Below are 56,656 nucleotides of genomic sequence, written 5' to 3'. Positions count from 1 at the left end.
GGACCATAGCTCAGTTGGTTAGAGCGCCACGTTGACATCGTGGAGGTCGGCGGTTCAAATCCGCCTGGTCCTACCAGCATGCCAGTCACGATTTTTTAGGACCATAGCTCAGTTGGTTAGAGCGCCACGTTGACATCGTGGAGGTCGGCGGTTCAAATCCGCCTGGTCCTACCAGATATTAAAAAACACCCCAGACATCTTATGTCTGGGGTGTTTTTGTTGGTGTGTTATGCCGCCATTTTTAGCAGGTCGGGCAAATCAGTTTGGCGCATAAACGTCGCCACCAGCGTTTCTACGCCCGCTTGGTCATGCTCGGTGAAGCGGGCCTGCACAGGGCTATCCAGGTCAAGCACGCCCCAAACAACGCCATTTGCCACGATAGGCACCACTAGCTCGGAGCGAGAATTGGCGTCGCAGGCAATGTGGTCGGCAACCGCATGCACGTCGTCCACTCGCTGGGTAGTTTGCAAGCGGGCGGCGGCGCCGCATACGCCTTTGCTAAACGGGATAGGGTGACAGGCGGGCTGGCCTTGAAACGGCCCGAGACCTAGCACGTCGGGCTGGCGTTGAAGATAAAAGCCTACCCAGTTTAAGTCGTTAAGCTGCTGGTGAATAAACGCACATGTTTGCGCGCTATTGGTGAGCCAGTCGCGGGTATCGAGCAGTGCTTCAAGCTGCCGATTAAGAAAAGGATAGTCAACACTGTTTGGCATAAGGTTTCCTTTGCTACTAACGCATCAGGCCGACACTGTTTGCATAGAGGATTACCTATGCGTGTCGGCCTGATGTCATCCATTGATGGCTAATTCGTGGTATTGCTCAGCCAGTATTACTCTGTCCAGCCTGGGACCGCGGCGCCTTTAAATAACTCTTCAGCTTTTTCAATGACCTCGTCACGCTGATAGGCGTCAACCAGTTGTTGAATCTCTTCACGATCCTCATCGCCGTCACGCACGGCGATCAGATTAACGTAAGGCGACTCTGGCCCTTCCTTAATCAAGGCATCATCCAGGCTTAAGCCGGCTGGCTGCGCGAATGTATTGTTGATAAAGGCCATATCGACATCGGGCAGCACGCGAGGCAGTTGTGCGGCTTCAATTTCACGAAAACGGAAATTGCGCGGGTTTTCAGCGATATCGATGGGTGTCGCTTCGAGGAATTCTGGATCGTTAAGAGTGATCAGGCCTTCGTTATGCATCAAAATCAGCGCGCGACCTTCATTGGAAGGGTCGTTAGGCAGTGCGATTTGTGCACCGTCGGGCAGGTCGTCGATGCTGTCGTATTTTTCTGAGTAAGCGCCAATCGGGTACACGAAGGTATAGCCAGCAATGGCCAAGTCATAGCCACGGTCGTCGATCATCGACTGTAAGTAAGGTGCATGCTGGTAGGCGTTGGCGTCTAGGCTGCCATCGGCCAAGGCTACATTGGGAGTGACGTAATCGGTAAATTCAATGATTTCGACATCCAGGTCGTAGTCTTCTTTGGCAATGCGCGCGGCAACTTCCATGATTTCGGTTTCAGGGCCGGCAACGGTGCCCATTTTGATGCTGTGGGTTTCAGCGTTAGCGACGTTCACCGCAAGAGCTAGGGCGGTAAGACTACCAATGATCAGTTTTTGCATGAGGTATCTCCAGTGACGTTATTGATAATGAAGTGATGATGCGGCAATAAGAAACCGTTGTCTAATGCATTTTGGTTATAATGGATTGCCGCTCGGTGGACGGCTACTTGCGGTCACTTTTACGTACAAGGTAGTCGCCTAAGCTCTGAAAGCCTTGCACCATGACGACCAAAATCACCACCGTAATCAGCATGATAGTGGGATTAAAACGGTTATAGCCGTAGCGAATGCCTAAGTCGCCCAGGCCGCCACCGCCCACGGCGCCTGCCATGGCGGAGTAGCTGACCAGCGTGACCACGGTAATCGTCAAGCCCGTCATAATCCCGCCGCGCGCTTCCGGAATCAGCACTTTGCGAATAATTTGCCAAGGCGATGCGCCCATGGCCTGGGCGGCTTCAATTAACCCAGGCGAGATTTCATTAAGCGCTGCTTCGACCAGTCGGGCGACGAAAGGTATAGCGGCAATCGTCAGTGGCACAGACGCGGCGTTAATGCCAATCGAGGTGCCCACCAGCATGCGCGTAAACGGGATGATTGCCACCATTAAAATGATAAATGGAATCGAGCGGCCAATATTGGTAATGATGCTTAATACTTGATTAAGCACAGGTTTCGCCAATATTTGCCGCGGGCGCGTCACATAGAGCATAACGCCGAGAGGTAGTCCGACGAGAGTTGAAATGAGCCCCGAAATGGCCACCATATAAAGGGTATCCAGCGTGGCCTGTAAAACTAGTTCAATCATTGCGCTGGACATGGCCGAGTACCTCTACTTGCAGTTGATGAGATTCAAGATAGTGCATGGCTTGCTGGGTTTGCGTCGGCGTGCCCAAGAGCTCTGCGATCATCAAACCCAGGGTGCGCTCCTGAATCGACTCTACTTTCGCTTGTAAAATGCTGACATCTACCTCGCACTCTCGGGCAAGGCGTGAAATCAGCGGCGTCGAGACCGCATCGCCCGAGAACGTTAGGCGCACCACTGGATGGGTGTTTTCGCCGGGGGTATCGAGCAGTCGTTCGATCAGCTCTTTGGGCGGTGTTAGCTGCAGGAAGTCGTTGAGAAACTCACGACCCAGCTGGGTGCGCGGGGCGGTAAAGAAGTCGCCGACTTCCGAGTCTTCCACTAGCTCGCCGTCCGAAATCAGGCTCACCCGGTGGCAAATTGATTTAACCACTTCCATCTCGTGGGTGATCAACAGGATGGTAATGCCCAGCTGATGATTAATATCACGCAGCAGCTCAAGTATTGAGCTGGTCGTTTGTGGGTCTAGGGCAGAAGTGGCTTCATCGCAGAGCAATACCTGCGGCTTGCTGGCCAGCGCCCGAGCAATGGCGACCCGCTGCTTTTGGCCACCGGAAAGCTGAGCCGGGTATTGATTGGCTTTATCCGCCAGGCCGACCATTTCCAGCAGCGGAATAACCCGGTCGCGTACGGTGTGGCGTTTTTGTCCCATCAGTTCAAGGGGCAGGGCGACGTTGTCGAACACTGTGCGCGTGGTGAGCAAATTGAAGTGCTGAAAAATCATGCCGATGCGATGGCGGGAGCGATTGAGCGCTGAGCTGCTCAAGCGCGTCATTTCGTGGCCATCGACAATGACGCTGCCGCTAGTCGGGCGCTCTAATAGATTGACGCAGCGTATCAATGTGGATTTGCCAGCGCCGGAGAGGCCAATAACACCATGAATCGTGCCCTTGGGAACGGTCAGGCTGGCGTCTTTTAGCGCGTGGACAGCATTGGTGCCGTTGCCCTTGTTGTTACTGAAATAGGTTTTACTGACATTGCGAAGTTCAATCATTGCGTCTGCCTTACCGTTAGGCCGTAGACGGAGTGCGGGGGTGCAAGCTTAAGGCGGGTTAAAAATAGGGTGAAGCACAAAAAAGGCCACCCCTGGTGGGTGGCCATCAGCGCTGGACACACCCTTTTAGCTGCACTTTACCAGGTCAGACACCAATACAATGTTAATGACCTGGTAGACGCCCGCAATATGGGTACAAATCGGCGTCGTTACAATCGGGCGATTATCATAAAGATAGTCAGTCTTTTAATCAATTGACGGCGACTTATTTTATAGTTCATGCGCTATGGGTAGCGTTATCTACTAAAAAACATAGCTTTTAAAGCTATTGGTGCTGCGCTTGGCGCCAAATATGCGCTTGCTTGGTTAGCTGTTTTATTTTTCTCAAGGTATAAAAGCAGGGTCAGCGCGAATAGGGCCAATGCGCAGAGGGTCAATGTAAATATAGCCGCACTGAAGACTGCACAATGGTGAGGCACCAGTAGTAAGCTTACCCAATTAAATCTTTGTTTTACGGCTGAAGGGAGAAGGGCGTTATGTTTACCGGTATTGTGCAGGGCGTAGCCAAGGTGGTGGCAGTCCACGAATTAGAGAAGTTTCGCGTGCACGTGTTGGAAATGCCGCCCTTGATGCGTGATGGGCTTGAGATGGGCGCGTCGGTGTCGCACAACGGTGTTTGTTTGACCGTCACCGCGATTGAAGGCGACCGCGTGAGTTTTGATTTGATGCGCGAAACCTTGCGATTGACTAATCTTGGTGCAATCACTCCTGGCCAATGTGTCAATATAGAGCGTGCGGCGCGTTTTGGGGATGAGATTGGTGGGCATTCCATGTCGGGCCATATCATCTCCATGGCAGAAGTGGTGGCTATCGACGAGGCACCGAACAACCGTCGTCTGTGGTTTTCGCTGCCGGAAAGATTGGGTCGGTTCGTGTTTGAAAAAGGCTATATTGGCGTGGACGGTATCAGCTTGACCATCGGTGATGTTCGCCACGTTGAGAGCGGCGGTGTGGAGTTCAGCGTCAATTTAATTCCAGAAACATTGTCGCGCACTACCCTTCAAGACCGCGCTCCGGGCGATCAGGTCAACATTGAAATTGATCCGCAAACCCAGGTAATTGTTGAAACCGTTGAGCGCGTGCTGGCGCAACAAAAAGTGGCGCTGCAGCCCCGTTAACGTGTTTATTTACTTTTTGTTTGACCGATCGGTTAGGTTGTGGCCTAAAGATTGCTTGGCCATATACCAGCGGGACAGCTCCCGCTTTCGTTAGTCGCCATAATGAGGCGCTCGCATCACCGTGAGCGTTTCGGTAGTATGTGCGGCTTTTCTCGGCACCAGAACGCACGCTCATGTGTAAGGATAAGAAGATTCATGAAACGTCTGGATAGTTATTTCAAGCTCACAGAGCACAACACCAACGTCAAAACAGAAGTTATTGCCGGGATTACCACCTTCCTGACGATGGCCTACATTATCTTTGTTAACCCGAGCATTCTCTCCGAAGCCGGCATGGACGCGGGGGCGGTGTTTGTTGCCACCTGTTTGGCGGCGGCAATCGGCTGTTTGGTGATGGGGCTGTGGGCTAATTACCCGATTGCCCAGGCGCCGGGAATGGGCTTGAACGCCTTTTTTACCTATGGCGTTGTGTTGGGCATGGGATATACCTGGGAGGCGGCCCTGGGGGCGGTTTTCTTCTCAGGTCTAACGTTCTTTTTGCTCAGTATTTTTAAAATACGCGAGTGGATCATTAACGCTATCCCGATGACGCTGCGCTTGGGTATCGCTGCCGGTATCGGCTTGTTCCTGGCCATGATCGCGCTTAAAAACGCTGGCATTGTGGTGGCTAACCCCGCTACTTTTGTCACCATAGGTGATCTCTCTGAGCCGTCGGCCATTTATGCGCTGCTGGGTTTCTTTGTGATCACCGCGCTGTCTTACCTAAGAGTCACCGGTGCAGTGATGATCGGCATTTTGGGCATCACCGTCATTGCCATACTGCTGGGCCACAATGAATATGGCGGTCTGATGTCAATGCCGCCGTCGATTGCGCCGACCTTTATGGCCATGGATTTGGTGGGCGCGCTGGATGTGGCGATGCTCAGCGTGATTTTTGCGTTCCTGTTTGTTGACCTGTTTGACACCTCTGGCACGCTGGTGGGCGTTGCCCATCGCGGTAAATTGCTGGATAAAGACGGTAAGTTGCCGCGTATTGGTCGCGCCATGATGGCCGATAGCACCGCGTCGATGGCAGGTGCTGCGTTGGGTACTTCGACAACCACTAGCTATATTGAATCAACGGCGGGTATTGCATCGGGTGGGCGTACCGGATTGACCGCCGTGGTGGTGGCTGGCATGTTCCTAATTAGCCTATTCTTCGCGCCGCTAGCGGGCTCTATCCCGGCCTACGCCACGGCGGGTGCGCTGCTCTATGTGGCCGTATTGATGACCGGTAGTTTGGCGCATGCCGATTGGGATGATCCCACCGAAGCCGCACCGGTGCTCATTGCCGCTTTAGCAATGCCGTTAACGTTCTCGATTGCTGAAGGCATTGCACTCGGCTTTATCAGCTATGTGGCGATTAAAGCGTTATCCGGTCGTTTCAAAGATTTGAACCCGGCAGTGGTCATTTTAGCGCTGTTGTTTGCGGCAAGATTCCTGTTCATGGGGTGATTCGCCCCGAACCCTTTTTTATTACTCAATGAGAGACGCGATGAGCATCTACGGCGACTACATTAAGTCCGTTATTCGCACGGTTCCCGATTGGCCTGAGCAAGGCGTGAATTTTCGCGATATCACTCCTTTGCTACAAAATAGCGCTGCCTTTCGTAAGCTGATTGATAGCTTTGTACACCGCTATCAGGAAATGAACCTAGATGCCATCGCGGCGATTGACGCGCGGGGTTTCATTATTGGCGCCCCGTTGGCTTACGAGCTGGGTTGCAGTTTTGTGCCGGTACGTAAAAAGGGCAAGCTACCGTTCAAAACCATCAGCGAGACTTATACTTTGGAGTATGGGCATTCGGAAGTAGAATTGCATTCCGATGCGTTCCAGCGAGATGACCGTATTTTGCTGATGGATGACCTGATCGCTACCGGCGGCACCATGCTGGCAGCGGCCAACTTAATTCAGCGTAGCGGTGGTCAGGTGGTCGAAACAGCCACGATTATTGATCTGCCTGAGCTGGGTGGTTCGCAGAGAATTCGTGATGCGGGTTACAGCGTATTCGCGGTTTGTTCCTTTAACGAAGACGAGTAATTCCCCATGAGCAGCGACCGCTACCATCAACATTTCACTGTCTCCTGGGATCAGTTGCACCGCGATGTCCGTACCCTTTGCCATCAGATGATCGAGCGGGATTTTAAAGGTATCGTCGCGATTACCCGCGGTGGCTTAATTCCCGCCGCGCTGATTGCCCGGGAGCTCAATATCCGGTTGATCGATACTGTGTGCATAAAAAGCTATGACCATATGGATCAAGGCGGCCTGGATATTATGAAGGGCGTTGATCATGACGGTGATGGCTGGCTACTCGTGGATGACTTGGTGGATACCGGTAAAACGGCCCGCGCGGTGCGAAAAATGCTGCCGAAAGCGCATTTTGTGACTATTTATGCCAAACCTGATGGTCGGCCCTTGGTGGATCAATACCTGACGGAAGTGGGCCAGCAGTGCTGGATCCAGTTTCCTTGGGATATGGGCATTGCGTACGTCGAGCCGCTTGTAGACCAAATGAAGAGGTAATGATGGGTAATCCACTTCCCGACGATTGGAACAAGTGGCTGGGCAGTGAATTCCAGGCTGATTACATGCGCTCGCTCAAGGATTTTTTGGCGCAGCAGAAAGCGGCCAAAAAAATCATTTATCCGCATTCCTCGCAATGGTTTCGCGCCTTTGAGCTAACACCGTTGAGCGACGTTAAGGTGGTCATTTTAGGCCAAGACCCTTACCACGGGCCGAATCAGGCCCACGGCCTCTGTTTTTCCGTGCAGCCTGGGGTGCCTGTGCCGCCGTCGCTGGCCAACATTTATAAAGAGTTGGCCACTGATGTGGGGTTTACCCCCGTGCGTCACGGTCATCTGGAGGCCTGGGCAAAGCAGGGCGTGCTGTTATTAAACACCTCGCTGACTGTCGAGCAAGGCAACGCAGCGTCGCATCGCGGTAAAGGGTGGGAGCGGTTCACCGATCGCGCGATTGAGACCGTGAGTGAACATGCACCGCCGTGTGTGTTTCTGTTATGGGGAAGTCATGCGCGCCAGAAGAAGGCGTTAATTGATCAGCAGCGCCATCTTATACTCGAAGCGCCGCACCCTTCACCGCTCTCCGCGCACCGTGGTTTTTTTGGTACACGGCATTTTTCTCAAGCTAATCAATTTCTGCAAGCCCTGGGGCGAACGCCGATTACCTGGCAATTGCCGGAAAACCCTTAACCTCGCTAGTGGTTGCGGGTAGAATATGCGCAATTTTGTGTCCAGTGATATGGCCCAGTTGCCATTCTGAATCCCCTGCTGTGAGGAAGTCCCATGAGTGTTTACGCCATTAACCATCCGCTTGTTCAACATAAGCTAGGGCTGATGCGCGAAGCTGATCTGAGCACCAAGAGCTTCCGTGAACTGGCAGGTGAAGTTGCCAAGCTGCTGACCTATGAAGCCACTAAAGGCTTGGAGTTGGAAGCACATGAGATTCAGGGATGGAACGGTGAGCCGATTGCTACCCGGCGTTTAAAAGGTAAAAAAGTCACGGTCGTACCAATTTTGCGTGCCGGGCTAGGCATGCTAGAAGGCGTGACGGATTTGATCCCCAGCGCGCGGGTCAGCGTTGTTGGCCTTTACCGTGATGAAGAGACGCTTCAGCCTGTGCCTTACTTCGCCAAGTTTGCCAACGACATTGAAGAGCGCATGGCGATTGTGATTGATCCCATGCTCGCCACTGGCGGTTCGATGGTGGCAACGCTTGACATGTTGCGCGAGCGCGGCTGCGAGCACATGAAAGTGATTGTGCTAGTCGCCGCTCCTGAAGGGATCAAACGGGTGCAGGAAGCGTATCCAGATATCGAAATTTATACCGCTTCAATTGATGACCGCCTCGATGAAAATGGCTATATCGTCCCTGGCCTTGGTGACGCTGGCGATAAGATTTTTGGAACCCGCTAAGCGTTTTTCATCACACTGCCCCTTGCGCTTCGCGTTAGGGGCATTTTTTTGCCCTATTATTCGCAATCTTTAGGAATGTTCTCATGAGTGACGCTGCCAGTAAGGCTGATTCTTGGCTTAAAGTGCTGCTAACCGGCGCGCAAATGTTGTTTGTTGCGTTTGGTGCCCTAGTGCTGGTGCCGCTTTTGACCGGGCTTGACCCCAGCGTTGCGCTATTTACGGCCGGGGTAGGTACGCTGGTGTTTCATGCGGTCACTAAACAAAGTGTTCCGGTATTTTTAGCCTCATCGTTTGCTTTTATTGCGCCTATTCAAGGCTCCATTGCAAACTTCGGCGTGTCCGCCACGATGGGCGGGCTGATGGCAGCTGGGCTGGTTTATGTGGGCATCTCACAAGCGGTGCGTCTCAAAGGCACTGCTTGGCTACATCGTTTGCTGCCAGCCGTCGTTGTAGGGCCAGTGATTATGGTGATTGGCTTAGCACTAGCGCCAGTGGCGGTAAGTATGGCGACGGGCGAAAACAGCGATAATATTGGCTACGGGGTAGCCATTTTTCTCTCCATGACCAGCTTGCTAGTCACCCTGGTGCTTGCCGTATTCGGTCGCGGCTTGCTGCGTCTGGTGCCGATTATCGGTGGTATCACCACCGGCTATGGCTTAGCGTTGCTAATGGGCGTGGTGGATTTTACCCCGGTGCGCGAGGCCGCGTGGCTATCGGTACCCAGCTTTACAGCCCCTAGTTTTCATTGGGCGGCGATCCTTTTTATGATTCCGGTCGCGATCGCCCCAGCGGTAGAGCATATCGGAGATATGGTCGCCATTGGCTCGGTAACGCGCAAAAACTACCTTGAAAAACCGGGTTTACACCGCACTTTGCTAGGTGATGGATTGGCGACCAGCGTCGCGGCGCTGCTGGGTGGGCCGCCGAATACAACCTACTCGGAAGTCACTGGCGCGGTAACGCTGACTCGGGCGTTTAATCCCAAATACATGATCGTGGCGGCGATTATCGCCATTGTGCTTGCGTTTGTCTCTAAACTGGGCGCGCTGCTGCAAACCATTCCCGCACCGGTGATGGGGGGCATTATGACGCTGCTATTTGGTTCTATCGCGGTGGTCGGTATGAACACTCTGGTGCGCGCAGGGCAATCACTGACCGCGCCGCGCAATCTGGTCGTGGTGTCACTAATATTGGTTTTTGGCATAGGCGGTATGCAGTTTGGCGGTGGTCAGTTTACCCTGCAAGGTGTCAGCTTGGCTGCCCTGGTCGGGATTGCGTTGAACTGGCTATTACCCAGAGAGCAAGAGGGCGAGTAACCTTTTGAGGCTGCAGTACGCGTCGCTTGGAGCGTCAATAGGAGTATCAGTAGTATGACTAATCAATTAAGTGCCGCTTTTCCCGTGCTAGGGATTGCTGCCTGGAGCGGCACCGGCAAAACGACGCTGTTAGAGAAGCTGCTGCCGCGTTTGCGTGAGTATGGCTTAAACGTTGCCGTGATTAAGCATGCGCATCACTCATTCGAGGTGGATAAGCCCGGTAAAGATAGTTACAAGCTGCGCCGCGCTGGTGCTGCGCCGGTACTGGTGGCTTCCCATCAGCGATTTGCGCTGATGCAGGAAACGCCTGACCAAGCCGAGCCGGATTTAGCGCAGCTACTTACCTTTATGGCACCGCACAAGCCGGACCTGGTGATTGTTGAAGGCTTTAAAGCCTGGCCGATTCCCAAGCTGGTGCTTTACCGAGATGGGATTGGCGATGCGACTATCTTAACAGGGCCATGGATTGAGGCCGTCGCGCTCAGTGCGCCACCGCCTTGTGACTTGGCGATATCAGTGGCCCAGTTAAACCTTGACGATAGCGAATCGATTGTCCACTGGATAAAGGCCTGGGTAAGTACACAAAGCGGTGCGCTGATTTAAAATGTTTAGTTTACAAGCTACCTGTCTTTAAAAACTGTTTTTAAAAAAACCTGTCTTTAAAAGAAATCAGCCTTCAAACAGGAACGGTAACCACATGCAATTAACCCACCTTAACACCCGTGGCGAAGCCAATATGGTGGATGTCGGCGATAAGCAGGAAACACGTCGCGAAGCAGTCGCTTCGGGGCGCATATTCATGCAACCAGAAACGCTGAAATTGCTTAGCGACGGTGAATTACCCAAAGGCGATGTGCTTGCTACGGCGCGTATCGCGGGTATTCAGGCGGCAAAGCGCACCCACGAACTGATTCCTCTCTGCCACGCTTTGGCGCTCTCAAAAGTATCGGTTGAGTTTGAAATCGACGTCGTTGAAAGCTGCATTAATGTCACGTCATTATGCCGCTTAAACGGTCGTACCGGGGTAGAAATGGAAGCACTTACCGCGGTTTCGGTTGCCTGTTTAACGCTTTACGATATGTGCAAAGCGGTCGATAAAAATATGCACATTGAGGCTATACAGCTTGATAGTAAGCACGGTGGACAGCGCGGCGATTACCAGCGTCTTAACGCGCATACGCCCATTGTGACGGGCGAAGGCGTAGCGGGGGAGGTGAGTTTAGGCCAGCGCTGTTCCTCACCTTGCGTACGCGTCAAATTTTTAGCCGAACTGCGCGAGCGGGTAGGTGAAAGTGAGGCGGTGGTGAGTTTGGACCAGCTGGCCAGCCGCGATATTAGCGGATTGAAAGCGGCGCTGTCGGCCCGCGATGAGCGATTTAAGCAATTAACCGACCAGCGTACGCTATGCGCGATTAACCAAGTAATGGCAAACGATGACGCGTTAGTGACCGATGACGACGAGGTGGCGTTTTTCCCACCGGTCACTGGGGGGTAAAGGTGGATGGCAAGTGTGGATATTAAAGTTGCAATTCAAGCTGCGCCTTTTGCAATGGCGTACGGCTATGATGATGCATTGGCGGGGCGCAGCGATATCGGGGCGGTCGTCAGCTTTACCGGTCTGGTGCGCGATTTTAATGAAACGCCCGAGGTGACGGGGTTGACCCTGGAACACTATCCGGGCATGACAGAACGCACGCTGACTGAAATTGGTGAACAGGCGTGGCAGCGCTGGTCGCTGCAGGCGGTGCGTATTATCCACCGTGTCGGTTATTTGGCACCGGGCGATCCTATTGTGCGCGTACTAGTTGCCAGCGCCCATCGTCGTGAGGCGTTCGAAGCCTGCGATTTTATTATGGATTTTCTGAAAACGCAGGCACCTTTCTGGAAGAAAGAGCACTCTACCCAAGGCGAGTATTGGGTCAAGGAACGCCACTCCGATCAGCAGGACGCGGCGCGCTGGCGTTATCCAAGCTGACATCCTCAGGCATTTCGGCGGCCATAATCTGTAGGTGAACGTCGGGCAGGTGCTGCATATGTTCCGCTAACCAGTGAATCAAGCGGGGCTGTAACGCATGACGCAGGTCGGCAAGGGTATCGGCGGTAATCTCCCCAAGCTGATCATCCAGCCAGTCGCTAAAGCTGTCTTCATCCAGTGGGCTAGCCCCGGAGGAATCCAGCATTAAACGGCCTATACGTGCCCAACCAGTGTCCGTTGCGGTCACTGGCAGCGCTAAGTATAAGCTGCCGCGGCGAGCGGTGGTGATGCTGCTTTCTAACCCCGGATGGGGCACCACGCTGTTCTGGGCGACGATGCAGGGGGGCTGCGGATAGCGTGCTTCGCAGCGCAGGCCATGACTATCGAAGCTCAGCAAATCACCATTGACCGGCGCTAACGGCGCCTGGATATCCATTTGCTGAGCAATCGCCTGATGGGCTTGCTGATGACGCGCCTCTCCATGAACAGGCATAAGGTGCTTCGGCTTGACCCATTGATAGAGTTTAATCAACTCTTCCCGTGCAGGGTGTCCGGTGGCATGCAGCTCGGGGTGATTGGCTTCGTCATAGAGTTGAACACCCAAGTGAGCTAAACGTCTTTTGAGTTGTTCAATCGGTCGTTCATTACCTGGAATGGCTTTGGCCGAGAAAATAACGTTATCGCCAGGCTGTAGATCCACAAACGGATGGCTGCCCTGGGCGAGACGTTGCAGTGCTGCCCGAGGCTCCCCCTGGCTGCCGGTAGCGATAATCACGACCTCATCCGGGGGTAAATAACCCAGGTCTTGATTAGGCACCAGTGGGGGTAAATCATCCATATAGCCAAGCCCCCGCGCTACGCTGACCATGCGCTCCATAGAACGGCCCATTAAACTGATCCGCCGCCCACATTGCTGGGCAGCGCGACCAATGGCAAGCACCCGCGCCAGGTTGCTGGCAAAGCAAGACACGACGACGCGGCCCTTGCAGCGGGCAAGGGTTTTAGCCAGTGCCCTGGCGACATCCCCCTCGCTGCCGGAGTGACCGGGAATAGGCGCGTTAGTGGAGTCGCCAACTAATAAATCGATTGGCGCTAGCGCTCGGAATTGAGCGGCACCCATCGGCGTGCCGATCAGCGGCTCTGGGTCGAGTTTCCAATCGCCGGTGTGTAAAACGCGGTATCCGCCGACCATCATCATCAAGGCACAGCTTTCAGGAATCGAGTGAGTTAGCAACAAGTAGCGGAGCGTGAACGGGCCACTCTCAAGCGCTTCGCCGGGTTCAATGACCTGAATGGCGTCGCTGCTCAGTTGATGCTCGGCAAATTTTAGCCGCAACAAGCCAGCTGCCAGCGGGGTGGCATAAATCGGGCAGTTCCACATCGGCCATAGCCAGGCAACCGCGCCAATGTGGTCTTCGTGACCGTGGGTGATAAACAGTGCTTTAGGTATAATATCCAGCGCTTTTGGGGTATCCAGATTGGGTACCTGAAGCGGCGAATTGGGAAGATCCTGACGAATCATCATGCCGCAGTCGACGGCGATCCAGTGATCATCATACCCATAGAGCGTTAGATTCATACCTATCTCACCGCATCCCCCTAGCGGCAGCAAGCGCAGCGGTGGTCGACGACGGGGACGAATTTGAACGCGTGGTGAATACATTAGTTATGAAAAGCCTAAAAAGTAGTCTTTCAACTATACGGAAGGCAGGAGCGGCTAACAATCATCCTTGGCCTTCCGTTACACTAGCCGCCTCGTTTACCTCCTTAGTCGCTGATTCGTGGTTTTTCGTACGTAGCGTTGCAATAGATCAAGAGTAGCTAACATGTCGCATTATTATCGTTTAGTCGTGTCCTGCCCTGACCGGGTGGGCATTGTTGCCAGCGTATCGAGTTTTATTGCCCAGCAGGGCGGCTCCATTACCGAAGCAAGCCAACATTCTGATTTAGAAACCGGCTGCTTTTTTATGCGCTATGAAATTTTAGCGGATTCGGTAGGCATGTCGGTAGAGGAGCTGCGTGCTGCGTTTGAGCCCGTGGCCAGCGAGTTCAATATGCAGTGGGCGCTGGTAGATACCCAATCGCGCCGGCGTGTGGTGCTTATGGTGTCTCGTGAGTCGCACTGCCTGGTCGATTTGCTTTACCGCTGGCAGGCTGGCGAGTTGGACTGCGATATTGTCGGTGTTATCTCCAACCATGATGATATGCGCTCGCTCACCGAGTGGTACGGCATTCCTTACCACCATGTGCCGGTTAACCCCAACGATAAGCAGGCGTCGTTTGCCCAGGTGCAGGCTGAAATCGATAACGCGCGCGCCGATTGCGTTGTGCTGGCGCGCTATATGCAAATTCTACCGCCCGAACTATGCGCGCGTTATGCGGGTAAGGTGATCAATATTCACCACAGCTTTTTGCCCTCATTTGCTGGCGCCAAGCCCTATCATCAGGCCTATCAGCGCGGCGTTAAACTGATCGGAGCTACTTGCCACTACGTGACCGAGGAGCTCGACGCTGGGCCGATCATTGAGCAGGATATCCATCGCGTTAGCCACTGTCATACGCCTACCGATTTAGTGCGCTTTGGGCGTGATGTCGAAAAAGCTGTTCTGGCTCGGGGCTTGCGCTGGCATTTGCAAGATCGCGTACTGGTTCACGGCAATAAAACGGTTGTTTTCAGCTAACGCTCTTAAATCAGAGAGGCCGCCATGTCATTTGCGCAAAGCGTGTTGGCGCCCTGGGCGCTGCTACTGACGTCGCTATTCTCATTAGTGGTCATGACATGGGTGCTTTGGCGGCGGCCTTGGCAGGTATTGATTGAAGATACAGCGCTTCAACACCGCTGGTTAGGTGCCACACTGGCGGTGGTCTTGATGTGGCAGTTACGCGCTCAGGCGGTCGACTGGCTAACGTTGCATCTTGTTTTCACCGTGTTGATGACTTTGGTCTTTAAGGTGCCGTTAGCCCTGGTGAGTAATCTGTTGATTAATGTGGCCATGGTGGTGATTGGTCGCAACGAATGGATATTGCTGGGGGCCAACGTGCTGGTAACGGGCATTGTCCCTGCTGCTGTGATTGGCGTTGTATGGCGGCTGGTAGATCGCCGCCTGCCGGATAATTTGATGGTGTTTCTATTCGCCTGTGGTTTTTTCGGTGCAGCGCTGGCAACGCTGGGAGGAGGGCTGGCGGCGGTGCTGTTGATTATCGTCGCAGGGACTGATCCTGAAGCGATCTATCTGGCCCAGGAATATGCGCGCTTTTTACCGTTACTAATGCCCTCAGAAGCGTTTATTACCGGCATGCTGTTGAGCATTTTGTTAGTTTACCATCCGGACTGGGTGGCCACCTTTAATGACCACCGCTATATCGACTCGCAATAGCATTGGAGCAAGCGCCAGGCGCTGCCGTCTGCGGCTCAGCCCAACGCCTGGCCATTGCCGCCGCGAATAACTCCTACGCCGACACCCTCGATATCAAGCGACTGTGAGCGAAGGTCGATTTTGATCGGATCGAATTCGGGGTTTTCCGCATACAATGTCACCTGGTGCCCCTGGCGTTTGAAGCGTTTAACGGTGACTTCATCGTCTAAGCGGGCCACAACGATTTGTCCGTCGCGTACTCGTTCCGTGCGGTGAACCGCCAGCAAGTCACCTTCTAAAATGCCGATATCCTTCATGGATAAACCCCGCACACGCAGCAGGTAGTCGGCTTTTGGGGTGAAGTACTCGGCTGGCAAAGGGCAGTAGCGATCAATATGCTCAGCGGCCAAAATGGGGCTTCCTGCCGCCACTTCGCCAATCACCGGGAGTCCAGTATGAGACGGCGCCTCAAGGTTGGCGGGTACGCTGCTGGCAGCGGTATCCAGAGTTTCCTGTGGTTCTTGGTTGGGCAAACGAATGCCGCGTGATGTGTTGCGGATAATACGAATAACGCCCTTACGCTCCAGCGCGCGCAGGTGCTCCTCGGCGGCATTGGGCGAGCGGAAACCCAGCGCCATGGCAATCTCAGCCCGTGTCGGCGGGTAGCCAAATTCACCCATGGTTTTAACAATAAAATCAAATACGTGCTGTTGGCGAGCGGTTAGCGGACGCGACATACCAGACTCCAGAAAAGTGAATAAACGATAACAAGAAAAATGGCAACTTAGTCGATAAGTGGTTAAGTATACAGTATGTTCCTCTATCCAGTATATGCACTATTGATGGCCAAATTTCGATCTCTGAATGATTCGACTAATCGTTTGAAACTGTTCATTTGCTAATGTATAGCCAATTATTTTGCTAACAAATCAAGCGTTGAGCCAACCAACGTTATAGATTAGTATTTTGAAACGTTTTAAACACCTGTTTCCCCCGGAGAGCGCAATGGCTCAATCTGATACAGTGATACGTATTCTCGATACCGCTGAAGTGCTGTTTGCTGAGCGCGGTTTTGCAGAAACCTCGTTGCGCAACATTACCAGCAAAGCGCGCGTTAACTTAGCCGCTGTGAATTATCATTTTGGTTCAAAGAAAGCGCTCATTCAGGCTGTTTTTTCACGTTATCTAGACCCCTTTACCCAACGTTTTCACACCGCGCTTGACGACCTTGAAACCCAGCATGCCGGGCGCGTTATCCCTTTAGAAACCCTGCTTGAAACCATGGCGACCACCGTTCTGGCAGTGCCCGCCGAGCGCAATAGCCTAAAAGTATTCATGCGTCTGCTGGGGTTAGCCTACAGTCAGGCTCAGGGGCATTTAAGGCGCCATATTCAACAAGAATATGGCGGCGTGTTTACGCGCTTCACCGAACTGGTGCGCAAAGCCACACCCGACCTACCCGACGTAGAACGCTTTTGGCGACTACACTTTATGTTAGGCACGGTGATTTTTACCTTGTCGGGGCTTGATGCACTGCGTGATATTGCCGAAAAGGATTATCACGAACAGGTTAGCGTGCGAGATTTAGTCAGGCGGCTGCGCCCAGTCGTAGTGGCCGCCATGAATGCGCCGTTACCGCTCTCAATAGAAGAAGGAAATCATGCGAACGCCCAGGCTAGCTGAACTCCCTCCCACTGAAAATATTTGGTTGGAAATAGACACTGCCCAACAACAGCTACGCTGCTGGCAGGGCGTTACAGTGCGCTATGAATGTCCAATATCTTCAGGTTCAGCAGGGGTTGGGGAACTCAATGGCAGCGGCAAGACTCCCCACGGTTGGCACTATGTGCGCGCTGCAATTGGTCACGGTTTGCCGGAAAACGCGGTGTTTCGTGGCCGACGCTGGACGGGCGAAGTGTTTAACGCCGCATTAGCCGAGGCTCACCCTGAGCGCGATTGGATTTTGACCCGCATCCTGTGGCTGTGCGGGCTGGAAAAGAGCGTCAACCGGGGAGGTCAGGTTGATTCTCAGCGGCGCTATATTTACCTTCATGGCACACCGCCTGATCAACCCATGGGGGTAGCTGCCTCTCATGGCTGTATCCGTTTACGAAACAGTGATCTGTTAACTATCTTTGCGTTAGCGTTGCCCGGTACCTCCGTTTGGTTGCACGGCGGTCGGCAGAGCTTTGATTAATCAGTTTTTGACACTGCTGGACGATCGTCTAGAATCTTCCTCCCTTTGCTTGGACCTATCACGATGACTCAACCGTTAGGCCCGGTCATGCTTGACCTAGAAGGCCCCAAATTGACGGCTGCAGAAAAACGCTTGCTGCTTGAACCCACGGTAGGCGGGGTGATTTTGTTTGCCCGCAATGTCGAAAATGGCTATCAGGTACGCAAGTTGTGTAGCGACATTCGCCGTGTACGTGCTGATCTATTGTTGGCGGTAGACCAAGAAGGCGGGCGTGTTCAGCGCATTAAAGAGGGCTTAACGCGTCTTCCGCCAATGGCGCGTATCGGTGAGAGTTATCGCGCTAACCCTGACGATGGCCTGGCACTGGCAAAAGACGCTGGCTGGCTGCTGGGAATGGAGATGGCCGCCTGCGGGCTGGATTTAAGTTTTGCTCCGGTGTTGGATGTGGAAAGTGGCCTATCCAGCGTTATTGGCGACCGCAGTTTTAGCAGCGACCCACAGCATGTGGCCAAGCTGGGTAGCGCTTTTATTGACGGCCTTCACGATGCGGGTATGGCTGCAGTGGGCAAACATTTCCCAGGCCATGGTGGAGTGGCTGCCGACTCTCACGTTTCAATGCCGGTAGATGACCGATCGCTAGAGGTGATTAAAAAGCACGATCTTGTGCCTTTTGCCCACTTAGCCGGACAATTGGAAGGCGTCATGCCGGCCCATGTTATTTACAGCGCCTTTGACTCGCGACCCGCGGGGTTCTCACCTAGCTGGTTGGGGATGTTACGTGAGTCGCTAGGGTTTAAGGGTTGTGTGTTTTCTGACGACTTAAGTATGGCTGGCGCTCATGAGGCCGGTGAGCCCAGGGAGCGCGCTCGCGCTGCCTTAGCTGCTGGCTGCGATATGCTGCTGGTATGTAATGATCGAAAAGCCGCGCTTGACGTGATGGACGCATGCCAGGGGATCAGCACTAAGCGTCCGGCTAAATTACGCTATGGCCGTGCCCGGCCCGACTTGGATGCGCTGAGCGCGCTCGGTCGTTGGCGTCGCGCCCACGCTAAGCTTGAAGCGTTGGCGAATAACCCAAAGCCAAATCGCTAATGAAATACGCCACCTAAATTGAGATGAGCCAAGATTATTAAGGCTTTTAACCCGCCGTGGAGTTGGTAGATGTCAACGTTGGATAAGCAAACATTAGCGTCATTAGACTCAATGCGCGAGTTAATGGATAACGCCGACTGCCTAATTTCTCAGCAGGAGGTAGAGCGGGCGCTTGATCGCATGGCGGAAGCCATCACCCATGATTTAGGCGATAAACTGCCGGTTTTTTACTGCGTGATGAACGGAGGGTTGATTACCACCGGGCATCTGCTCACCCGATTGGGCTTTCCGCTGGAAGTGGATTATTTACACGCGACGCGTTACCGCAACGAGCTGCGAGGAGGCGAGCTGTTTTGGCGCGTCTCACCAGAGGTGCCGATGGCTGGCCGCCACGTGGTCATTGTCGATGACATCCTGGATGAAGGGGCAACGCTAGCGGCCATTTTGGCTTACTGTAAAGAAGCCCAAGCTGCCAGCGTTACCACAGCGGTGCTGGTGGATAAGCAGCACAGTCGCAAAGCAGTGCCGGGTCTTAAAGCCGACTACTGCAGTCTAGAAGTTGCTGACCGCTATGTGTTTGGCTTTGGCATGGACTACAAAGGCTACTGGCGCAATGCACCGGGTATTTTTGCCCCCAAGGGTATGTAATGTAACCCAGCAACTTCAGGGCTAGCGGGGAGAAAAACGCCTGGCTAGCCCGGTTTCGGCAATCATGCGTGTGGAAATTTCTTCCACAGAGAAGCGCGTCGCATCAATAAACGGGATATGCATAGTGCGGTAAAGTGACTCTGCTTGTTCGACCTCCTGCAGGCACTGGTCCATTGAGCTATAGCGACTGTTGGGGCGCCGTTCGTTACGAATAGCGGCTAAACGACGTGCATCAATGGTCAAGCCAAACAGCTTGTGGCGATGCGGCGCTAGGGCCTTGGGTAGCTTTAGCATGCCGTCTTCATCTAAATCATCCTCAGTCAACGGGTAGTTGGCTGCTCGAATGCCGAATTGCAGAGCTAAATACAGTGAGGTTGGCGTTTTGCCACAGCGCGAAACGCCGACCAGGATGATATCGGCTTTATCGTATTGATGAGTACGTGCGCCGTCGTCGTTATCCAGCGCGAAGTGCACCGAATGGATACGATCCATGTACACATCGTCACTGCCAATCGAGTGAGTCCGCCCCACGCTATACGACGAGTGGGTATCCAATTCTTGTTCCAACGGCTCCAGGAAGGTCGAGAAAATATCAACTTTGAAGCCCGACGCCTGACGGATAACGTTGCGAATTTGCTGGTCGACAATAGTGTCGATAATGATCGGCCGATGTCCGTCGCGATTCGCCGTCGCTTCGATGATTTCAGCTAATGCTTGGGCTTTATCCAGCGTATCGATATAAGGCTTGGTCAGCATATCGATTTCAACGTCGCTGAACTGGGCCAGTAGGCTTCGACCTAAGCTTTCCGCCGTAATACCGGTGCCATCAGAAATAAAAAACGCCGTACGCTTCATAACGAAATCCACTGGTGAATAGTCCAACTATTGTGTCCCGTGCGGTTTATTAGCACAACTTTTCTGCGCCTCAGACGTTGGCTATTGCGGCCGACTACATAACGGGCCGAAAAAGGGCGTTTGTTGTAAAAATCCTCCATTCTCTTCGCTGTTAGACCAATGGCGAATACATTGGCGCGGTGCTAGTGTGTCCCAGTTAATAATCCATGGTCCATGGTCTTAATGCCCATATCAGTGATCGTGTCGATTTCTAAGAGCGAGGGGGTTACGTGGAAGAGTACATTCTGTGGTTCGATCAGCTGGGCATGGCAGACGTCGAACGCGTGGGGGGTAAAAACGCCTCGCTAGGGGAAATGATTTCCAACCTGTCGGGTGTTGGCGTGACCGTGCCCGGTGGCTTTGCCACCACGGCCCATGCGTACCGCGAATTTCTCTCCCACGAAGGATTAAACGAACGCATCAACGCGACGCTAGCCCGCTTAGATGTCGACGATGTTAAGGCCTTGGCTGAAGCCGGTCGTAATATTCGCCAATGGATTATCGATACACCGCTGCCCCCCACCTTTGAAGCAGCCCTGCGCGATGCTTACGGCCAGTTGCAAGAGCAACACCCGCAATTAAAAGTGGCCGTGCGCAGTTCGGCTACCGCCGAAGATTTACCCGATGCTTCTTTTGCTGGCCAGCAGGAGACTTTCCTTAATATCGAGGGTTTTGACAATATCAAGCGTGCGGTGCATGAAGTGTTTGCCTCGCTGTTTAATGACCGCGCGATCTCTTACCGCGTGCATCGTGGCTATGCCCACGAAAATGTCGCCTTATCAGCCGGTGTTCAGAAAATGGTCCGCTCGGAGATCGGTGCTTCGGGCGTTATGTTTACCTTGGATACCGAGTCTGGTTTTCGCGATGCGGTTTTCGTTACCGCCTCCTGGGGCTTGGGTGAAACCGTGGTACAGGGCGCGGTGAATCCGGATGAGTTCTATGTGCATAAACCGACGTTAGCCGCAGGCCGCCCGGCGGTGCTGCGCCGCAACTTGGGGTCTAAACTGATCAAAATGGTGTACGGTGAGGATGCCAGCGCGGGTAAATCGGTGGAAACTATCGACGTGCCGCATAGCGACAGAAGCCGTTTCTGCCTGAATGATCAGCAAGTGATGGATCTTGCGCGCCAAGCAATGACCATTGAGCAGCATTACCAGCGGCCCATGGATATCGAATGGGCCTTGGATGGCGACGATGGTGAGTTGTATATCGTTCAGGCGCGCCCTGAAACTGTGGTTTCCCAACAGGAAGGCGGCAAGCTTGAGCGTTTCCAGCTGCGTGAAAAAGGTCGCACGCTAATCACTGGTCGCGCGATTGGTCAGCGCATTGGTCGGGGTACTGTCAAAGTCGTGCTGAGTCCGGATGATATGGACAAAATACATGATGGCGATATTTTGGTCACTGATATGACTGACCCCGATTGGGAGCCGATCATGAAGCGCGCCTCGGCCATTGTGACTAACCGAGGCGGGCGTACTTGCCATGCCGCCATTATCGCCCGTGAGTTAGGGATTCCCGCGGTGGTGGGCTGTGGCGATGCCACAACCCAACTGCAAGAAGGAATCGATGTCACCGTCTCCTGTGCGGAGGGTGATACCGGTAATGTCTACGCAGGGCTGTTGGACTTTGACTGCAAAGTCTCCAGTGTTGATGCCATGCCGGAAATTCCCTTTAAAATCATGATGAATGTGGGTAATCCCGACCGCGCATTCGGCTTTGCCAGCTTGCCCCATGCAGGCGTTGGGCTGGCGCGTCTAGAGTTCATTATTAACCGCATGATTGGCGTCCACCCCAAAGCACTGTTGGAGTACGACACGCTGCCGGTGGATTTACAGCAGATTATCGATTTGCGCACCGCCGGCTATGCCGATCCAGTGAGTTTCTACGTCGACAAATTGGTCGAAGGGATCTCTACGCTAGCCGCGGCGTTCCACCCCCAGCGGGTGATCGTGCGGCTGTCAGACTTTAAGTCTAATGAATACGAAAACCTGATTGGCGGCAAGCTTTACGAGCCAGGTGAAGAGAACCCCATGCTCGGTTTCCGTGGTGCATCGCGCTACATTTCAGAGGCATTCCGGCCCTGCTTTGAGCTTGAATGCCGGGCGCTGAAGCGGGTGCGCGAAGAAATGGGCTTCGATAACGTTGAAGTTATGGTGCCCTTTGTTCGTACCACCGAGGAAGCGCGTGAGGTGGTTGAGCTGCTAGCGGCTAACGGTTTGCCGCGGGGCGGCCCTCCAGGCCTAAAGGTCATCATGATGTGCGAACTGCCGGCGAACGCCCTGCTGGCCGATGAGTTCCTTGAGTACTTTGACGGTTTCTCGATCGGCTCAAACGACCTGACCCAGCTAACGCTAGGGTTGGATCGTGACTCGGGTATTGTGGCGCACCTGTTTGACGAGCGTAACGGGGCGGTTAAAAAGCTCCTCGCCATGGCGATTCAGGCGTGCAAGGCAAAAGGCAAATACGTGGGTATCTGTGGCCAGGGGCCGTCAGACCACCCAGATTTAGCAAAATGGCTAATGGAACAAGGTATCGACTCGGTATCACTCAACCCAGATGCGGTACTGGAAACCTGGTTTATGTTGGCGGGGCAAAAAATCGAGTAACTGCGTTAAGCCAAGCCATTATTTACGCCCGGCCATTGTGCCGGGCGTCGTCGTTTTTATAGGCTATTCTTTGTTGAGTGGTTTTTTAATTTGTCGTGGAGAACGCTGAAATGTCAGCAAAATCGGTTAGGTTCATGTTGCCCGCTCTGCTGGTAGCGCCGTTATATAGCTGGGGGTTTAGCTATGAAACACCCTCAATCTCCCCCGAGAGCGAGTCTGGCTACGAAGAGAAGCCCGGTTGGGAGGCTGAGTCATTCGCCGTTGCTGCGGCCAACCCGTTAGCGACGGATGCGGGATATCAAGTGCTTAAAGCCGGTGGGAACGCTATTGATGCAACCGTTGCGGTGCAGATGGTGCTTAACCTGGTAGAGCCTCAGTCAAGTGGTATCGGTGGCGGCGCTTTTTTGATGCATTACGATGGGTCTAACGTGCGCGCCTACGATGGCCGTGAAACGGCGCCGCAAAGCGTCAACGGTGAGCTTTTTTTAGCCGATGGCGAGCCATTAGCGTTTAACGAAGCCGTGGTTAGTGGCCTTTCGGTGGGGGTGCCAGGCACATTACGTATGCTGGAAAAAGCTCACGCCGAGCACGGTGAGTTGTCCTGGGACGCGCTGTTTACGCCGGCGATTACGCTGGCCGAGGAGGGCTTTGCTGTTAGCAATCGCTTGCATACGAGCCTGGCGAACGATGAATACCTGCGCCAAGACTCACTGGCGAGTCAGCTTTATTACGATGCGGAGGGGGAGCCTGTCGCCGTAGGTGAAACGCTCAAGAACCCAGCCCTGGCAGATATTTTTCGTCGCGTGGCAGCACAAGGCAGCGCTGCTCTGTATGAAGGCGATGTCGCGGAAGACATCGCAGAACGCGTTCAGAACCACCCGGAGCGCCCCGGTGAATTGACGCTTGAGGATATAAATAGTTACGAAGCGCTTGAGCGCGAACCCCTGTGCACGCCCTGGCAGCAGTGGGAAGTGTGCGGTTTTCCGCCGCCTTCGTCGGGCCATCTCACCGTGATGCAGATTTTGGGCCTGCTTGATCAGCAGCCACTGCTAGAGGCTCCTTTAGACGATGGTGCTCCAAGCAGCGGTTGGTTACACCAGTTCCTAGAGGCATCGCGCCTAGCCTTTGCCGACCGCGGCCGCTATATCGCCGACCCCGATTTCGTCGAAGCGCCGGGTGGCGACTGGTCATCAATGCTGGCTCCCAGCTATCTTCAAAAGCGCAGTGAGCTAATAGAAAAGATGAGCATGGGCGACAGTGCAGAACCGGGTAATCCAGGCGAGCTAGCGGTTAGTTGGGCCTCTCAGCCCGAGCAACCCGAGTACGGGACGAGCCATATCAGCATTATTGATGCGGATGGCAACGCGGTGGCCATGACGACTACGATTGAGCAGGGGTTTGGCTCGCGTATTATGTCCGATGGTGGTACGGGCTTAGCCGGTGGGTTCTTGCTCAATAATGAGCTAACCGACTTCTCTTTTGAACCGGAAATAGACGGTGAGCCGGTAGCCAACCGGGTAGAAGCAGGCAAGCGGCCACGCTCTAGCATGAGCCCGACGCTGGTGTTCGACCAGGAAACCGGTGAGCTAGTAGCCAGCTTGGGATCGCCCGGCGGTGCCGCAATTATTCACTATACGGCGCGTACTTTAGTGGCCCTACGTGACTGGGGATTAAATGCCCAGGAAGCGTTGAGCCTGCCTCATGCGATTACCCTAGGCGGCGACGTGTTTGTGGAAGAAGGCCGTTTCCCTGAAGAAACACTAGAGGGATTACGCGAGCGCGGTCATACCGTCAGCGAACGGGAATTGACCAGCGGCCTGCAGGCGATTAGGCGCCTTGAAGATGGCAGCCTGTTCGGGGGAGCTGACCCGCGGCGTGAAGGTGTAGTGATGGGCGATTAGTCCGCCGCTATTGTCGCAGCCAATTGCGCAGTTTAACCAGCATCAAGGCACCGTCGCTTAATTCCCGGCGGTCTTGTATAAGCGCCGTTAAACGGTCTGGGTAGTCGGTGATAATAGCATCGACGCCCAGATCAATTAGCGTCGACATTCGGGCGCGATCATTGACTGTCCAAGCGTGTATTTGGTAGCCATAACGCCTTGCTAAGCGAATTTCCCCTGGCGTGATGCGGTTATGCCGCAGCCCGAGTGCATCAAAGTCGCGCCGATTCAGCGTGCCGGGCAAAATCAGCTGGGCCAGTAACGTCACACGTAACTCGGGCACGCGTTGATCAAGATAGGCCAGCAAAGAAGGCGACATGGTTGCCATACGCATGGCTAACAATGTATTGGGAAAACCGCACGCGGCGTAGCCATCGAAGGCACTTTGCTGGTTTGCCCAGCAGCGATAACGCACGTCGTTTTCAGCATGTAAGGTCTCAATCACAGCATCTGCCAGCATCTGCTCTTGGCCGGGCAGCGGCTTGATATCGATCATTAATCCGGCTTTTCCACGCACTCTTTGCAGCGCTTCATCCAAGCCTGGAATGTTCTCACCTTCAAAAGCATCGCCAAACCAGCTTCCCACATCGAAATGCTTGAGTTCTTCTCGGGTTAGCTCGCCAAACTCACGGTTATCGCCGGTTAACCGTGCCATGCTGCGGTCATGGTAGAGCATTACTTGTTGGTCTTTGCTTAGGCGCACGTCGATTTCAATATAGTCGGCGCCATCAATTAGCGATTGGTTGATTGCAGCTAGCGTGTTTTCAGGGGCCACCATGGAGCTGCCCCGGTGAGCAATCACCGCGACATTGTCATCTATCTCAAAGCTATTGAGTATCCACCACGCTTGCAGGCCTGCAAAGATAAGCACACCAAGCTCCACTGCCCAGGCAAGCCTGCCCGCGTTGATGTCTTCAGATGGAGCCGCTGGGCGCGTTCGGCGATGAGCCAGCTGCATATAAAGGCAGGCTGACAACAGCGCATTCGCGGCGATACCTATAAAGGTTATGGCTAAAGTGACCAACACATACCCAATCAAATACGCCAGCGTAGCGGGAATAAGCACGGCATTGTGTTCAGGTAGCCACCACAGCAGCGGCGTAAAGAGTTGGTCAAACAGCAGGGTGGCAAAAAACGGTAGGCTAATGATAATCACTAGCAGAAAAAGTACCGCAGCACCGATGGAACGGCGCCAGCCTCGAGTCAGCATAACGCTGCGCTTTAACGCTCGCCAAGGGCTGCAGTTTTCCAGCGCAACTAACGGCAGCGCTAGCACCCAGCGTAAATAGAGCCATGAGGCGGCCCATAGCCATATGATGATGAGCGGCAGCGCGCCGCCAAGGAAATACCATAGCACCGGTGGGCGCACGCGTTGCAAATAATACGGGTCTATGCCACTTAGCCAGACGTCATAAAGCCATGCGAGCCCGGCCATAAAGGGCACCAATAACAATAGGTGGGTGCCCACCTGAAGGATAACCAGACCCGCTAGGGCAGGCAGTCGCCGCGTGCTTAACCAGAGCGCTTCAAGGGCCAACCGATAGTGATTATCACGCGGTCTAATGGCCACCTGCAGCATGCCCGCCTGTTGCCAGTAAATAACCAGAAAAGCGAAGCACAGCCCCACCAGCATGCCCAGCAACCCCAGCGGACTAAACAGCAGCGTGATCAACGCATCATTGGTGACGACGGTGCGGTTGAGTTGAGCTAGCAGCCAACGAGTCACCCAGGTAATGGCTGGCAGCAGCAGGGCTGAGGCGAGTAGGGTGAAAAAGAGATGGTAGGCGATCAGAGGGCGAAGATGATCGCGCAGCGTACGCAGTAAGGCAGAGCCAAGATAGGTCAAAGGCTGCATCGTCATTAAACGGTAAGAATGAGCTACTAGGGTGGCAGTAAGCGCCACACCTGGCAAGGGGCTCTTTTAACACAAACTTAATGACGACGGGGCTCATTGTTAAGAAAGTGGCAGCTCTTGCTCGGCAACAATAATGCCGTTGTTATCAGCATACAGCCATTGGCCGGGCTGAAAGGTGACACCCGCAAAGGTAACGTCGATATCGCGCTGGCCTTCACCGCGTTTTTCACTTTTGCGCGGGTGGCTGCCCAGGGCTTGAACACCTAACGGTAACGTGGCGAGTATATCTACATCGCGCACGCAGCCATACATCACTATCCCCGCCCAGCCATTGGTAACGGCTTGCTCTGCCAGCATGTCACCAAGCATGGCACAACGGTGTGAGCCACCGGCATCTACCACCAACACCGCCCCGTTACCTGGTTCAGCAACCGCTTGTTTGACCATGGAGTTGTCTTCAAAACACTTTATCGTACGAATAGAACCATAAAAGGCTTCCAGTCCGCCGAAATTTGCAAACACTGGTTCAAGCACCGTGACCTCTGGGTGAGCATCGCATAGATCCGGGGTTACTATGTTTTGAGTAGCTGTGTCTTGAGTAGCCGTGCCTTGAGTAGCTGTGTGAGTGGTGGTCGTCATCATTGGCTCCTTATTGCTTAAATCGGTAAGTAAATAATAGCTAAGTAGATAGTAGCAAAGCAGAGAGCCGCTTAAAAAAACGCCCCGTCTGTCAAGGACAGGCGGGGCGTTCGGTCATCGGCTCAGCAAATGCGACAGGTCACGTTCGCTGCGATGGTGCGAGCATCGGCGATGGGACGGTCTAACTCAAGCGCTAAATTAGGCTTCTTGAGCGACCGGAATCACGTTTGAGGCGATTTTCTGATACTCCTCAATTTCGTGAAAATTCATGTAACGATAAATCTCACCTGCCATAGCGTCAAACTCTCCCATATACCGCTGGTACTCTTCAACGCTGGGTAGGCGTCCTTCTACGGCGGCAACGGCTGCCAGTTCTGCGGAGGCGAGGTACACATTGGCACCATCGCCCAGGCGGTTCGGGAAGTTACGTGTAGACGTAGACACGACGGTGCTCTTGGCAGCAACGCGGGCCTGGTTACCCATACACAGCGAACAACCCGGCATTTCCATCCGCGCACCGGCGCGGCCGTAAATCCCGTAGTAACCTTCTTCAGTCAGCTGATGCTGATCCATTTTTGTGGGTGGTGCCAGCCACAGCCGGGTTTTTAAACTACCGGCGGGCTGCTTCTCGAGCAGTTTGCCAGCAGCCCGGAAGTGGCCGATGTTGGTCATGCATGAACCGATAAAGACTTCGTCGATTTTCTGACCAGCGACTTCAGACAGCAGCCGCGCATCGTCCGGGTCATTCGGTGCACACAACACTGGCTCTTTAATTTCAGCCAGATCAATTTCGATAACTTCAGTGTACTCGGCATCTTGGTCGGCACGCATCAAGCTGGGGTTGGCCAGCCACGCTTCCATGCCTTCGATACGGCGGCTAATGGTACGCTCGTCGCCGTAGCCATTGCCCATCATCCACTTCAACAGGGTGATGTTGGACTTCAAATACTCGGTAACGCTCTCGTCTGACAGCGTAATGGTACAGCCCGCGGCAGAGCGTTCGGCGGACGCGTCAGAAAGCTCAAAGGCTTGCTCGACAGTTAGGTCTTCCAGACCTTCAATTTCCAACACCCGCCCAGAGAAAGCGTTTTTCTTGTTGGATTTATCGACGGTCAGTAAGCCCTGCTTAATGGCGTAGAGCGGGATAGCGTGAACCAGATCGCGCAGCGTAACGCCGGGTTGGCGTTTGCCTTTAAAGCGCACCAGTACCGACTCTGGCATATCCAGCGGCATCACGCCGGTGGCAGCAGCAAAGGCAACCAAGCCTGAACCGGCTGGGAATGAGATGCCGAGCGGGAAGCGGGTGTGCGAGTCACCACCGGTGCCAACAGTGTCAGGTAGCAGCATGCGGTTCAGCCAGCTGTGGATGATACCGTCACCGGGGCGTAGCGAAACGCCGCCACGATTCATAATAAAGTCGGGCAGGGTGTGGTGGGTATCTACATCAACCGGCTTCGGATAGGCGGCAGTGTGGCAGAAAGACTGCATGACCAAGTCGGCCTGAAAGCCCAGGCAGGCAAGGTCTTTCAGCTCATCACGGGTCATCGGGCCGGTAGTGTCTTGCGAACCAACGGTGGTCATCTTGGGCTCGCAGTACATGCCGGGGCGAACACCCTCCAGACCACACGCTTTACCAACCATTTTCTGGGCTAAGGTAAAGCCTTTGCCGGTATCTTTGGGTTGATCGGGCAGGCGGAAAACGTCAGACGTCGGCAGGCCAAGCGACTCACGCGCCTTGCCGGTCAGGCCACGGCCAATGATCAGGGGAATACGGCCACCGGCGCGGACTTCATCCAGGATCAGCTGCGTTTTAAGCTCAAAGGTAGTGATAACGTCATCGCTATCGTGTTTGCACACTTTACCTGCGTAGGGGTAAACGTCGATGACATCGCCCATGTTCAGGTTGCTGACGTCCATCTCAACCGGCAGGGCGCCCGAATCTTCCATGGTGTTAAAAAAAATGGGGGCAATTTTACTACCAAAGCAGAAACCACCAGCGCGCTTGTTGGGGGCGTAGGGGATATCGTCGCCGAAGAACCACAGCACAGAATTGGTGGCTGACTTACGCGATGAGCCGGTACCGACGACGTCGCCTACATACACGACCGGGAAACCTTTGGCTTTAACGTCTTCGATCTGTTTAAGCGGGCCAGTGGTACCTGGAGCCACTGGCTCAATGCCGTCACGCTCGTTTTTGAGCATGGCATTGGCGTGCAGCGGGATATCCGGGCGTGACCAGGCATCCGGCGCGGGAGACAGGTCATCTGTGTTGGTTTCGCCAGGGACTTTAAACACGCTCAGGGTAATTTTTTCAGCCAGTGCTGGCTTAGATAGGAACCACTCTGCCTCAGCCCAGGACTGGATAACGTCTTTGGCGACGCTATTGCCATTCTTGGCGCGAGTTTCCACGTCGTGGAAGGCATCGAACATCAGCAGCGTGTGCTTTAGCTGCTCACCCACTTCGCGGGCGAGCTCTTCGTTGTCGAGTAGCTCCACCATGGAAACGATGTTATAGCCGCCCTGCATGGTGCCGAGCAGTTTAACCGCGTGCACTTTGTCGATCAGCGGCGAGGTCGCTTCGCCTTTAGCGATGGCGGTGAGAAAGCCGGCTTTTACATAAGCAGCTTCATCGACGCCCGGCGGCACCCGGTTAGTGATAAGGTCGAGAATAAACTCTTCTTCACCCGCCGGTGGTGTTTTCAGCAGCTCGACCAGCGAAGCGACTTTTTCAGCGGTTAAAGGCTTGGGCGGGACGCCCTCGGCGGCACGTTCCTCGACATGTTGGCGATAAGCTTCAAGCACGTTGGGCCCTCTCTTTTATGTTCTCATTTGCTTTTTGGTGACGGCCTAAACGTTGCGCGGTGTTGGCTGCGCGGTGTTAGAAAATGGCGCCGATCACATATGACATACGCTTGACAAACAGCGTGCAGTTGGATGATTTGGATTCTACGCCAAACTGTCGACAATGTTAAGCTGGTAACTTGGGCTTTGCCTTGTACTTTATGCTGATACAACGCTTGAAACGAATGAGAAAAGCGCATTCAGATGGTCTAGCGATTAAAATCAAGCACGTTTTACCTATTCGTGCTCAACCTTAAGGTGGGTAGATGTGATTGTCGGTACCGCGCGTTACTATAGCCGTAAACGCATAGCTTTGGCGGCTCTCTAGGGCGATTGACGCAGTCCTGGTAAAGTCGTTGGAGCATTGTCAGGTGAGGTACTATATTAGTAATTATCAATTCAATGTACCGATTGTGAGTCAAAATCAGCAGGGTGCTAGTCGCCATAGGGCGTTAGTGTTGTACAATAATGTGATACAAGTTAGGTAATGGTGATATTTTGACGCAATTAAGTGCTTTGCCAACGGCCAGTCATACGCTCAACGCTGATGATCTTTTGCCCGAAAGTCTGCTGCAGTTTTTGGCCTGTCCGACGCCTCCTGCGTGGCTACAATGGGCGCTGAATAACCCTGAAACGCTGCTGATTGATCACGCCCAGTGTGAAAAAAAAGCGGCTTCCACGGCAATGAGCTTGCTCTATCGTTACGTTGATCAGCCGCTGTTGTTGAGTAAGATGTCGCAATTAGCACGTGAAGAGCTGCTGCATTTTGAACAGGTGGTGGCATTGATGGCGTCGCGGGGAGTTGCCTACCGGCATTTAACGGCTTCGCGTTACGCAGAAGGGCTAAGGCAGCATGTGCGCAGCAACGATCCTGAGCGTCTAATCGATGTGTTAATCATCGGCGCCATCATAGAAGCGCGTAGCTGTGAGCGGTTTGCTTGCTTAATTCCTTATTTAGATGAAGAGCTTGCCAAGTTTTATCGCACTCTGGTGAAGTCAGAAGGGCGTCATTTCGAGGATTATTTGTTGCTTGCTCGTCAACAAACCCCACACTCGATTGACGAGCGGATCGCTTTTTTTGTGGCGCGTGAAGCGGAGCTAATTACTTCGCCCGATACGGCTTTTCGTTTTCATAGCGGTGTACCAGCTTAAACCGCTTAGCTCGGCAGGATGTAACCATGCGCGATGCTCGTGAGACTGACCAGTTAACCCTTTTTGGCCACTTTTCGCTCACCCAAGGCGAAGATGTACTTACCCATTTTAGCTACGATAAAGTCAAGGCGCTGCTGGCTTATCTGCTGCTACATCGTCAGCCAGTTAACCGGGCCGCTCTGGCCGAACTGCTGTGGCCCGACCAAGGGTTGTCCTCGGGCAGAACTAACCTGCGTCATGCATTGCACTGTTTACGTCAATCGCTAGGTGAAAGTGCAGACCAAGTACTCAGCGTCTCTCGCCAGACCATTGCTTTCAAACTGCCGGCTAATTGGCAGGTCGACCTGCATACGTTACAGCAGTTATTAGAAGGGCCGCGCGACCTAGATACCCTTGAAGCGTTGATGTCTTGTTACCAAGGTGATCTGATTGAAGAGCTTCAATTGGCGAGCTGTAGCGAATTCCAGCGCTGGTTAGTCCAGGTGCGTAACGAGTGGCGTCAGCGTGTGATTCGTTTTGCCGAACAAGTCCTCGAAGCTCACACCGATGTGCCCGACCAAATTCTGGAAGCTCTGGTCAGCCGTTTCTCGGGATATGGGCCTTTTCATGAGCGGTTGGTTCGCCAATTAGCAGAACAGAACCAGATGGCCGCCGCCCATGAACAGTATAATAGTTACTTACAACTATTAGCGTTGTCTGGGCAGCAGCCAGAGCCTAGCTTCCTGCAGTTGGCCAACTACTGGTCAGACGGCCACCACGACCCGCGGATGATGAGTCCCCAAGGCGCGTTTTCCCGGGCGATGGCGGCGGATAGCAAGCCCCTGCGCGAAGACGAAATTGAGCTGCGCCAACTTTCCGTGATGGCTATTCGGTTGCGCTTAAAAGGGGAGTGGCAAGACCGTGCCGCGACGCGCGATTGTCTGGCGCTCCAGCTAGAGTTGTTGCGCTGGCTGGAGCAGCAATGCCACCACTTGGGTGGTTTTTGGCTGCCTGGGGCCACCGGTGGTCTGGGGTTAGCCTGCTTTGGTACCCATGGCCCGGCTCATCAATTGGCTGAATTGGTGGCGCTTTATGAGCATTGCCGCCAAGCGCTACCTCAAGAGAGTGCTCGCCACTGGACTGGCGAGAGCGCGGTGCCGCAATTTGAATTGGCTGCTGGTTTACACAGTGGTCGGGTGGTTTATCTGCCCGAACGTCAGTTGGCCGACCCGCTGGGGCAAGTAACACAAACTTCTTTAGAAATGATGAGCGCTGCAGAAGGCAGCGAGCTGGTTATCTCGCAAGAGGCTAGTCAGCACATGCCGCCCGCATTGGATTTACAGCCGCGCCTAGTATCTCGTTTGGTGGCCAGCGACGGTCGCGTGAGGTTACGTGCGCTGGTGTTGGGACAAAACGAAGGTGGTCCCGATGCACTGCCGCCCAGTTTAGTTGGCCGTGAGACCTCGCTGCGAACACTGCGGGATGCTCTGGCACGGGCAGGTATCGGTTTACGCCAGAGCGTCCTCGTGCGAGGTGCGTCGGGTATGGGTAAATCTGCGCTTATGGTCGGTTTTCGTCAGCTTGAGTTAAGTCGCGAAGCGGCTATTTGCTGGCAACCCACCACGCGCTTATCGGTGCTCGATCCTTACGGTGTCGCTCGCACATTGGTCAGTTGGTATTTAAAAGAAGAATTAACCGCAGCGGCTATTCAAGCACTACAAACAATGCTTGAACTGGATCCGCTGGATGACGAACGCCAGTATTTGCTCGAAGAAGCGCTGGGCGTTCATGAAGTGCAAGAGATCACCCAGCTAACCCAAAGCGGTGAAGCTGTAGAACTGGTGGTGATGTTACTGCATCGTTTGATCGAGCATCAGGCGACGAGCCATACGCTAGTGCTGATGGTCGACGATTTACAGTGGCTGGATGAGCCCTCCTTTAAGGTGTTGGCCGGACTGCAAGCGCGCCTGCCCATCAATACTGCCTTTATGCTGGTGGCCAGCCACCATGGGCGCGAGCAGTTGCCTGTTAAGTTGCGTTGGGATCAGCAAATTAGCTTGGGCAAACTAGATACGTTGCAGTCATCGAGGCTGTTGTCTCAGCTATCGCGCCGTTACCGCATTCATTTAAGTCCGCGGTTGCGTAATCAAATTCTTGAGCGCTGCGATGGCGTGCCACTGTATATGCAGGAAATCTGCCGCCGTTTGGATATGGATCGGCGCGAAGGGCGCAGCGTTAAATTTGATGAACTGCCCAAAGGCTTATTAGGTTTATTGGCGAGCCGGATTGATCAGCTAGAAGGCGATCGCGATATAGCCCATATCGCTGCCGTGCTGGGTAAGCGCTTCCGCTTGGATTTGCTGCTCGAGTGCAGCGGATGGGAGAGCGGGCGCCTTAACCAAGCGCTTGAGCACATGCGGTTATTGGAAATTATCGAGCCCGTGGATAAAGACAGCGGCGAGCATGAATACCAGTTTAGTCATCAGTTGCTGCAAGAAGCCGCCTACCTTTCCTGCCCGCGAGATGTGCGCGTAACGCTGCACCAGCAGGTGGTGACCTTAATTGAAGAGCGCTTCCCGGTATGGATGAGCCGACACCCCGGCGATTTCGCTACCCATTTACGCCGCAGCGGCCACTATGCCCGTGGCGCACGTTATTTTGAGCTGGCCGCTCGAGAAGCGCTCAAAGTAAGCGCCAACCGAACCGCGCTACGTATGGCCGATTTTGGTCTAGCGAGTTTACGCCACGTTGAGCATGAGATTGAGCGTGAGGTGAGCCTGCTCACCGTGCGTGGTCAGGCGGCGTTCTCGCTAGAGGGGCACGGCTCGCCGACGGCACATGAAAGCTTCGTGCGTGCTCGCGAGTTGCTGCGTGAATCGGGCAGCAATAGCCTCGAAGAACCGGAAGATTTAGAGCAGATATTTCTAGTCAAATGGGGGCTCTGGGTGGGGCGTAGCCAGCGCTATGCACACGCGGATGCCTTTGCCTTGGCCTCTACGCTTGCTGACATCGCGGCACGGTTTGAAGACCCCCGCTATCGTCGCCTCGCTGACTATGCGCGTGCGAACTGTGAGTATTGGGCCGGTCGCATTCAACAGGCCCACGACCACCTCGATGAAATTGATCCTCTCAACGCTCCGATGATGATCGAATGGCTACCGTTCTCTGATCATCCGCAAGTGAGTGCCGCTTGCTTCCAGGGCTGGGCGCTGTGTCTGCGCGGTGATTATCAGCGCGCCGAGCGCCAGGTGTCTGCGGCAATCCGGTTGGCCGAGAAGATCGCTCACCCTGGCTCCTTAGCATTAGCGCTGCTGTTTGCTGCTGCGCTGTATCGACAGCTTGGCCATGTGCATCTGGCGGCCCGGTATGCCGAGCGAGCAGCGGCAATGACAGGCACCCCTGACCTGCAGCTATGGCAAATTGCCGCCCAATGCATTCTTGGTTGGCAGCAAGCCTTATCAGGTGACGCCGCTGGTTTGGTTCAATTGCGCGACAGCTTGGATCAGATGGCGGAGCTCAACGGTCGTGACCGCTATCAGCGTCCTGTATTTTGGTACTCTGATGCCTGTATCGAGCTGGGTGAGTTAAACGATGCAGAAGATTACCTGGATCAATGCTTAGTGATTGCCCGTGAGCGCACCACGCTATTTCTACCTGAGTTAGCTACCCAACTGGCTAGGGTACGTGATTTGCTAGGACATCCACCCAACGAAGTGAAAGCGCTCGCCGATATGGCCATTGCACAATCCCGCGAGCATGGTAACCGCCACCAGGAGCTAGCGGCCTTGGAGCTATGGCTGACGCGCATTGAACCTAATGATCAACAAGCCAAAGACAGGTTTCGGCATTTATTGAGTGAAGTCAGCAATAGCGACGCCCCGGTGCTAACCCGCTGGATCAGTTTGCTTGATCGTCGCCTGCCGCACCTGGTTAGCGTTGACGATTAGCCAATTCCTAGGCGTTTAGAGCAGGAGGCCCGGCTAGCGGGTATCCTGCTCTAGCCATGTGAGGATCTCAAGCGCCTGCTCGCGATGTTCGCCGCACACGCTGGCGTCAAAGTTAAAGCGTTCGCACACGGTGGGTCGGCGTGGGTCGCCAAACAGCCGGCAGAGGTTGTGCTCATCTAGCTGGACGCAGCGAATGCCCGCGGGCTTGCCTGATGGCATGCCGGGAATAGCCGAACTGATAGACGGCGCAATACAGCAGGCGCCACATCCCGCTCGACAGCCTTCACTCATGACGTAACGCTTGGTGAAGACATGGCGATAGCGCCTTTGTTGATTCCCTCAAAGGCTTGAATACGCGTACTGACGCCGCTTTGTGTAGCAACCTCTTTTGCTAGCCAAATAGCGATGTTTTCCACCGTGGTTGGGCCAGGCAATACCGCGCATCGCGATAGCGGCAGCGTGATTGAGAAATCGCCTTGGGCAGCCTGATAACGACAGGTAAGGGTGTCTTTGTCTTGCGCAGCGATGTCCGCTTGTTCGAGTAAATAGCGGTTATCCAGCCAGTCGGACCAGTGCTTTTCAAGTAGCGGTTGACGCGTATCGTGTTGCAAAATATAAAGCCGTGAGCGGTGGCCGTGGGCGATACGTTGGCAGTTGCCTAGATGGCGCTTCAGGCCGTGGGTGTAGCCATAGGCAGCGCCCTCAATGGCCTCATCACTAAGCGTAAGGGTGACTTGGTGGACATTCTCTGGGCGCTGCTCGGTGAGCTGCTGGCTTAAATACGCGGCAACGGTGTCGCTGGTAATCGCGCGCCAAGGCAGCAGGCTAAACGCTTCTTTGGGTCCGCGAACTTCCATGGGGTAGGGCGTTGTGGTGTGCACACAAACGCCTTCAGCGCACTCCGTAACAGTGATCCCGGGCGCGTCAGTAGGCACCAACAGGGTATGATCCAGCCCGCTATCCAGCGTGCGCTTGATCCAAGGTTTGACCTCGCCAAAATCGAACAGCATGCCATCATCGCCCAGCTCGCCATCCAATACCGCGTCCACCAGCCAGCTACAGCCGACCAGACCGCGTTGGTTACACCAAAGCGAGACGTCTATGTGCGTCAGTTGGTTAACGAATAAAGCCATTAGTCAAAGCCTGCTAATTTATGCATTTGTAGCGACAAGCGCCACTGAGGATTGGCCATACAGTAGGCGGTCGTCTCAGCGACAGTGGTCTTATCCTGGTTGAGAGGAGCAAGATCCATCGGCTGGAGAAAGAAGTGGCGAAAGCCAAGCGAGGCAAACTGCTCCGGGGGGGCGTCTGCCTGTGGGAAAACAAGCTTTAACTCATCGCCCTTCGTAACCACAAGAGAATTGCGCCCCTTGGGGCTAACACACAGCCAGTCAATGCCTGGGGGTGGCGCTAGTGTACCGTTGGTCTCAACCGCTACTTCAAAGCCATGGCTATGCAGCGTGGCTATCAATGCCGTATCGAGTTGTAGCAGCGGCTCCCCGCCGGTAAATACCACATAGGGCGTCGCATTCGACTCGGCATCACGGCCTTGGCTGGGCCACAGTGCGGCTATGTGCTCAGCGAGGGCGCTTGCATTGGCAAATTTGCCGCCATTAATACCGTCGGTGCCGATAAAATCGGTATCGCAAAAGGTGCATTTAGCTGTCGCTCGATCGATGTCTCGGCCTGACCACAGGTTGCAGCCGCTAAAACGACAAAAAACACTTGCTCTGCCTGATTGGGCGCCTTCCCCTTGTAGGGTATAAAAGGCTTCTTTGACCTGATACATCAGTGTTGGCCTGCTGCAGTGTGTGAGCTGTAAGCTAAGGGGTCCGGCACCCCGTTGGCGGCAAAGGCGGCTAAACGTTCACGGCAGCTGCCGCACACGCCGCAGGCGAGCTCACGGCCTTCGTAGCATGTCCAGGTGTGTTGGTAATCCAGGCCCATGGCCAGGCCTTCGCGCAGGATATCGGCCTTACTTGTGTGCAAATAAGGGGCGTGTAGCTTGACTGGCTCGAAATTGGCAATGCCTGCTACCTGGTTCATGGCGTCGACGAACTCGGGGCGACAGTCTGGGTAGAGAATATGGTCGCCGCCATGGGCACCGTAGTCGACTCGGCTAGCGCCAATATTGACCGCTTTGGCAATCGCTAGCGAAAGCAAAATCATATTACGATTGGGTACCACGGTAGCGCGTAGGTTGTCCGCAGCGTAGTCGCCTTGGGGCATTACCTGGTTTGGGTTGGTGAGCGCTGAGCTGTCAATTAGGCTATGGATGGCGCGAATGTCCACCACTTGATGGGGCAGCCCCAGTGAAGCGCAAACTTGTCGTGCAATATCGAGTTCGCGGACATGGCGTTGGCCATAGTCGAACGAGAGCGCGTGTACGTTAAGCCCTTCACGCAGCGCGCGGTGCAGTAGCGTGAAAGAGTCCATTCCGCCGGAATAGATAACCACGGCTGTCGTGGTGCTATCAGAAGCCACAGGGGAGGGTGATGACATGAGAAGACACTCTTTGTCGGAGAATTTATGAGTCGCGAACAGCGGTTAGCTGTCGCAGCGTTCCGGGGTCCGGTCCGGAAGGGCGGCAGTTTACGCAAAAGCCGTTAATCTGACTAGTTCTAGCGTACATCAAACGAAATACTGCGTTGGCAGGCAGTATTAATATCAACATGCTAGGATAATTATCCACGCTGTTAGAGGCTGAACAATGGCTATCATTGAACACAGTGAAATCGTTAAAGCATCGCCTGAGCGCGTGTTTGAGCTGTTGCGCCGAGTTGAAGACTTTGCGGACTACTCTGATTTGATTCGATCTATCGATACGTTAGGTGAGAACCGCTATCGGTGGCATGTGCGCGCAGTGGGTATGGACTGGGCGTTCGATGTGATGGTCACTGAAATACAGCCGCCCCACGTACTCGCTTGGGAGTCATTGGATGGGGTTAAGAACCAAGGACGTTATCGACTTCGCGAAGTGGCTGAGGGCACCGAAGTGGCGCTCACTTTGAGCTACGAAATTCGTAATCGTTTAATGGAAAAAGCCGTTAATAGAGCGGCCAGGCCGCTGGTCGGCAAAGTCAGCAGACAAATTCTTGAGCGGGTGGAGGCGCGTTTAAATACCCAAAGTTAATGATAAACCCTGGTAAGAGTGCCAGGCGCCGCCTGGAAGCGGCGCGGATCGGAATTGAGCATTAGCTATTGTTTAATGCGCTTTGTGCATGGAGGCATCCAGGTGATCAACCACTTCCGCCCAGTCAGCGTCGTCCTCTACGGCTTCTTTAAGAAACGCTGCCTGACCCTCGTTCCAGCAAGGAGCTTCAGCCAGTGGCATTGTTTCCGGAAGCGGCGCATTGCGCTGGATAAAGCGTTCAATTGATTCAGCGTCAGATGCTAGGCCCAATTGCTCGAAAAGTTCGCTGAATGGGTGTATCGGCTTTTCCATAATGTTTTGCTCCTTCAATCGGTTAGATTTTACCCCTTCACCATAGCGTGAATCTCAGCCTACGCCACCTTTCTACTATTCAACCATTTTGATTAATTAACGTTCACCGATTAGCGACGTGACAAAAAGCTGGCGCTGATCCTCGAAAGGCAAAGGCTGCGCGATCAAGTGGGCTAATTTGGTGAAAGCAGCTTCCGGCGTCATATCATCGCCTGCTAGAACGCCTGCATCGCTAAGCCCATGCCCCGCCGCATAGGTACTGAAACGGGCGTTTCCCTGCGGGCACTGGCTAATCGCAGCCAATAGTTTGCCTTCCCCGTTAGCCTTGGCAAGCACGCTCAATAAGTCAGGCTGGTCGGGTAAGTTGCCAGCGCCCCATAGCTGCAATAGCCCGCCCTTAACCCGTGAATCGCCCAGCCAGGTCTCTAACTGCCAGGCTGAGATGCCTGGCCAGAGAACGATACGAACCACTTCGCCTTGATTGATTAAACGGTAGTCGGGCAGTTCAAAGCGTGGCGCGCCGCGCTGCTGCAGGCCAAGCCCACGGCTGGGGTAGTAAACAAAATCGTCGCCAGCCCGCTCGCCGATCAGCGGGTAGTTGGGGCTAGCAAAGGCGTCAGCTGCTTCGCTGTGCTGTTTAACGGCACGTACGCCACGTAGCAATTTGCCAGCAAAATAGACAGCGACTTCTTGCAGGGCTGGCTGGGCGGCAAACATGAGGGCGCCGTGTAAATTTGCTAGGGCATCACTGCCGAGCGCTTCAAGCGGTTGCATCGCGCCGGTTAATACCACTGGACGATCTAGCCCTTGCAGCTGATATGCCAGACTAGCGGCGGTCCAACTCAGCGTATCGGTGCCGTGAATAACCACAAAGCCGCTGTAAGCCGTTAAATTTGCATTGATGTCATGAGCGAGTTGCTGCCAAGTCAGTGGCGTGGCAGCGCTTGAATCGATCAGCGTGGCGTAGCTAATAACATCGTAAAGCGGTAGGGCCTGCTGCTGAACAATCGACAGTTGAGTGAGGGCCGCAGCCATACGAGTAGAAAAATCACCGCCAGGCACTAGGCCGTGTGCATCCGGGTGCATACCAATCGTGCCACCGGTGTAAATCACTAAAATGCGTTCTGCGGTCGAGTCGCTATTGGCGAGAGGGGAGTAGAGGCTCATGGCCGTCTCCTTAATAATTAACGGCGGGTGTTGCGCTGCACGACAAGTCCGCCGCTTTGGTCGTTTAGGCGATGATTGCGTCCCGCCAGTAAAGCAAAGCCACAGCAAACGCTGATCAGAACGATTAGCAGCCAGGCGATATGAGGTGTGCGGGCGCCTAACTGGAGCAAAACTCCCACACCAAAAGGGCCGAGTGCCGCCAATGTATACCCACCGCCCTGAACAAGTCCCGAGAGCTGGCCTGCAAGGCGTGAGTTAGCTGTGCGCAAGACTAACAGGCTGAGCGCCAGGCTAAAGCTGCCGCCTTGGCCAATGCCCAGTAGTGCGGCGCCGGGCCATTTCCATATTAATGGTGCGATCAGCAACATCCACAAGCCAATGGCGGTACTCAGCAACATAAGTAATAGTGCGGGGCGCTGGTCTCGCCCCAAGCGGGCAAGCCAGGGGGCGCCGAGTGCGGAAGCAAGCTGGCAGATAATCGAAACCGCCATGGTCCAGCCTGCATCTGCCTCGTTATAACCCCGATCAACTAGCAGTGTAGGCAGCCAGCCAAAGACGATATACGCCATGGAGGACTGAATGCCCATGAACAGCATAACGTGCCAGGTAAGAGGGTGCTTAAGTAGCCGTAAGGTGCCGCTGTTTGCAGGCATGGGGGTATCGGAATCAGGGCTGCGGGGCATTTGTAAATGCCAGAGTACCAGCGCAATCAGTGCTAGCAGAGACCAGCTCATTAAACTTGCTTGCCAGCTGCCGAGCCACTGGGTTAACGGCACGCTAAGACCAGCCCCCAAGGCGCCCCCTAAGCAGAGCGTCATGGTGTATAAGCCGGTGAGTAAGTCGGCACTCTCAGGGAGTTCACGTTTCACCAAAGCGGGCAGTAGAGTGCCGCCAATGCCGATCGCAGCACCGGCCATTGCAGAGCCGATAAAAAGCCCAGCGGGTACCGGTAATCCGCGTAAAATAAGCCCCGCGGTAAGCAATATCAGTGCTGAGCTTAACGCACGTTCACTGCCGATGTGTTTGGCCAAGGTAGGCGCAAAGGGGGCCGACAAGCCTAAGAAGAGCACCGGTAATGTGGTCAACAAACCAGCGGCGGTGGCGGAAAGGCCTGCGTTCTCTTGCAGTCTGGTTAACAAAGGCGCAACCGATGACATGGCAGGGCGCAGGTTCAGCCCCACCACAACGATCAATATAATAAACGTAAGTGAACGACGCGATGCCATCGGTGTGCTTATTTCATACCAGGCTTACTTAAGGTGCGGGCGTAAGTCCCCGCGAACGGCATCAAGCAGCGTGATGAAATGGTAGTCCTGTGGGGTATCCAGGGAATCCACTCTCACGTTAGTGCGCATGCCCTTATCCATATTTAACTGGTCGTAGATTTCCAACGTCAATTTACGCGCTGGCTTATCGCCCGGGGCCATAATGCCATCTTCAAGGTTAAAGGTTTCCAACAAGGTGACACGCACGCGGGTGCTGTTGCCTTCGCTGAGCATACGTCGTACGAACAGCCAGCCTTCGCAGGGTAGGGCGTGTTTGTCGTCCCGCTGGCGTAAAAAAATCGTGCGGTAACATGCTCCCTCAACTGAGGCTTTTTCGGCCATGCTGCGGTAAGCCTGGAGCACTTGATTGGCTGAGGCGTGAGCATCCTCTAGACGCTGCACAATCCCTTGATGTTCGCGGCTGAGCTGTTCTTGCCGTTGAAACGTCAGCCATTGGCGGTAGTCGGCCATAAGTTGAGATGACGCCATAATCACTCCATGAAAAATGTACATGCCTAAAGGCTGGAAATAGCGGCTTAAAATAGCAGCTGGGAATATGCAATGGATAACCTTCGCATATTCCAGCGGGGCTCGCTACTAGTGACGGGCGCGACGTTTGCGCTCGCCAACGGCATTGGCGCTTTGGCTTTCGGGTTTGCGTTTGGCACGAGGCTGGCGCTGATTACGGCGGCCGTTCTCGATTGGCTCAGGTTTGATAGTGGGATCAGGCTCGAAACCAGGCTCAATGTGCTTGGGTAACGTCTGTTTGATCAACCGCTCAATACTGCCTAGCAGGGCGTCTTCATCGACACATACGAGTGATACGGCTTCGCCATTGCTGCCCGCACGGCCGGTGCGGCCAATGCGGTGGACGTAGTCTTCGGCCACGTTGGGTAGGTCGAAATTGACGACGTGGGGCAGTTCATTGATATCCAGGCCGCGGGCGGCGATATCGGTTGCCACCAGCACTTGCAGATCGCCACTCTTAAAAGCGGTTAGCGCGCGGGTACGTGCGCCTTGGCTTTTATTACCATGGATAGCCATGGAGGGAATGTCTTGCTTAGAGAGCTGCTCAGCTAGGCGATTGGCGCCGTGTTTAGTGCGCGTGAAAACGAGCACTTGGAACCAGCCATTCTGCTGAATTAAGTGGGCCAGCAGTTCGCGTTTTTTCTCGCGGTCGACGCGGTAAATAGCCTGCTCGATTCTCTCGGCAGTGGCATTGCGTGGCGCCACTTCGATCATTGCAGGGTTATCCAGCAGCTGCTTCGCCAGGGTTTGGATTTCGTTTGAAAACGTTGCTGAGAAAAGCAGGTTTTGACGTTTTTTAGGCACTAGGCGAAGCAGGCGCTTTATGTCGTGGATAAAGCCCATATCCAGCATACGGTCAGCTTCATCAAGTACTAATATCTCGATCACCGACAGATCAACATGGCCCTGCTGGTGTAGATCTAATAAACGGCCTGGGGTAGCGATAAGCACGTCCAAGCCTGCTTTAAGCGCATCGATTTGGGGCTGCTGACCAACGCCGCCAAAAATAATGTGTGAGCGTAGCGACAGGTGTTGGCCATAAGTCGCAACACTCTCGCCCACTTGAGCGGCAAGCTCGCGTGTCGGGGTTAGCACTAATGCACGGACTTGGCGTTTTGCTGGACGCTTGCCGTCATTAAGCCGCTGTAACATTGGCAGGGTAAACCCGGCGGTCTTGCCGGTGCCCGTTTGGGCGCTGGCTAACATGTCACGGCCGTCTAGTACGACGGGGATTGCCTGTCGTTGGATCGGGGTCGGTTCGGTGTAACCTTGCGCTGTGACAGCGCGTAACAAATCGGCGTGCAGGCCAAGATCAGAAAAGCTCATGCGTTCTCCGCAGACACCTAGTGAGTTAATACCGGTAAGTGGTTGTTATCACAAGATGTAATGTTCAAAAAGCGAGGTTGATTCACCCTCGCGGCAGCGAATTGTGCCAGATAACTAAGCATGCCGCGATGGTCGTTGGTAGCCGTGGATGACCGTGACAGGAGACGTGAAGGTGCTAGCGCCAGGGCGCGCTATCAACTGATGCGCAAGGGCGCATCAGAAAACCTATAAAATCTATGTGTTAGTGGCACGTGCCAGTAATAAGCCAAACAGCATAACACGTTTATAGAACGCCAGCTTGAATAGCTGTCTTGTGCAGCAGGGGAGCTTGATACGCAACGGCGTTGAGCCACCCTGCTGAATCATTAGGGAGGTTTCTTAGTCGAAATAGTCGCCCTCACGTACTTGACGGGCGATAAGCGCGGCAGCCTGATCCCAGCTCTCGCCTAGCGCCCGCACTAAAGCGGGATAGCCATCTTCTTCTAGCGCTGTTTGGGTATGAAAATTTTCCATTGCCAATAGCGCTCCCTCAGCATTGAGCAATTGCCACTGGCCGCTCGCCACGGCGACACCGTCAAAGCGACCCTGGAATTGATCAACATTCAGACGCAGGGTCAAAGCGTTGGCCTGTTGGCCTTCCGTGCGCATCACTCTAAGCGTTGGCAGCGCTTGCGATAGGTTCGCGCGCAACCTCCGTTCTAGCTGCCTGCCTAACCCATCTGCCCACTGATGTTGCCGAGCGGCATTCAATGTAATGTCGTCTAGCTGCATCACAATGCCATCAACGTCTAGGTAATGGGCAAGTTGCGGCGGACTCACCACAAGCACGCCCGCTGGCTGGTTGGGAGTGCTTGCCAGTGGGCCGCTGGGCAGCATATAGCGCGCAGGGGGAGTAACGCTGCCGGCGCAGGCAGAAACCAGTAAGCAAACCATTAGCGTAGATAGTAGACACCTCGTCCATGCAAACATGCGTTAGCTCCTTATTAGCGTGGCGCCCGTGGAACGGGGTCTTGGGCATCCAGATTGTCGAACAACAGCGCCCTGGGGTTATCATTCAAGGTGCGGGTTAGCGGCTGCAGATCACGCATCAAGCGGTTCAGTCGTTCAATCGCCGTGGTTAGTTCTTGATAAGCAGGGGATGAAGGCGATAGGCCTTGCAGTGTGCTACGTAGCTCGTCAAGGGTCGCGTTGAGGTTGCCGCCCACGGCCTGGGTCTCTGGGTCATTCAACAGTTGATTGAGGGAGGTACTGACGGCGCGAACTTCATTAAGTACGCTTTCCGACGCTTGCAGATTACGATCCAGGCCGGTTAACAGGGGCTCAACTTCAAGCGCGTTTAACTTCTCCAGTAAATCGGTGACTTGGGCCTGAATTTGTGCAAAGCCGCCTGCCACGGTAGGGAAAACGTCACGCTCAGAGAACCGCTCGGCGACATATTCACCGGCTAAGTCGCGTTGGAAGTTCAAATCCACAAACAAGGCGCCCGTCAGCAGGCTGCCGCTCTTAAGCGAGGCGCGCAGCCCAAGCCCGAACATGCGTTGAAACCGTGCTTCCCACTCTTCAATGTCGATATCGCTGTTCTCAATGCCCAAACGCTGGGGTTCAATCCTAATCAGCACGGGAATTGCGAAGCGAGCACGGGAGTCGGGTTGTGGCGCGGTAAAGTTCCAGGGCACGGCGGCAACAGTGCCCATTCGTACACCGCGAAACTCTACCGGCGCGCCTTTGGAAAGTCCGCGCACGGTTTCATCTACCAGTAACACATACTCCAGGTATCGATTGAAGGTGCCTTCTCGAGCGGCATCTTCATCGGCATACAACGTAAACCGGGCATTGGCCTCCACCGGCTGCCCCATGGGTAGTTCTTCGGGTACACCGAAGGTAACGCCGCCGCCAAGCAGCGCTTCAATAGATTCAACGTTAACGCGGACACCGTCGGCGTCTAAGCGAAAATCGACGCCGCTGGAGGTCCAGAAGCGGGTGCTGTCAGTAACCAGCTGGGTATAAGGTTCTTCAATAAACACTTGATGCCGCATGGTACGCGATTCAGGTTCAAAGCTATTTTCTTCGATACGCCCGACTGTATAGCCCTGGTAAGAGACAGGGTCACCGACGCGCAGTGAATTACCTAGTTGGCTAGTCAAACTTAGTCGTAGCCCTGCTTGGCCTGCGGGCGCAACGGGCGGGGTGTCACTAACGGGGAATTCTCGCCGCTGAGCCTCTTCCGTTCCGGGCTCAAGCTGAATATAAGCGCCAGAGAGCACGGTACCCAACCCACTAATGCCTTCACGGCCAATGCGCGGTTTAACCACCCAAAAGCGGGTATCTTCGCGTAGAAGATCCTCCACTTCCGGCTGAATACGGGCGGTTAGCACAGCATGGGAAAGGTCGTCAGACAGGCGTACGCTCTGCACTCGACCCACTTCAACATTACGGCTACGGATCAGCGTATTGCCCGCTTCAATACCCTCCGCACTCTCCATGGTCAGCGTCACTTGGGTTCCACGACTAGTATAGTTGTCGTAAACCAGCCATAACCCAATAGCAATCGCTACGATCGGTACAACCCAAATGGGCGATAGCCTCGTCTGGCGCGATATTTTGGCTTTATTTAGCGCCTGATCGTTAGTCGGGTCAGTGTTTGACGATGCTGTTTCGTTAGCCATCAACAGGTTCCTTGGTGGCCGCTTTACGGCGAAGAATAAAGTGACGAGGTGGGAGAGGGGTATCCCAAATTAAGCGTGGATCAAAGGTCATTGCCGCCAGCATGGTTAACACAACCACGGTGCCAAAGGCGAGTGACGCAGGGCCTGGTGTGATCGACATCAGGGAGCCCGCGCGAATCAGTGCCACTAAGATGGCCACCACGAAAACATCAACCATTGACCAGCGACCAATAAACTCTGTTAGGCGATACAGTCGCGTGCGGCTTTGAGCATTGAGCTCACTGCTCCGCTTAACCACCAAGCAAAGCCAAGTTAGCGCCACTAGTTTGCCCACCGGTACGATAACGCTTGCGATGAAGATAACGGCGGCGATGGGCCATGAGCCCATTTGAATTAATTGCACAACGCCGCCAATAATCGTCGAAGGCGAGGAGTTGCCTAGACTAGTCGTGGTCATAATGGGGTAGACATTGGCCGGAATATACATGATGGCCGAGGCGCCTAGCAGTGCCCAGGTGCGTTGCAGGCTATGCGGCAAGCGTTGATGAAGTTTTTCATGACAGCGAATACATCGCCCCGCGCCCTGTGGAGATAGACGGTTAATCAGCCCACAGGTTGGGCAGCCGGTTAACCCTTGCCCCGCCGCAGGTCGCCCCGTTTGAGTCCCTTCTGGGGCTAGCGGCTCACCCTCTAGCGAGAACCACATCCAGTCGGCATCAATCGATTGGGTCGTCATCAACAATAGCAGCGCAAAAGCGCAAAATGCCCAAAACGAGATGCCGACGTCGATGTCGGCCAAGCCGGCTATTTTTATCAGGCTTACCAAAGCGCCGATAATAAACACATCAGCCATCATCCATGGTGTTAAGTGCGACAGTGAGCGGGCGATATCTCTGCTGTAGGGGAGGGGGTTATTCCGCAGTAGTCCAAATTGAAGCCAAACAACGCCGATTAGATAAACGGCTGGTAGCACAACGATGGTCATGATGACCGCAATAGCGACTAGCGGCTGGTGAAAGCCAATAAGCGTCGAGGCGGTCTGTGTCAGTTCAATGCGGTTGCTCACACCGCTGACGGTGAAGCTTATAAAGGGAAATGATACCGCCAACATCATTGCTACTAGAGAGGCAATTGCCAAGGCCATACTGCGTTGTGCTGGGTAGCGGTGGCGTTTAACCAGGACGTGTGAGCAGCGCGGGCAGCTTGCCTTTTCACCTGAGCTAAGAGGGGGCAACGCCGATACCCAATCGCATTCATGGCAGGCGCGCAGGCGTCGCCGCTGAGTTCTAACCTCAGGTGGTGAGCAGTCAACCAATGGCGTGTTGACCGGCAGAGAAGCACGCTTAATCAATCGTTGTGGAGGCAAAAACCAAAACTCTCAGTGCGAAATTCTAGTAAAGCAACTAGGATGTGGCGGATTAAGCAGTCAGATGCATGTTTAAGCAAGTCTATCTTGCTGAAATAATGCCCGAAAACGTCAGTAGCCGCTTGACCAAGGCACTTGTTTAGACAACTATGCTGCGGTGCAATGGTACGCAGCTGTTGGACGATAGCAATCAAATCGCGGATCACAGGGCCCTGAGGGCTTGAAGCCGTAGGGCTTGAAAACATAACTCGCAAATAATGCTTGAAAGCAGTACTGGCAAACAGTGCTGGAAATAGTGCCTGTAATTGTGCCATGAAGGAAATGAAATGTTACTTCCCTTATTAGCGGTGGTACTCGGATTAGTGTTGCTGATCTGGAGTGCCGAGAAATTTATCGACGGCGCGGCGGCAACGTCACGCTGGCTCGGGCTTTCCCCGCTGTTGATCGGGATGTTGGTCATTGGGTTTGGTACATCAGCGCCAGAGATGATGGTATCGGTACTGGCGGCAATGCAAGGTAACCCAGGCCTAGCGGTGGGCAACGCCTATGGATCGAATATTGCCAACATTGGCCTAGTGCTTGGGTTTGTGGCTCTTGTATCTCCTTTGGCCGTTCATTCCAGTGTGATACGCCAAGAAATGCCTCTCCTTATGGTCGTCATGCTAGCGACTGGTTTGATGCTGCTGGATGGGCTAATAGCGCGCTGGGAAGCGATTGGTTTGCTGCTGGCGCTGGTTATCTTTATTGGCGTTAGTATTGTGCGTTCACGCAATCAGCCAGATGATGCGCTGATTATCGAGGTGGCTGAAACACTTGAAAGCAAACCAATGTCCCGCGGCAAATCCGTTATGTGGACCCTTGTGGGGCTAGTGCTATTGATTGCCAGCTCGCGTCTGCTGGTTTGGGGAGCAGTGGAAATTGCTGTGCGGTTTGGCGTCAGCGATTTAATTATCGGTTTGACCGTAGTGGCTATCGGCACCTCTTTGCCCGAGCTTGCCTCATCGATTAGCGCATTACGTCGTAAAGAGCACGATATGGTGCTGGGCAATGTGGTTGGCTCTAACCTGTTTAACAGCTTAGCGGTCGTCGGTCTGGCGGGTGTGATTAGCCCCATTGAGGCCGGTCGGGAAGTGTTGGTGCGCGACTGGGGCGTGATGACGGGTATGACGCTACTGATGATTCTGTTTGCATTCTCATGGCGTGGTCGTGCGCGGAAAATTAATCGACTTGAAGGTGGGATCTTGCTTGCACTATTTCTTGCCTACACTGGTTATATGGTGAGTGTCGTAGTGATGTCTCGATAGCGAAGATAGCCCCCTTGCGCATCGCTATGGGGCTTGGTGCGTCAACGCGACTCATCTTAGACAGCCGGATATTATTATATGATGATTGTCCAAGAAAGGGCGCTAGTGAAAGATTAATTGCAGCGTAAAAAATATGCTTAGTGCTTATAACTAAAATGTCGTGCCAACAAGGCTCAACTAAGCTTGTGTTAACCCATTGTTGGGAAACCGATTCAGGTCTTAGGAGAGTGCAATGGAACTTGATCCTCTTGTGTTATCGCGATTGCAGTTTGCTTTCGTTGTGTCGTTTCATGCGATCTTCCCCGTATTTACCATCGGCCTAGCGTCCTACATCGCGCTGCTTCATGGTCTGTTTTTCAAGACACAAAACCCTGCATGGGACCGTCTTTCGCTGTTCTGGACGAAGGTATTTGCCGTTGTCTTTGGAATGGGTGTCGTGTCAGGCATCGTGATGTCGTTTCAATTTGGTACTAATTGGAGCAATTTTTCGCAAGCGTCTTCGAACTTTCTTGGCCCCATGCTGAGTTATGAGGTCGTCACCGCGTTCTTTTTAGAGGCGGCTTTCTTGGGCGTATTACTGTTTGGTCGCGGCAAGGTCCCTCAGGGAGTTCATCTGTTTGCTGCGATTATGGTGGCGGTAGGCACGTTCATCTCCTCATTTTGGATTCTATCGGCTAACAGCTGGTTGCATACCCCTGCGGGCGTAGAGTTGATCGATGCCAGTTTTCATGTGACGTCGTGGCGCGAGGCGATCTTTAATCCGTCTTTTCCTTACCGTTTCATGCACATGGCCGTTGCTTCCTTTCTCACCGGTGGGTTTGTCGTGGCTGGCGTTAGCGCTTGGTTTTTGCTGCGTGATAGAGATCCTGAAGCAAACCGCCGTGCGCTTTCCATGTGTCTCTGGCTGCTACTGTTTTTAGCCCCGACCCAAGCAGTGATTGGTGACTTCCACGGCATTAACACCTTAGAGCATCAGCCGACAAAAGTGGCAGCAATGGAAGGTCACTGGGAAACTTCTACCAATGTGCCACTGCTGCTATTTGCCATTCCTGATCAGGAAGCCCAAACCAATCACTTTGAAGTGGGTATTCCCAGTCTTGCTAGCCTTATATTGACCCACTCGCCTGACGGTGAGGTGCCTGGCATTACTGAAGCTGCGCCGGATGAACAACCGCCTGTGCTGATTGTGTTTTGGGCCTTCCGAGTAATGGTGGGCATTGGCTTGTTAATGATTGCTGTCTCACTGACGGGGCTAGTGTTGCGCCGCAAGGGGCGTATCTATAGCCAACGGCTGTTTCTAAAAGCCCTGGCAGCCATGATTCCCTTGCCCTTTGCCGCTGTCCTTGCTGGCTGGATTGTTACCGAATCAGGCCGCTCCCCATGGCTGGTTTACGGCATGATGACCCATGCTGAAGGCTTAACACCTTCGCTTACTGGCCCCATGGCGTTATTTACCCTGATCGGCTATGCCTTGGTCTACGGCGTGGTGTTTTACGCTGGCGTTTATTACCTTACGCGGGTGGTGCGCAACGGTATGCTGCCGGAAGAAGAGCGCGAAACCACCGATGATAACTTTAAACGCCCTATGCGGCCCCTATCGGCTGCCCATACACCTTTCGACGATGACGTTGATGCGGTGAGGAGCTGAACATGGAAATGTTTGATCTAACATTAATTTGGGCCTTCATTATTGGCTTTGGCATCATGATGTATGTGCTGATGGATGGGTTCGATTTAGGGTTGGGGATTCTTTATCCCTTTGCGCCCGATGAAGATGCCCGGGATGTCATGATGAACTCGGTGGCGCCGATATGGGATGGCAACGAAACCTGGCTGGTGCTCGGTGGTGCTGGGCTGTTAGGCGCTTTCCCGTTGGTATATTCGGTGTTCTTGCCAGCGCTTTATATCGGCGTGTTCTTAATGTTAGCGGGGTTAATCTTCCGCGGTGTGGCCTTTGAATTTCGCTTTAAATCGCGTCGTAATCGGCGCTGGTGGAATCGTGCATTTTGTTGGGGATCGGCCATTGCGGCCTTTGCACAAGGTGCTGTGGTTGGGGCTTATATCCAAGGCTTTCCGGTTGAAGACTTCGTCTATGTCGGCGGTGCATTTGACTGGCTGACACCGTTCTCTGTACTAACCGGTCTTGGCTTAATGGCAGGCTACGCCCTATTGGGTGCAACCTGGCTGATACTCAAATCAGAAGGTCATGTGCAAGACTGGGCATATAAAATTACACCTCTGTTACTGGCACTGGTGCTGTTCGTTTTTGCGGTCATTAGCCTTTGGACACCTTTTATCAATCCGCTCGTGAGGGAGCGCTGGTTCGGTAATATTCAATTGATCTGGATATTCCCTTTCTTGGCGATGGTGTGTGCGTTTACGGTGTATCGCTCAGTACAAAAGCGTCGCGAAAGCGTGCCTTTCCTGGCCACTATCGGCATCTACGTATTTACCTACCTAGGGCTGATTGTGAGTAAATGGCCGGTTATCGTACCGCCTAATTACACCCTTTGGGATGCGGCTTCTGCGCCAGAGTCGCAGCTGTTCTTGCTGGTAGGGGTGGTGTGTGTTATCCCGATTATTTTGGCCTACACCGCTTGGACGTATTGGGTGTTCCGCGGCAAGGTGCGGGTCGGTGAGGGATATCATTGATTCCATGGCCAACCAGGGAGCTAGTGACACTTTAACGCCGCGCCGTTGGCTGCAAACGTTGGCTAAACAGGAGCGTAAGCGTCTACTGGGTGCGGCATTTTGCGGGGTACTGGCTGGTGGTCAGACGGTCGTCATCGTCGTCAGCATTGCATGGCTGATTGAACAGCTGGTGGTTCACGGTCGTTTAGCGATGGCGCTTTGGCCGGTGTTTGCCCTGCTGGTGGGTAGTGTGGTCATGCGCGCTGTCTTTCAATGGGGGCATGAAACATTAAGCCTGGAAGCGAGCCTGCGAATTCGGCAGCTTGCCAGAACTCAGCTGATGGATAAACTGTCTGCGTTAGGGCCTGTTTGGCTTACCAGTCAGCACAGTGGTTCCCTGGCCAATCAGACGGTTGAACACATAGATGCGCTGGAAGGCTATTTCGCACGTTTTTACCCCCAGCTGCGAATTACGCTTTGCTTGCCGCTATTGATACTGGCGGTGGCGGGTTGGCTGGATTATCTGGTAGCGCTGTTCCTGCTGCTTTCTGCACCACTTATTCCGCTTTTTATGGCACTGGTTGGTATGGGTGCGGAACGCCTTAATCGCGACCAGTTTGTTGCAGTATCGCGATTGTCAGCGCATTTTATTGACCGTGTGCGTGGTATGACCACACTGCAGCTTTTTGGCCGTACGTCAGCCGCACAGCAGGATGTTTGGTATGCCACCGATGGTTATCGGCGTCTTAGCATGCGTACTCTTCGCTTGGCTTTTCTGTCTTCGGCGGTGCTTGAGTTTTTTGCCTCGGTCGCGATTGCCGTCGTGGCCATGTACGTTGGTTTTGGCCTGCTGGGCTACATTGAATATGGTCCTTCCACCTCATTAACCCTCTTTTCAGGCCTTGCTGTCCTGCTCTTGGCGCCTGAATTTTTCCAGCCCCTTCGCACGCTTTCTCAGCATTACCATGACCGCGCTGCTGCACTAGGCGCGGCTGAGAGTGTGGTGAATATACTCAATGAACCGTCTTTGGTTAGCTCGCATACCCCTATGGCGCCTAATTCGCCTACCGCGATAATTGAAATTGACGCTGTTTGCGTTGCTTACCCAGGCCGTGGCCACGTACTGGGTCCTATCGCGTTTAGTGTTAAACAGGGTGACGTTATTGCCATTAGCGGTGAGTCCGGCAGTGGCAAGTCAACGTTATTAGCACTGCTCGCAGGTTTTATTGCGCCGAGTTCAGGAGACTACCGTCGGGTAGCTGATAGCCACTATGCTTGGTTAGATCAGCAGCCTTGCTTATTGCACGGCAGTTTGCTCGATAATCTGCGCTTGGCGGCCCCGCAAGCGTCCCGCGAGGAAATGTCGGCGGCGCTGCAGCGGTCCGGTTTTGGTCCTCTCTTGGCGAAGCTACCCAGCGGGCTGGATAGCTTAATTGGTGAGCGTGGGGTGGGTTTGTCGGGAGGTCAGGCTCAGCGCCTTGCGCTCGCACGCGTGTACCTCAGTAAGGCGGATTTGGTGCTGTTAGATGAACCTACCGCAAGCCTTGACCAGGAGACCGAGCGGGTCGTTATGAGCGCTTTGCTTGAACTAGCTCAAGAGGGGCGCACTCTGGTGATTGCTACCCACCATCCTGAGGTGATTGCTGCTGCGCAACGTCACTTTGCTTTTGAGCATGGTCAATTGGTCGAGGTGGTCGCGTGATCCACATTTTGCGCGATTTTCGTCCCTGGTTGCAGCTTTTAGTCCGCCGCCGTCGGCGTTTTTTATTCGGTGCGTTGCTTGTCTGGACGACGTTAATAGCGGGGTTGGCGCTGCTGGGGTTGTCGGGTTGGTTTATTACCGCCAGCGCCTTAACGGGCATTGCGTTAGGCTTGGGCATGCCTGCTCGGTTAGACGTCTATGTGCCCGGCGGTGGCATTCGTTTTTTCGCGCTGTTGCGCACTACAGCCCGCTATATCGAGCGGCTGTATAACCACAATACGGTGTTAACCCTGCTGGCTGATTTACGCTATCGCGTATTTGGCCATTTAACCCGCCTTGATGATGCCAGCTTGCACCGTCAGCGAGCCAGTGACTGGCTGAGCCGTTTGACCGCCGATATCGACACCTTGGATAATTTTTACCTGCGCGTCCTCGTGCCGCCCGTTGTAACTCTGCTTAGCGTGGTCGTTGTGTCGCTGTTTGTGGCCCTTTGGTTGCCAAGCGTGGCGTTGTTAATGGCGATAACGCTTGGCCTGTTGTGGGTGATAGTGACGCTGGTGACGGCCACTTGGGGATTTTCGCAAAGTCACCAGCAGGTGGCGGATCAAGAATCCCTACGTCGCCTGGTTGTCGACCAAGTACAGGCGTCTGCAGAGCTGATGAGCTATCGCAGCGCGCAATGGCACCGGTCGCTTATAACCACTCAGGAACAACAAGCGCACAGCAATCAGCGGCGTTTGGGGCGAAAAACAGCACTGGTAAATTGCTTAGTAAGTACGGTGACGGGGCTGCTTGTTGTGGCGGTGCTGTGGCTGGCTAGCCTTGGTTTTACTGAGCAGTTAGTCACGGCACCTATTTTAGTAATGGCGGTCTTGATTGCATTGGGAATTAATGAGGCCTTCATTGCATTGCCATCAAGTTTTATAAAGCTGGGGGCTAGCTATGCGGCGGTTAGGCGATTGAATGAACTAACCAGCGTGTCGCCATTGCATGAGAAGCAAGCCAGCTTACCGGAGGCGGCGGGGCTTGCAGTTAATGTGACAGAGCTATCGTTGCTCTATTCAAAGTCACTGCAACCAGCATTAGATTTTGTTAGCTTTCAGCTGCCAGCCGGAAAGCGTGCGGTGATAACCGGTAGCTCCGGTGCGGGTAAGTCGTCGTTGGCTAGCGTGTTAACCGGGCGCTTAGAGCCCACTCAGGGTGACGTGCTGGTCGGCGGAGAGCGGCCTTGGCAGCTTGCCGCGGAGAGCCGTGCCAACCACTTTGCCATGCTGACTCAGTCCGTAGATTTATTTGACGATTCATTAGCCGAAAACCTGCGTATCGCTAACCCGTCTGCTGACGAATCATTGCTTTGGGAGGTGTTAACGGCGGTTGCATTGGCTGACTGGGTCAAGCAATTGCCAAAAGGATTGGATACGGCGGTAGGCGAAAAAGGCCAGCAGCTTTCTGGTGGGCAAGCTCGGCGTGTCGCCTTAGCGCGTTTAATGTTGCGCAACCCGAGCGTTGTGATACTTGACGAACCTTTTGCCGCGATTGACGCCGCAACGGCGCAGCACATCGCAGCTTCCTTAGACCAGTGGCTGGCTAATCGAACGGTGATTTATTTTGTCCATCAAATTAGCTCTTTGAATCTATTGCCTGGGGTCGAGTTTCACTGGCATCTCGTTGACGGTAAACTTCACCAATACCTGATTGAATGACGTTGACTAATCGATGCGGTCTCAAGGAATCCCCAATGCATGAATTTTTACACAACCTCCCCAAAGTAGAGCTTCATTTGCATATCGAAGGCTCGCTGGAACCAGAGTTAATGTTTGCGCTAGCTCAGCGCAATGGGGTTGAGCTGCCCTATACGACAGTTCAAGAAGCCAAAGATGCTTATCACTTCAACGATTTGCAGGGATTCCTTAATCTCTATTTTCAGGGCATGAGTGTGCTTCGTAACGAGGAGGACTTTTACGATCTGGCGATGGATTATTTCAAGCGTGCACGGGGGGAGGGTGTTGTGCATATCGACATGCACTTTGACCCCCAGGCGCATCTGCAGCGTGGCGTGCCGCTTGAAGTAGTCATGGCTGGGCTATTAAAAGCTAAGCAGGAGGCAGAGGAGACCCTTGACCTCTCTATCGGAATGATTATGGCTTTTCTACGCGATCGCCCCGCAGCGGAGGCTTTGCATGTACTTGAGCAAGCCGCTCCCTATTGGAAACTGCTGGATGCTATTGGCTTAGACAGTGCAGAGCAAAATAATCCCCCCGCGGATTTTATTGATGTGTTTAAGCGGGCTAAGCAGCTTGGGCTTGTGTGTGTGGCTCATGCTGGAGAGGAAGGCCCCGCAGACTATATTAAAGAAGCCTTGGATGTACTTGATGTCCAGCGCATTGATCACGGGGTGCGCTGTTTAGAAAGCGATGAGGTAGTTGAGCGTTTGCGCAGCGAGCAGATTGTTCTAACGGTCTGCCCTCTCTCAAATGTCAGTTTAAAGGTGGTTGAGGATCTGCGTGATCATCCGTTGCCCAGGCTTTTGGCTGAAGGACTCAAGGTAACTATTAGCTCAGATGACCCCGCCTATTTTGGCGGCGGCATGATGGCCAATCATATCGCTTGCGCTGAAGCGTTTGGTTGGGATGAAGCAATTTTTCGCCAGCTAACCCGCAATGCTATTGAAGAAGCTTTTACTAGCCAGCAGCGTCGCGAAGAGATGCTGGCTCGCTTAGCCTTAGTATAATGTTTCAATGCCTGGTCGCCCTGACCAGGCGGCTGCTCTTGCTAGGGCGGTAGTTTTACGTGTTGGTTTTTAGCCATAGTTTAAGGCAGTGCGGGCACCTCGAAATCGGGCATTTCACCGGTTAGCGTATGTAAAAAAGCGGTAATATCATTAATAGTGTTCTCTTCAAACTCCCGACCAAGCATTTCTTGGCCCATTATCGCGACCGCTTCTTCCAGCGTTTCAGTCGCACCGTTATTCATATACGGGTAGGTCACGGCCACATTGCGTAATGTAGGCGTTCTGAAGCGGTACTTGTCGCTCTCTTCTTCGGTCACAACGTAACGACCCAAATCGGTTGAGCCTGGCACCTGAATCGCATGGAATTGGCTGTCGGTTAAAGCAGGGCCGCGGTGGCAGGCAATACAACCGTTATCAACAAAGGCCACCATGCCGTCTTTGGCTTGCTGGTCAATCGCCTCTACATCGCCATGTAGGTAACGATCAAAAGGTGAGTTGGGTGTATTAAGCGTACGTTGAAAAGCGGCCAGCGCGTGGGCCAAATTATCATCGGTGATAGGTGCTTCTTGATCCGGGTAAGCAGCGCTGAATTTTTCTTGATAGAGTTCAAACCCCACCAGCCGTTCTAAAGCCATTTCTAGGTCCATTGCCATTTCTACAGGCGCTTCAATAGGGCCCAGTGCTTGGCCTTCTAGATCAGGTTCTCGACCATCCCAAAATTGTGATTCTAAAAAGCCACTGTTCAATACGGTTGGGGTGTTGCGCTCACCCACTTGACCATCGTGACCGACAGCGCGGGGAATTCGGTCAGCCCATCCAAGCGCTGGATTGTGGCAGGTTGCGCAGCTAATAACGCCGCTAGAAGAGATGCGTGGCTCGAAGAACAGCATATTGCCAAGTTCGATCTTTTCCTCTGTTAATGAGTTGTCCGCAGGGATTGGCGGAAGGTAAGGCAGTGCCTCGAAGCGTTGGCGGTAATTTTCCAAGCCATCGTCAGCCATGGCTACGCTAGCAACGAGGAAGCTGCTAGCCGCCAGTGCGGGTAGTAAGGTGGCTTTTTTTATGGTCATGGTTATTCTCCCTTGCTTTTGTAATCGGCGTTTTGGTCTTGAAGCGATGAACCTCAACGTGCACTTTTTATAAGCGTAGGGGGAGGGGGGAGTAGCTGTTTTGCCTTAGATCAAATTTTGCGCTGTTTCCTGGTGCTTTGTGGGCAACCCCTAATTTTGAACGACTTTTAATGATTAATGTTTAAATGGCTGTTGACCCTGACGGTGAATCGGGTAATATACGCCACACGTCAACGGGGCACGGCCTCAGCGACCAGCTCTTTAACAATTTGATCAGGTAATTCATGTGGGCGCTTGCTGATGTTGGTGACAAATCACCCAATATCAAGGCAAGCGACTCAAGCAATAAGGTGTTGAAGATACGTCTTTGATATCGGTTTTGAATGAATTCGTTTGAACCTTGAGCCAAGTTTGATTCGCTTTTGTTGTCTTCGGCTAGCCCTTAGAT

50 protein-coding genes and 1 tRNA gene are annotated in these 56,656 nt (G+C 53.8%); 28 read left to right on the top strand and 23 right to left on the bottom strand.

Annotated features, from left to right (window positions below):
- Positions 1-97 precede the first annotated feature (97 nt).
- Positions 98-174, top strand: a tRNA-Val gene (locus RZA33_RS17105).
- A 53-nt stretch (positions 175-227) separates the two neighbouring features.
- Here RZA33_RS17105 and RZA33_RS17100 read toward each other — a convergent pair.
- The 4 genes from RZA33_RS17100 to RZA33_RS17085 all read right to left on the bottom strand — a co-directional run bounded on the left by RZA33_RS17100 (position 228) and on the right by RZA33_RS17085 (position 3,417).
- On the bottom strand, positions 228-713 hold the full coding sequence (locus RZA33_RS17100) for a GAF domain-containing protein (protein WP_317508912.1): 486 nt from the start codon (positions 711-713) through the stop codon (positions 228-230).
- Positions 714-829: 116 nt separating this feature from the next.
- Positions 830-1,621, bottom strand: coding sequence for a MetQ/NlpA family ABC transporter substrate-binding protein (locus RZA33_RS17095; RefSeq protein ID WP_317508911.1), 792 nt, complete (start codon positions 1,619-1,621; stop codon positions 830-832).
- Positions 1,622-1,724: 103 nt separating this feature from the next.
- The gene (locus RZA33_RS17090) at positions 1,725-2,378 is read right to left on the bottom strand and encodes a methionine ABC transporter permease (RefSeq protein ID WP_317508910.1); all 654 of its coding nucleotides are present in this window, start codon (positions 2,376-2,378) and stop codon (positions 1,725-1,727) included.
- The gene (locus tag RZA33_RS17085; protein ID WP_317508909.1) at positions 2,359-3,417 is read right to left on the bottom strand and encodes a methionine ABC transporter ATP-binding protein; all 1,059 of its coding nucleotides are present in this window, start codon (positions 3,415-3,417) and stop codon (positions 2,359-2,361) included. Before RZA33_RS17085 ends, RZA33_RS17090 begins: the two co-directional genes overlap by 20 nt.
- Positions 3,418-3,953: 536 nt before the next feature.
- Here RZA33_RS17085 and RZA33_RS17080 point away from each other — a divergent pair.
- The 10 genes from RZA33_RS17080 to moaE all read left to right on the top strand — a co-directional run bounded on the left by RZA33_RS17080 (position 3,954) and on the right by moaE (position 11,861).
- On the top strand, positions 3,954-4,595 hold the full coding sequence (locus RZA33_RS17080) for a riboflavin synthase subunit alpha (RefSeq protein ID WP_317508908.1): 642 nt from the start codon (positions 3,954-3,956) through the stop codon (positions 4,593-4,595).
- A gap of 195 nt (positions 4,596-4,790) precedes the next feature.
- A complete protein-coding gene (locus RZA33_RS17075; protein ID WP_317508907.1) occupies positions 4,791-6,089 on the top strand; it encodes an NCS2 family permease in 1,299 nt (432 codons plus the stop codon).
- Between the two features lie 40 nt (positions 6,090-6,129).
- Complete coding sequence (locus RZA33_RS17070) at positions 6,130-6,675, top strand: adenine phosphoribosyltransferase (RefSeq protein ID WP_317508906.1); 546 nt, start codon at positions 6,130-6,132, stop codon at positions 6,673-6,675.
- Between the two features lie 6 nt (positions 6,676-6,681).
- Positions 6,682-7,161: a xanthine phosphoribosyltransferase gene (gpt, locus tag RZA33_RS17065; protein WP_146876162.1), complete on the top strand. Its 480-nt coding sequence runs from the start codon at positions 6,682-6,684 to the stop codon at positions 7,159-7,161.
- 2 nt (positions 7,162-7,163) lie between these two features.
- Entirely contained in the window at positions 7,164-7,847 is a 684-nt protein-coding gene (ung, locus tag RZA33_RS17060) for a uracil-DNA glycosylase (protein ID WP_317508915.1), read from the top strand.
- Positions 7,848-7,940: 93 nt separating this feature from the next.
- A complete protein-coding gene (upp, locus tag RZA33_RS17055; RefSeq protein ID WP_317508905.1) occupies positions 7,941-8,570 on the top strand; it encodes a uracil phosphoribosyltransferase in 630 nt (209 codons plus the stop codon).
- Between the two features lie 83 nt (positions 8,571-8,653).
- Positions 8,654-9,886 carry a uracil-xanthine permease family protein gene (locus RZA33_RS17050; RefSeq protein WP_317508904.1) on the top strand — a complete coding sequence of 411 codons (1,233 nt, stop codon included), beginning with the start codon at positions 8,654-8,656 and terminating at the stop codon, positions 9,884-9,886.
- 54 nt (positions 9,887-9,940) lie between these two features.
- A complete protein-coding gene (gene mobB, locus RZA33_RS17045) occupies positions 9,941-10,489 on the top strand; it encodes a molybdopterin-guanine dinucleotide biosynthesis protein B (RefSeq protein WP_317508903.1) in 549 nt (182 codons plus the stop codon).
- 94 nt (positions 10,490-10,583) lie between these two features.
- Complete coding sequence (gene moaC, locus RZA33_RS17040) at positions 10,584-11,381, top strand: cyclic pyranopterin monophosphate synthase MoaC (protein ID WP_317508902.1); 798 nt, start codon at positions 10,584-10,586, stop codon at positions 11,379-11,381.
- Between the two features lie 6 nt (positions 11,382-11,387).
- Positions 11,388-11,861 carry a molybdopterin synthase catalytic subunit MoaE gene (moaE, locus tag RZA33_RS17035; RefSeq protein ID WP_317508901.1) on the top strand — a complete coding sequence of 158 codons (474 nt, stop codon included), beginning with the start codon at positions 11,388-11,390 and terminating at the stop codon, positions 11,859-11,861.
- Here the strand turns inward: moaE and RZA33_RS17030 are convergent.
- The gene (locus tag RZA33_RS17030; RefSeq protein ID WP_317508900.1) at positions 11,806-13,440 is read right to left on the bottom strand and encodes a ribonuclease J; all 1,635 of its coding nucleotides are present in this window, start codon (positions 13,438-13,440) and stop codon (positions 11,806-11,808) included. The two genes, moaE and RZA33_RS17030, sit on opposite strands and share 56 nt — an antisense overlap.
- 247 nt (positions 13,441-13,687) lie before the next feature.
- Between RZA33_RS17030 and purU the strand changes: the two genes are divergently transcribed.
- Positions 13,688-14,542 (top strand): formyltetrahydrofolate deformylase, encoded by an 855-nt coding sequence (gene purU, locus RZA33_RS17025; protein ID WP_317508898.1) that lies wholly within the window; start codon positions 13,688-13,690, stop codon positions 14,540-14,542.
- A gap of 24 nt (positions 14,543-14,566) precedes the next feature.
- Positions 14,567-15,238 carry an energy-coupling factor ABC transporter permease gene (locus tag RZA33_RS17020; RefSeq protein WP_317508897.1) on the top strand — a complete coding sequence of 224 codons (672 nt, stop codon included), beginning with the start codon at positions 14,567-14,569 and terminating at the stop codon, positions 15,236-15,238.
- A gap of 35 nt (positions 15,239-15,273) precedes the next feature.
- Here the strand turns inward: RZA33_RS17020 and lexA are convergent, their stop codons facing one another.
- Positions 15,274-15,954, bottom strand: coding sequence for a transcriptional repressor LexA (gene lexA / locus RZA33_RS17015; protein ID WP_317508896.1), 681 nt, complete (start codon positions 15,952-15,954; stop codon positions 15,274-15,276).
- Positions 15,955-16,222: 268 nt separating this feature from the next.
- On the opposite strand from lexA, the gene RZA33_RS17010 reads away from it, so the two are divergent.
- From RZA33_RS17010 to RZA33_RS16995, 4 genes are all read left to right on the top strand, one after another.
- Positions 16,223-16,900, top strand: coding sequence for a TetR/AcrR family transcriptional regulator (locus RZA33_RS17010; RefSeq protein WP_317508895.1), 678 nt, complete (start codon positions 16,223-16,225; stop codon positions 16,898-16,900).
- Complete coding sequence (locus RZA33_RS17005; RefSeq protein WP_317508894.1) at positions 16,878-17,414, top strand: L,D-transpeptidase; 537 nt, start codon at positions 16,878-16,880, stop codon at positions 17,412-17,414. Before RZA33_RS17010 ends, RZA33_RS17005 begins: the two co-directional genes overlap by 23 nt.
- A 63-nt stretch (positions 17,415-17,477) precedes the next feature.
- Positions 17,478-18,506, top strand: coding sequence for a beta-N-acetylhexosaminidase (nagZ, locus tag RZA33_RS17000; protein WP_317508893.1), 1,029 nt, complete (start codon positions 17,478-17,480; stop codon positions 18,504-18,506).
- Positions 18,507-18,575: 69 nt separating this feature from the next.
- Positions 18,576-19,154 (top strand): hypoxanthine-guanine phosphoribosyltransferase, encoded by a 579-nt coding sequence (locus tag RZA33_RS16995; RefSeq protein WP_317508892.1) that lies wholly within the window; start codon positions 18,576-18,578, stop codon positions 19,152-19,154.
- 21 nt (positions 19,155-19,175) lie between these two features.
- On the opposite strand, the gene RZA33_RS16990 is transcribed toward RZA33_RS16995, so the two are convergent.
- Positions 19,176-20,009: a pyruvate, water dikinase regulatory protein gene (locus RZA33_RS16990; protein ID WP_317508891.1), complete on the bottom strand. Its 834-nt coding sequence runs from the start codon at positions 20,007-20,009 to the stop codon at positions 19,176-19,178.
- A 269-nt stretch (positions 20,010-20,278) separates the two neighbouring features.
- Between RZA33_RS16990 and ppsA the strand changes: the two genes are divergently transcribed.
- Positions 20,279-22,654 carry a phosphoenolpyruvate synthase gene (gene ppsA / locus RZA33_RS16985; RefSeq protein ID WP_317508890.1) on the top strand — a complete coding sequence of 792 codons (2,376 nt, stop codon included), beginning with the start codon at positions 20,279-20,281 and terminating at the stop codon, positions 22,652-22,654.
- 110 nt (positions 22,655-22,764) lie between these two features.
- Positions 22,765-24,555 (top strand): gamma-glutamyltransferase, encoded by a 1,791-nt coding sequence (gene ggt / locus RZA33_RS16980; protein ID WP_317508889.1) that lies wholly within the window; start codon positions 22,765-22,767, stop codon positions 24,553-24,555.
- 7 nt (positions 24,556-24,562) lie between these two features.
- On the opposite strand, the gene RZA33_RS16975 is transcribed toward ggt, so the two are convergent.
- The 3 genes from RZA33_RS16975 to acnB all read right to left on the bottom strand — a co-directional run bounded on the left by RZA33_RS16975 (position 24,563) and on the right by acnB (position 29,890).
- On the bottom strand, positions 24,563-26,506 hold the full coding sequence (locus RZA33_RS16975) for a glycerophosphodiester phosphodiesterase family protein (RefSeq protein ID WP_317508888.1): 1,944 nt from the start codon (positions 26,504-26,506) through the stop codon (positions 24,563-24,565).
- A 42-nt stretch (positions 26,507-26,548) separates the two neighbouring features.
- Complete coding sequence (rraA, locus tag RZA33_RS16970; protein ID WP_317508887.1) at positions 26,549-27,088, bottom strand: ribonuclease E activity regulator RraA; 540 nt, start codon at positions 27,086-27,088, stop codon at positions 26,549-26,551.
- 198 nt (positions 27,089-27,286) lie between these two features.
- The gene (gene acnB, locus RZA33_RS16965) at positions 27,287-29,890 is read right to left on the bottom strand and encodes a bifunctional aconitate hydratase 2/2-methylisocitrate dehydratase (protein ID WP_317508886.1); all 2,604 of its coding nucleotides are present in this window, start codon (positions 29,888-29,890) and stop codon (positions 27,287-27,289) included.
- 534 nt (positions 29,891-30,424) lie between these two features.
- Between acnB and RZA33_RS16960 the strand changes: the two genes are divergently transcribed.
- Positions 30,425-31,081, top strand: coding sequence for a tRNA-(ms[2]io[6]A)-hydroxylase (locus tag RZA33_RS16960; RefSeq protein WP_317508914.1), 657 nt, complete (start codon positions 30,425-30,427; stop codon positions 31,079-31,081).
- 26 nt (positions 31,082-31,107) lie between these two features.
- Complete coding sequence (locus RZA33_RS16955) at positions 31,108-35,007, top strand: AAA family ATPase (RefSeq protein WP_317508885.1); 3,900 nt, start codon at positions 31,108-31,110, stop codon at positions 35,005-35,007.
- Between the two features lie 33 nt (positions 35,008-35,040).
- Here the strand turns inward: RZA33_RS16955 and RZA33_RS16950 are convergent, their stop codons facing one another.
- From RZA33_RS16950 to queC, 4 genes are read right to left on the bottom strand one after another with little or no spacing between them, the layout of a single operon-like run.
- Positions 35,041-35,298: a YkgJ family cysteine cluster protein gene (locus tag RZA33_RS16950; protein WP_317508884.1), complete on the bottom strand. Its 258-nt coding sequence runs from the start codon at positions 35,296-35,298 to the stop codon at positions 35,041-35,043.
- Positions 35,295-36,140, bottom strand: coding sequence for a 6-pyruvoyl trahydropterin synthase family protein (locus RZA33_RS16945; RefSeq protein WP_317508883.1), 846 nt, complete (start codon positions 36,138-36,140; stop codon positions 35,295-35,297). Before RZA33_RS16945 ends, RZA33_RS16950 begins: the two co-directional genes overlap by 4 nt.
- Positions 36,140-36,796 (bottom strand): 7-carboxy-7-deazaguanine synthase, encoded by a 657-nt coding sequence (gene queE, locus RZA33_RS16940; protein ID WP_317508882.1) that lies wholly within the window; start codon positions 36,794-36,796, stop codon positions 36,140-36,142. The genes RZA33_RS16945 and queE overlap by 1 nt, the downstream gene beginning before the upstream one ends.
- Positions 36,796-37,509: a 7-cyano-7-deazaguanine synthase QueC gene (gene queC / locus RZA33_RS16935; RefSeq protein WP_317508881.1), complete on the bottom strand. Its 714-nt coding sequence runs from the start codon at positions 37,507-37,509 to the stop codon at positions 36,796-36,798. The genes queE and queC overlap by 1 nt, the downstream gene beginning before the upstream one ends.
- A gap of 208 nt (positions 37,510-37,717) precedes the next feature.
- On the opposite strand from queC, the gene RZA33_RS16930 reads away from it, so the two are divergent.
- Positions 37,718-38,140 carry an SRPBCC family protein gene (locus tag RZA33_RS16930; RefSeq protein WP_317508880.1) on the top strand — a complete coding sequence of 141 codons (423 nt, stop codon included), beginning with the start codon at positions 37,718-37,720 and terminating at the stop codon, positions 38,138-38,140.
- Between the two features lie 72 nt (positions 38,141-38,212).
- Here RZA33_RS16930 and RZA33_RS16925 read toward each other — a convergent pair whose 3' ends face one another.
- From RZA33_RS16925 to RZA33_RS16890, 8 genes are all read right to left on the bottom strand, one after another.
- Positions 38,213-38,452, bottom strand: coding sequence for a DUF2789 domain-containing protein (locus RZA33_RS16925; RefSeq protein WP_317508879.1), 240 nt, complete (start codon positions 38,450-38,452; stop codon positions 38,213-38,215).
- A 96-nt stretch (positions 38,453-38,548) separates the two neighbouring features.
- Positions 38,549-39,619: an asparaginase gene (locus tag RZA33_RS16920; protein ID WP_317508878.1), complete on the bottom strand. Its 1,071-nt coding sequence runs from the start codon at positions 39,617-39,619 to the stop codon at positions 38,549-38,551.
- A gap of 17 nt (positions 39,620-39,636) precedes the next feature.
- A complete protein-coding gene (locus tag RZA33_RS16915) occupies positions 39,637-40,845 on the bottom strand; it encodes a CynX/NimT family MFS transporter (protein ID WP_317508877.1) in 1,209 nt (402 codons plus the stop codon).
- 24 nt (positions 40,846-40,869) lie between these two features.
- Positions 40,870-41,373: a hypothetical protein gene (locus RZA33_RS16910; protein ID WP_317508876.1), complete on the bottom strand. Its 504-nt coding sequence runs from the start codon at positions 41,371-41,373 to the stop codon at positions 40,870-40,872.
- 108 nt (positions 41,374-41,481) lie between these two features.
- Entirely contained in the window at positions 41,482-42,738 is a 1,257-nt protein-coding gene (locus RZA33_RS16905; RefSeq protein ID WP_317508875.1) for a DEAD/DEAH box helicase, read from the bottom strand.
- A gap of 378 nt (positions 42,739-43,116) precedes the next feature.
- Positions 43,117-43,707, bottom strand: coding sequence for a PqiC family protein (locus RZA33_RS16900; RefSeq protein ID WP_317508874.1), 591 nt, complete (start codon positions 43,705-43,707; stop codon positions 43,117-43,119).
- A gap of 14 nt (positions 43,708-43,721) precedes the next feature.
- On the bottom strand, positions 43,722-45,404 hold the full coding sequence (gene pqiB, locus RZA33_RS16895; RefSeq protein ID WP_317508872.1) for an intermembrane transport protein PqiB: 1,683 nt from the start codon (positions 45,402-45,404) through the stop codon (positions 43,722-43,724).
- Positions 45,397-46,770 carry a paraquat-inducible protein A gene (locus RZA33_RS16890; protein ID WP_317508871.1) on the bottom strand — a complete coding sequence of 458 codons (1,374 nt, stop codon included), beginning with the start codon at positions 46,768-46,770 and terminating at the stop codon, positions 45,397-45,399. Before RZA33_RS16890 ends, pqiB begins: the two co-directional genes overlap by 8 nt.
- A gap of 326 nt (positions 46,771-47,096) precedes the next feature.
- Between RZA33_RS16890 and RZA33_RS16885 the strand changes: the two genes are divergently transcribed.
- The 6 genes from RZA33_RS16885 to RZA33_RS16860 all read left to right on the top strand — a co-directional run bounded on the left by RZA33_RS16885 (position 47,097) and on the right by RZA33_RS16860 (position 55,138).
- Complete coding sequence (locus RZA33_RS16885; RefSeq protein WP_317508870.1) at positions 47,097-48,074, top strand: calcium/sodium antiporter; 978 nt, start codon at positions 47,097-47,099, stop codon at positions 48,072-48,074.
- 232 nt (positions 48,075-48,306) lie between these two features.
- A complete protein-coding gene (locus tag RZA33_RS16880) occupies positions 48,307-49,722 on the top strand; it encodes a cytochrome ubiquinol oxidase subunit I (protein WP_317508869.1) in 1,416 nt (471 codons plus the stop codon).
- A 2-nt stretch (positions 49,723-49,724) separates the two neighbouring features.
- Positions 49,725-50,726, top strand: a complete 1,002-nt coding sequence (cydB, locus tag RZA33_RS16875) for a cytochrome d ubiquinol oxidase subunit II (RefSeq protein ID WP_317508868.1) — start codon at positions 49,725-49,727, stop codon at positions 50,724-50,726.
- A 4-nt stretch (positions 50,727-50,730) separates the two neighbouring features.
- Complete coding sequence (cydD, locus tag RZA33_RS16870) at positions 50,731-52,407, top strand: thiol reductant ABC exporter subunit CydD (protein ID WP_317508913.1); 1,677 nt, start codon at positions 50,731-50,733, stop codon at positions 52,405-52,407.
- On the top strand, positions 52,404-54,110 hold the full coding sequence (gene cydC, locus RZA33_RS16865) for a thiol reductant ABC exporter subunit CydC (RefSeq protein WP_317508867.1): 1,707 nt from the start codon (positions 52,404-52,406) through the stop codon (positions 54,108-54,110). Before cydD ends, cydC begins: the two co-directional genes overlap by 4 nt.
- Positions 54,111-54,145: 35 nt before the next feature.
- On the top strand, positions 54,146-55,138 hold the full coding sequence (locus RZA33_RS16860; RefSeq protein WP_317508866.1) for an adenosine deaminase: 993 nt from the start codon (positions 54,146-54,148) through the stop codon (positions 55,136-55,138).
- Positions 55,139-55,218: 80 nt separating this feature from the next.
- Here RZA33_RS16860 and RZA33_RS16855 read toward each other — a convergent pair whose 3' ends face one another.
- Positions 55,219-56,208, bottom strand: a complete 990-nt coding sequence (locus RZA33_RS16855) for a cytochrome-c peroxidase (protein ID WP_317508865.1) — start codon at positions 56,206-56,208, stop codon at positions 55,219-55,221.
- Positions 56,209-56,656: the final 448 nt, after the last annotated feature.

Source organism: Halovibrio sp. HP20-59, from assembly GCF_033052795.2.
Lineage (GTDB): Bacteria > Pseudomonadota > Gammaproteobacteria > Pseudomonadales > Halomonadaceae > Vreelandella.
This window is presented reverse-complemented; position numbering and strand designations above follow the sequence as displayed.

Coding starts and splice junctions, on each gene's coding strand:
- pqiB (WP_317508872.1), bottom strand. CDS start 45,404: ATGGCTAACGAAACAGCATCGTCAAACACTGACCCGACTAACGATCAG.
- RZA33_RS17100 (WP_317508912.1), bottom strand. CDS start 713: ATGCCAAACAGTGTTGACTATCCTTTTCTTAATCGGCAGCTTGAAGCA.
- RZA33_RS17090 (WP_317508910.1), bottom strand. CDS start 2,378: ATGTCCAGCGCAATGATTGAACTAGTTTTACAGGCCACGCTGGATACC.
- cydB (WP_317508868.1), top strand. CDS start 49,725: ATGGAAATGTTTGATCTAACATTAATTTGGGCCTTCATTATTGGCTTT.
- RZA33_RS16930 (WP_317508880.1), top strand. CDS start 37,718: ATGGCTATCATTGAACACAGTGAAATCGTTAAAGCATCGCCTGAGCGC.
- RZA33_RS16915 (WP_317508877.1), bottom strand. CDS start 40,845: ATGGCATCGCGTCGTTCACTTACGTTTATTATATTGATCGTTGTGGTG.
- RZA33_RS17080 (WP_317508908.1), top strand. CDS start 3,954: ATGTTTACCGGTATTGTGCAGGGCGTAGCCAAGGTGGTGGCAGTCCAC.
- RZA33_RS16885 (WP_317508870.1), top strand. CDS start 47,097: ATGTTACTTCCCTTATTAGCGGTGGTACTCGGATTAGTGTTGCTGATC.
- nagZ (WP_317508893.1), top strand. CDS start 17,478: ATGACTCAACCGTTAGGCCCGGTCATGCTTGACCTAGAAGGCCCCAAA.
- RZA33_RS16905 (WP_317508875.1), bottom strand. CDS start 42,738: ATGAGCTTTTCTGATCTTGGCCTGCACGCCGATTTGTTACGCGCTGTC.
- upp (WP_317508905.1), top strand. CDS start 7,941: ATGAGTGTTTACGCCATTAACCATCCGCTTGTTCAACATAAGCTAGGG.
- RZA33_RS17010 (WP_317508895.1), top strand. CDS start 16,223: ATGGCTCAATCTGATACAGTGATACGTATTCTCGATACCGCTGAAGTG.
- rraA (WP_317508887.1), bottom strand. CDS start 27,088: ATGACGACCACCACTCACACAGCTACTCAAGGCACGGCTACTCAAGAC.
- cydD (WP_317508913.1), top strand. CDS start 50,731: ATGGCCAACCAGGGAGCTAGTGACACTTTAACGCCGCGCCGTTGGCTG.
- RZA33_RS17075 (WP_317508907.1), top strand. CDS start 4,791: ATGAAACGTCTGGATAGTTATTTCAAGCTCACAGAGCACAACACCAAC.
- RZA33_RS17070 (WP_317508906.1), top strand. CDS start 6,130: ATGAGCATCTACGGCGACTACATTAAGTCCGTTATTCGCACGGTTCCC.
- RZA33_RS16880 (WP_317508869.1), top strand. CDS start 48,307: ATGGAACTTGATCCTCTTGTGTTATCGCGATTGCAGTTTGCTTTCGTT.
- RZA33_RS17020 (WP_317508897.1), top strand. CDS start 14,567: ATGTCATTTGCGCAAAGCGTGTTGGCGCCCTGGGCGCTGCTACTGACG.
- moaC (WP_317508902.1), top strand. CDS start 10,584: ATGCAATTAACCCACCTTAACACCCGTGGCGAAGCCAATATGGTGGAT.
- RZA33_RS17085 (WP_317508909.1), bottom strand. CDS start 3,417: ATGATTGAACTTCGCAATGTCAGTAAAACCTATTTCAGTAACAACAAG.
- mobB (WP_317508903.1), top strand. CDS start 9,941: ATGACTAATCAATTAAGTGCCGCTTTTCCCGTGCTAGGGATTGCTGCC.
- RZA33_RS17050 (WP_317508904.1), top strand. CDS start 8,654: ATGAGTGACGCTGCCAGTAAGGCTGATTCTTGGCTTAAAGTGCTGCTA.
- moaE (WP_317508901.1), top strand. CDS start 11,388: ATGGCAAGTGTGGATATTAAAGTTGCAATTCAAGCTGCGCCTTTTGCA.
- RZA33_RS17005 (WP_317508894.1), top strand. CDS start 16,878: ATGCGAACGCCCAGGCTAGCTGAACTCCCTCCCACTGAAAATATTTGG.
- RZA33_RS17030 (WP_317508900.1), bottom strand. CDS start 13,440: ATGAATCTAACGCTCTATGGGTATGATGATCACTGGATCGCCGTCGAC.
- RZA33_RS16900 (WP_317508874.1), bottom strand. CDS start 43,707: ATGTTTGCATGGACGAGGTGTCTACTATCTACGCTAATGGTTTGCTTA.
- queC (WP_317508881.1), bottom strand. CDS start 37,509: ATGTCATCACCCTCCCCTGTGGCTTCTGATAGCACCACGACAGCCGTG.
- RZA33_RS16855 (WP_317508865.1), bottom strand. CDS start 56,208: ATGACCATAAAAAAAGCCACCTTACTACCCGCACTGGCGGCTAGCAGC.
- RZA33_RS17095 (WP_317508911.1), bottom strand. CDS start 1,621: ATGCAAAAACTGATCATTGGTAGTCTTACCGCCCTAGCTCTTGCGGTG.
- RZA33_RS16995 (WP_317508892.1), top strand. CDS start 18,576: ATGTCAACGTTGGATAAGCAAACATTAGCGTCATTAGACTCAATGCGC.
- RZA33_RS16990 (WP_317508891.1), bottom strand. CDS start 20,009: ATGAAGCGTACGGCGTTTTTTATTTCTGATGGCACCGGTATTACGGCG.
- queE (WP_317508882.1), bottom strand. CDS start 36,796: ATGTATCAGGTCAAAGAAGCCTTTTATACCCTACAAGGGGAAGGCGCC.
- RZA33_RS16945 (WP_317508883.1), bottom strand. CDS start 36,140: ATGGCTTTATTCGTTAACCAACTGACGCACATAGACGTCTCGCTTTGG.
- RZA33_RS16955 (WP_317508885.1), top strand. CDS start 31,108: ATGCGCGATGCTCGTGAGACTGACCAGTTAACCCTTTTTGGCCACTTT.
- RZA33_RS16920 (WP_317508878.1), bottom strand. CDS start 39,619: ATGAGCCTCTACTCCCCTCTCGCCAATAGCGACTCGACCGCAGAACGC.
- ggt (WP_317508889.1), top strand. CDS start 22,765: ATGTCAGCAAAATCGGTTAGGTTCATGTTGCCCGCTCTGCTGGTAGCG.
- purU (WP_317508898.1), top strand. CDS start 13,688: ATGTCGCATTATTATCGTTTAGTCGTGTCCTGCCCTGACCGGGTGGGC.
- gpt (WP_146876162.1), top strand. CDS start 6,682: ATGAGCAGCGACCGCTACCATCAACATTTCACTGTCTCCTGGGATCAG.
- RZA33_RS16860 (WP_317508866.1), top strand. CDS start 54,146: ATGCATGAATTTTTACACAACCTCCCCAAAGTAGAGCTTCATTTGCAT.
- ung (WP_317508915.1), top strand. CDS start 7,164: ATGGGTAATCCACTTCCCGACGATTGGAACAAGTGGCTGGGCAGTGAA.
- RZA33_RS16950 (WP_317508884.1), bottom strand. CDS start 35,298: ATGAGTGAAGGCTGTCGAGCGGGATGTGGCGCCTGCTGTATTGCGCCG.
- RZA33_RS16925 (WP_317508879.1), bottom strand. CDS start 38,452: ATGGAAAAGCCGATACACCCATTCAGCGAACTTTTCGAGCAATTGGGC.
- RZA33_RS16910 (WP_317508876.1), bottom strand. CDS start 41,373: ATGGCGTCATCTCAACTTATGGCCGACTACCGCCAATGGCTGACGTTT.
- lexA (WP_317508896.1), bottom strand. CDS start 15,954: ATGTCGCGTCCGCTAACCGCTCGCCAACAGCACGTATTTGATTTTATT.